We start from the raw sequence: 54920 nt of genomic DNA on the forward strand, positions 1-54920 counted from the left end.
TGCCGATGTGCACGTCCTCGCCGAGCTCAGCACCGGGACGCAGCCGCGCATAGGGGCCGATGCGCCCGGCCGGGCCGACATGCGCGCCCTCCACATGGCAGAAGGGCTGCAAGCGTGCGCCCGCGTCGATCACGCTGTCCCGGATCACGCAATGCGCGCCCACCTGCACGCCGTCGCCCAGGTGCACGCGGCCCTCGAAGACGCAGCCGACGTCGATGACCACGTCACGGCCGCAGCTCAGCTCACCGCGCACATCGATGCGCGCCGGGTCCAGCAGCGTTACGCCGGCTTCCAGCAAACCCTGCGCCACGTTGCGCTGGTGGATGCGCTCGAGCTCGGCCAGCTGCACCTTGCTGTTGACGCCGAGCGTCTCCCACAGCGCGGCCGGCTGCGCCGACACGATCTCCACGCCATCGTCCGCCGCGCGCGCGACGGTGTCGGTCAGGTAGTACTCGCCCTGGGCATTGTCGTTGCCCAGCGTGGCGAGCCAGCGCTGCAGGTGGCCGGTCGGGCAGATGATGATGCCGGTGTTGATCTCGCCGATGGCGCGCTCCGCCTCGGTGGCATCCTTCTGCTCCACGATGCGCACGATGCTGCCCGTCGCATCACGCACGATGCGCCCGTATCCGGTAGGATCGGACATTTCCACCGTGAGGATGCCGAAGCGCTGCGTACCGGCCGCCTCGACCAGCCCGGCCAGCGTGGCCGGCGTGGTCAGCGGCACGTCGCCGTACAGCACCAGGGTGGGCTGCGCCGCGTCGAGCAACGGCAAGGCTTGCATCACTGCGTGTCCGGTGCCGAGCTGCTCGGTCTGTTCGGCGAACGCGACATCGTCGGCCGCCACCGCCTCGCGCACGCGCTGCGCGCCATGGCCCACCACCACCACCAGACGCGCAGGCGACAGTGCGCGAGCCGTATCAAGCACATGTGCCAGCAGGGGCCGGCCGGCCAGCGGGTGCAGCACCTTGGGCAAGTCGGAATGCATCCGCTTGCCTTTGCCGGCGGCGAGAATGACGATATTCACAAGGAGATTCCTAAGTGAGTCAGTCCAAATTGAACCGGAATTCTATTCAATGCGCCTATTGCAATACCCCCCGCGCGAAGGGACCGGTCAGGGTTGACTCTGGACCTCGAAAGCCTTGCCAGGCTTGGGTTAGCGGGCAGTCGGCCATTGCGCGAAAGGTGCGCGGCGATTCTATCACGGGGCTTTCGGATGCTTCCTGCTGCATTGCGGAAATTTACATTCGCGCCCGACGCGGACTGGCACTCATTTTCGCCATATTCGCGTTGTCTGCACTTTCCGCCTGCAGCGCCCTGAAACTGAGCTACCAGCAAGGCGACAGGCTGGCCTACTGGTGGATCGACCACTATGTCGATGTCAACGACGCGCAGGAAGTCCCCACGCGCGAGGCGATCGCGCGCTTCTTCGCCTGGCATCGCAAGGAGCAGTTGCCGGAGATCGTCGGGCTGCTGGGCGAGGCCAAGGCGCAGGTGCAGCAGCCGATGGACGTGGCCGGCCTGGCGCGGCTGCAGCAGGATAGCCAGCGCTTGGCGCGCGAGGCCTACGAACGCGCCCTGCCCGACGTCGCCGACCTGATGCGGACGCTCGACGCCAAGCAGATCGCACGCATGCAGGCCAAGCTGGCCGATGGCAACGTCAAGTATCGGAAGAAGTACCTCGACGGCGATGCCGAGGACCGCGAGGACGCCCGCTTCGACAAGGTGATGCAGTACGCCAAGCTGATCTACGGCCGCTTCTCGGATGAACAGGAAGCCACCATCCGCGCCGCCACAGCACCGCTGGTGGCCGACGCCGAGGCGCGCTATGCCGAACGCGTAGCGCGCCAGCAGGAATGGCTGGCACTGGCGCGCCGCGTGCAGGCGGAGCGCCCGTCACGCGACCAGGCCATCGCCTGGCTCAGGCGCTTTGGCGACCACTGGCAGGCCGCCCCGACGGCCGACCGCGAGGGCCGCCAGCGTGCCTACAATGAAGCCGGCCTGGCGCTGGCGACAACCATTGCCAACTTGACCACGTCCGAGCAGAAACGGCATGCGGTCGAGCGCCTGCAGGGATGGATAGACGACGCGCAGGCACTGCAGCGCGAAGGCAAGCGCGCGGCGCCGCGCCAGGCGGCCAACTGAATGGCCTGCTGCAGATAACGCGCGGCCGCCGCCACCCCGGGGCGGCGGGTTCTCGCTCAGCCCGGAATCCGATCGGCGTCGGCAGCCGGCAACTCGGCTGGCGGCGTGGCAGGCGTGGCAGGCGCGGCGGCGGCCGGCCGCTCGAAGCGCACGAACTCCATGCGATTGGCCTCGACGTTGCCGGTGAACACGAGCGGCTGCTGGGCGAAGGTGCTGTCGCCGAACAGCGAAGCCTCGTCGACCTTGGCCAGGCCGGTGGCCAGGCCGTTGAAGTCGAACAGTTCCGTGTCGGCCAGGTGGGACGGCACCACGTTGCGCAGCGCCGCGAAGATGTTGTCGATGCGGCCCGGATTCTGCCGCTCCCATTCCTGCAGCATCTCACCGACCTTCTTGCGCTGCAGGTTCTCCTGCGAACCGCACAGATTGCAGGGAATGATCGGGAACGCCATCGCGCGCGCATAGGCGGCGATGTCCTTCTCCGGGCAGTAGGCCAGCGGGCGGATGACGATGTGCTGGCCGTCGTCGGTGGCCAGCTTGGGCGGCATGCCCTTCAGCTTGCCGCCGAAGAACATGTTCAGGAAGAAGGTCTGGACCATGTCGTCGCGGTGGTGGCCCAGCGCGATCTTGTTGGCGCCCAGTTCCTTGGCGGTACGGTAGATCACGCCGCGGCGCAGGCGCGAGCACAGCGAGCAGGTGGTCTTGCCCTCGGGCACCTTCTCCTTGACGATCGAATAGGTGTCAGCCTCGACGATCACATACTCGACGCCGATCGACTTCAGGTACTCGGGCAGCACATGCTCGGGAAAGCCCGGCTGCTTCTGGTCCAGGTTCATCGCGATCAGCTTGAACTTGATGGGCGCGCGCTTCTGCAGCGCCATCAGGACCGACAGCATGGTGTAGGAGTCCTTGCCACCCGACAGGCACACCATCACCGTGTCGCCATCCTCGATCATCTTGAAGTCGCCGATGGCGCGGCCGGTCTGGGACTGCAGGTAGGTCTCCAGGCGGTAGAAGTTCTTCGAATGGGTGGCGGTGGTCATGGCGGTAGGGACTTGGGCAAGGGCCGGGACGCGACAAGCGCCCGAAGCGGCACCCGGCGGACTAAAAACGCCGCCGAACCTGATATTTTAGCGTGCCGGCGCCGGGCGCGCCTGGCACGTACGGCACGCCTGCGGGCTCAGGCGGCCTGGCTCTTGATGTGGAACACCTCCACGCCGACGGATTCACAATCGGGGTAGACATCGGGCTTCTCGGTCGAGACGCGCACGGCGCGCACCTTCGGGTGCTTCAGCATGGCGCGCGCCACGTCGTCGCACAGGGTCTCCTGCAGGTGCACATGGCCCTGCGCCATGCGCTCGGCCACGGTGCTGCGCATGAAGTCGTAGTCGACGACCTCGTGCAGCTTGTCATCCTGCGGCGTGCTCTGGGCCAGCGGCACGTACAGATCGATATTGATCAGCACGCGCTGCTCGCCCTTCTTCTCGAATTCATGCACGCCGATATTGATCTGGACTTCGTAGTTGCGCAGGAACAGGCGGCGGCAGTCCTGCAGGCTGGGATGGGAAAGGGCGGCGGGCATGGTCATGGGACAGATGGAAAACAGTGGGGGCGGGTTGTGCGGGAAATGTGCGGGAAACGCACTGAAAACGCGCGGAAGGACGGGCGGCACACCGGCCGCCCGCGGGCTCACTCGGTCAGGAACATCACGTCGCGGGCCAGCGGCATCAGGTGCTGGCCGCCATCGACGTACAGGGTGGTGCCGGTCACGGCGCGCGCCTCCGCCAGGTAGGCCACCGCCTGGGCGATGTCCTCGGTCGTGGACGACTGGCCAAGCGGCGTCATGCGGTGGGCGCGCTTGAAGCCCTGGCCGCTCTGCTCGCCCGAGACCAGCGTGATGCCAGGCGCCACGCCGACCACCCGCAGCGTGGGAGCCAGCGCCTGGGCGAGCTGCATGGTCGCCGTCTGCAGCGCGGCCTTCGACAGCGTATAGGAGAGAAAGTCCGGGTTGAGATTGCTCAGCTTCTGGTCCAGCAGATTGATCACCACGCCGCGCTTGTTATTGCCGAGTGCCTTGTGCAACTCACGCGACAAGAGCAGCGGCGCCGCCACGTTGGTGCGCATATGGGTGTCGAGCGAGGCATAGGAAAAACTCGTTGCCACGTCATACTGGAACAGCGAGGCGTTGTTGACCAGGCAGGTCGGCACGTCCAGCGCGGCTGCGCAGGCGCCGATCAGGCCGGTGGTGGCGGCCTCGTCGGCCAGGTCGGCCTGCAGCACGGCGGCGCGGCGGCCGGCGGCGCGGACCAGGGCGGCCACCTCCTCGGCTTCCTCGCGCGAGCGGTGGCAGTGCACGGCCACGTCCCAGCCGCGCGCGGCCAGCTCCAGCGCGATCGCGCGTCCGAGCCGGCGCGCACCGCCCGTAACGAGCGCGACGCCGCGCGCGGCGCCGGAAGAGCCGCTGGATGAAGCGCCGGCTGAATCGCCAGGATTGGGCGCGGCGGAAGAGGAAGATGCGTCTGGCATTGCTACAATCGCGATATGCAGAAAGGTCTTAGTTTACCCCTTCCCCCGGACGATGCGCTCGCTGCGTCGGCCGCACTGTCCGTGCGCATCGGCGATGCCATCGATGCCGCGGGCGGCTGGCTCGGTTTCGACCGCTATATGTCGATAGCGTTGTACGAGCCGGGCCTGGGCTACTACAGCGGCGGCGCCGCGAAGTTCGGCCGCGACGCGAGCGATGGCAGCGACTTCATCACCGCCCCCGAGCTGAGCCCCTTCTTCGCGCGCACGCTTGCGCGCCAGTTCGCTCCGCTGCTCGCAGGCGGCCTGCCCGAGGTGATGGAGTTCGGCGCCGGCACGGGCCGGCTGGCAGCCGACCTGCTGCTGGCGCTGGAGGCCGAGGGCGCATTGCCGCGCCGGTACGCCATCGTCGAGCTGTCGGGCGAACTGCGGGCGCGCCAGCAGGCCACGCTGGCCGAGCGCGCACCCCACCTGGCCGGACTGGTGAGCTGGCTCGACCGCCTGCCGGCGCACTTCGAAGGCGTGGTGGTCGGCAACGAGGTGCTCGACGCCATGCCGGTGCGGCTGTTCGCGCGCCAGGACGGACGCTGGCACGAGCGCGGCGTGGCGCGCCATGCGGACCCCGACGTGCCGGGCTTCGCCTTTGCCGACCGGGCGCTGGCGCAGGCCGATGCGCCCACCGAACTGCTGGCCGTCCCCGGCACGCACGATGTGGTCACCGAGACCCATGCCGAGGCCGAGGGTTTCGTGCGCGCCATCGGTGCCATGCTGTCGCGCGGGGCCGCCTTTTTCGTCGACTACGGCTTCCCCGCGGCCGAGTACTACCACCCGCAGCGCGCCGAAGGCACGCTGATGTGCCACTACCGCCATCACGCGCACCCCGATCCCTTCCTCTACCCGGGCCTGCAGGACATCACGGCGCACGTGAACTTCAGCGGCGTCGCCCACACCGGCGTCGACGCCGGGCTGGAGGTGGCGGGCTTCGCCTCGCAGGCGCGCTTCCTGATGAACGCCGGCATCACCGACCTGCTGATGGCGCTGGACCCGTCCGACGTGCGCAGCTTCCTGCCCGCGGCCAACGGCGTGCAGAAACTGCTCTCCGAGGCCGAGATGGGCGAGCTGTTCAAGGTGATTGCGCTGACGCGCGGGCTGGAAGGCCTGGACGCCGCGCAGCCGCTGGCCGGATTCGCCCGCGGCGACCGCAGCCACGCGCTCTAGCGCACCCGCCGCACGCAGACGCACGGGAACGCACGGAGACGCACACACCATGCTGCGCTGGACCTTCACCATCTTCCTGAGCGTGGTCGTGCTGTCAGCTGCGCTGCCCTGGCTGCAGAAGCTGGGCATCGGCCGGCTGCCCGGCGATGTGCGCTTCCGCCTGTTCGGCCGTGACTACGTGCTGCCCTTCGCCTCGACCATCCTGCTGTCGCTGCTGGCACTGATGATCGGCCGGCTGCTGTAGCGCCGGGGGCACGCCCCCGTGCTGCCCTCCCGGGCTCCCGCCTGGCTACTCCCCCAGCTGAGCCTGCACCGCAGCGACGCGCGCCGCGTGCACGCGCTCGCGGATCTGCCCGACATCGTTGCCGCATGCGCGCGCAATCGCACCGGCGTCGACACCGGCGGCCGCCTCCCGCGCGGCCAGCAAGCGCGCGGCCTGCGGATAGGCGCGCGCCTCGAAACCGAGGCGTCCGCGCGCGTCGGCCTCGCAGGCCTGCAGCGCCTGGACGAAGCGTTCCGGCTTGCGCAGCGCATCGCAGCGCTCCAGCAGCCGCACCATAGCGGCGGCGCCCAGCTCAAGCGAGCGGTGGATATTGCTGTGCTCGCGTGCCACCACCAGGGCCAGGTCGCGGCAATCATTGGGCACGCGCAGGCGCTGGCAGACGTCCGTCAGCAGCTCGACACTGCGCCCCTCATGGCCGACATGGCGCGGCAGCACGGCGGCCGGCGTCGCGCCCTTGCCGAGGTCGTGCGCGAGCGCAGCGAAGCGCACCGGCAGCGGCGCGTCCATCGCCGCCGCGGTGTCGATGACCATCATCACATGCACGCCGGTATCCACCTCGGGGTGGTAGTCGGCGCGCTGCGGCACGCCCCACAGCCGGTCGAGTTCGGGCAGCAGCCGCGCCAGCGCGCCGCAGGCGCGCAGCACCTCGAACATGCGTGAGGGCCGCGCTTCCATCAATCCGCGCGCCAGTTCCTGCCACACGCGCTCCGGCACCAGCGCGTCGACCTCGCCGCCCTCGACCATGGTGCGCATCAGCGCGGCGGTCTCGGCAGCCACGCCAAAGTCATGGAAGCGCGCGGCGAAGCGGCCCACGCGCAGGATGCGCACGGGGTCCTCGACGAAGGCATCGGAGACGTGGCGGAACAGCCTGGCGGCCAGGTCGCGCTGCCCGCCGAAGGGGTCGATGACCGGGCCGGTCAGCGCGCCGTCGGCGCCGACTTCGCGCGCCATCGCGTTGATGGTCAGGTCGCGCCGTACCAGATCGTCTTCCAGCGTCACGTCGGGCGCGCAGTAGAAAGCGAAGCCCTTGTAGCCGGCTGCGGTCTTGCGCTCGGTACGCGCCAGCGCATACTCCTCACGCGTTTCGGGATGCAGGAAGACCGGGAAGTCCTTGCCTACCGGCTTGTAGCCGGCCGCCTCCATCTCGGCCGGCGTGGCGCCCACCACCACGTAGTCGCGATCCTGGCTGGGGCGCCCCAGCAGGCTGTCGCGAATGGCTCCGCCCACGGCATAGACCTGCATTTTGACTCCGTCCTCTGCCGCTCAGCGGATGATGATGGCGTCGGCGCGCTCCGGCGCGAGCCGGTAGGGCTCGTCGGGAACCAGGAACTCGCGTTCCTCGCGCGCGGCGGCGATCCATTCCTGCATGGCCGGCAGCGCGAGCATGAAATCCGCGTAGGACTTGGCCAGCTCGGGCAGGTGGATGCCGTAGGTGGCGAAGCGGCTGACCACCGGCGCGTAGTAGGCGTCGGCCACGGTGAAGTCGCCGAACAGGAAAGGCCCCTTGGCGCCATGCCGCTCGCGCAGGCCGGTCCAGATCTGCGCGACGCGGTCCACATCGCGCTGCACGGCGGCATTCCAGCCCAGCCCGGGCAATATCGCCGTCGCATTCATGGGCAGCTGGCTGCGCAGGTTGGCGAAGCCAGCGTGCATCTCGGCGCAGATCGCGCGCGCATGCGCGCGCTCGGCCACATCGGCCGGCCACAGCTGCTTGCCCGGCAGGCGCTCGGCAAGGTATTCGGCGATGGCCAGCGAATCCCACACCGCCACATCGCCATCGATCAGCACCGGCACCTTGCCGGCCGGCGAATAGCGCGCAATCTGCTCGGCCGAGCCCTGGGCGAACAGCGACACGTGGATCTCTTCGAAGTCGATGCCGGCCTGGCGCATCAGCAGCCAGGGACGCAGGGACCAGGACGAGTAGTTCTTGTTGCCGATGACGAGCTTCATCGCGGATTTCCTTGCAGGCGGGAAGGCGTGGACCGAACATTTTAGCCAGCGCGGTGGCCGGCGCCAAATGAAATGCATTCGCAACGCTGCCAATGCGCGTCACATGCGCATCACGTGCGCGCGCGCCCTGCGCCGGCCCATGCGCCCGGTTTAGCGCCGGCAAGCCTGGGATTGCCGGCGCCGGCCGTCAGCGGTGCACGCTGCCGCGCCAGGTCTGCAGCTCGGTATCGCGGGTACGGCCCGCGAGGGCGTCGGTCATCACCGACTCCAGGCTGGCAGGCCGGATGCCGAGCTCGGACGCCATCGGCGCGCTCAGCACATTGTCCAGCCGCATCGAATCGAGGTTGTCGCGCGACATGAGCGGCTTGCCGGGCATGTGCTCGAGCATCGCCGCCTGCACGCGCGCCAGCGCATCGGGCAGCGCCAGCACCGGACGCGGATGCCCCGAGGCCTGGCCGGCGAAGCGCACGAGCTGCTCCAGCGTGTAGACCTGCGGCCCGCCCAGCTCGTAGATGCGGCGCACCGTGGCCAGGCTGGCCATGGCGTTGACCAGGGCCTGCGCCAGGTCCTGCACATAGATGGGCTGGAACTTGGCCTGCGCGCAGGCCAGCGGCACGACCGGCACGACTTCCTGCATCTGCGCCAGCATATTGACGAAGTGGTCGTCGGGACCGAACACGACGGAGGGACGGAAAATGGTCCAGTCGAGATCACTGGCGCGCACCATCATCTCGCCGTCGCCCTTGCTGCGCAGGTACATGGATGGCCCGTGGCTGTCGGCGCCGAGCGCGCTGATGTGCAGCAGGCGGCGGACGCCGGTACGCCCGCAGGAGGCCACGATGCGCTCGGGAAGCTGGACATGGGCCGCGGCGAATGACTCGCCGTAAGGCTCGGCGCGCTCACCGTGCAGCACGCCGACGAGATTGACTACGATGCCGTCGACGCCGAGCCCGCCGACCGCCGAATCAAGCACGGCGTCATCGTCCAGGCCCAGCTCGACCACCTCGACCCGGGGCAGCAGCAGCAGGTGCTGGGCGTGCTCGACATTGCGCGTGCCGACCACGATGCGCTCCGGCGCGATCGGCGGCTCGACCAGCGTGCCGGGCTCCAGCGGCGCGCTGGAGGCGTCGGCAACGCCTGCCAGCCGGGAAACGAGATGGGTGCCGATGAATCCGGCCCCGCCGATGACGAGAACAGCGCTGGTCTGCATGGCAAGCTCCCTGCCTGACGAAGAAACCGGGGGGCGCGTGCGCCCCCCGCCCCTCCGGCGCTCGCCGCCTGCAGGCTCAGGGCAGGCTGGTGGCGGTGACCGAAGAAGGCGCGACCATGCCCAGCCGTGCCTTGAGCGACTGGGGCCGACCGCTCATCAATGCAGCATAGTACGTCGCATTCGAAAGCACATTCTTCACATAACCCCGCGTCTCGGAGAACGGGATCGTCTCGGCGAAGATAGCGCCTTCCACCTGGCGCGGCAGGCTGGAGCGCCAGCTCTTGGGCCGGCCCGGACCGGCGTTGTAGCCGGCCGAAGCCAGGGTGTACGAACTGTCCAGGTCGGTGAAGACCATGTTCAGGTAGTTCGTGCCCAGCAGGATGTTGATGTTGGGATCGCTCATCATCGACGGCGAGAAGTCCGCCATGCCGATCTTGCGCGCCACGTAGCGCGCCGTCGCCGGCATCACCTGCATCAGCCCGTGCGCGCCTGCCGAAGAACGCACGTTCATGATGAAGCGCGATTCCTGGCGGATCAGGCCGTAGGCCCAGGCCAGGTCAAGGCCGACGTCGTCGGTCGCGCGCTGCATCAGTTCGCGGTAAGGCATCAGGAAGCGCAGCGTGAAGTCGTGCTCCGACTGGGTGCGGTCGGCGGTGTTGACGGCGCGGTCCAGCAGCTCGATGCGGCGCGCGTACTCGGCGGCGGCCAGCAGCTGGCGGTCGGTCATGCCGCGCACTTCCCAGTTCCACTCGCGGTTGCCCTCGAAGCGCAGGTTCAGGTCATACAGCTTCTGCGCCCGCAGGAAGCCGGGGCGGCCGCGCATGGCGTCGACCTCGGCATCGCTGACGGTGGTGCGCGGCGGCACCACGGTGCGGTTGCCCAGCTCTTCGTTGGCAAGCTGGCCATAGAAATTGAACTGGCCGGCGATGGACTGGAACTGCTGCTGCGCGTCTTCCTTGCGGCCCGCCTCCTTCAGCGCGCGGCCGTACCAGTAGGTCCAGGCCGGATCCTTCGCGCGCAGTTCAGGGCGCATCTGCTCGATGGCCTGGCGCACCATATTCCACTCGCCCTGGCGCAGCGCGGCGCGCACGCGCCATTCCTGCGACTCGTCGGAGAGCCACTGGTTGCCGCCCAGCGAGAGCTGCCGGCGGTAGTAGTCGACCGCCTCGGGCATGAGCTTCTTGGCGGCGAACTGGCCGATCACGCCCCACGCCGCGCCCTGCTGCTCGGGCGTCAGGCCGGCGCCGCTGGCGCCAAGGAAGGCGGCCGCCTGGCGCGGATCGTTGCGCGCCATCTTGACCACCATGGCGAGCGTGTCGCCGTCGGCACCCGGCGTGGGCGACACGGCAGCGATCTTGCCGGCCAGCGTCACGTAGTTCTGCTCCAGCGCAAGCCGCGCCTGGTACGCCACGTCGTCGGGCGACATCTGCTGGCCCTGCACCAGGTAGCCGATCAGGTCGACGCAGCCTTCGCCGTAGTAGCGCGGGTCGGTCAGCGTGGTACGCGCCTGGGCCGACACATTCTGGCCCTTCTGCACGCGCGACAGCAGCGCATAACACTCGACCTGCGTGTCGTCCTTCAGCACGAACTGCGGGTACTCGGCATCGAAGTTGTTCCAGTCGCGCTTCTTGCCCAGCACCAGCAGCCAGTCATTGCGCATGCGGTCGGCGATCGCGTCGCCCTTGTAGCGCTGCAGGAAGGCGCGCACCTGGTCGTCCGGCGCGTCGACGCGCGCCAGGCCGTTGGCGTCGAACATCTGCGGCTTGATGCGGAAGTACTCGACATAGGACGGGATCGGATAATCGACCAGCGTGGCCGACAGCGCGTTGGCCCGGTCCACGTCGTTCTTGCGGGCGGCCTCACGCAGCGCCACGAAGGCATCGTCCGGATTGCTGGGGATGGTCGGCTGCTGCGGTTGCGGCTGCGGCTGCGGCCGCTTCTGCGCAAACGCCGAACCCGAGAGCAGGAGGCAGGACAGCGCCACACAGGCGGCTTGTCCGGCACGCTGCAGATATACTCCCTTGAGCATTCTTGACTTCCTTGTTGATGGCCGGCGGTGCGCACGAGGTGGCGCCGCCGCACCAATGTTCGGTTGACAGCAGACATTATCCCACGCCATGCCCGCGCAAAACGACGCGATTTCCGCCATGCAAGCCGGAATTGACCTCCCGCCCGGCGCCGGGCGTGCCGAGTTGCGCCAAAGCCTGCTGGCGCTGCGCCAGGCGCTGCCGGGGCGCGCCGAGGCCGACGCGCGCATCGAGGCGGCACTGAGCGGCCTGTTGGCGCGCCTGTCGGTGCGCTGCCTGGGCTTCTACTGGCCCATCCAGCAGGAGTTCGACGCGCGCGCGCTGCTGGCGCGCTGGCTGGCCGGCGGCCCCGGTCGGCATGCGGCGCTGCCCGTGGTCAGTGCGCCGGGCGCGCCGCTCGACTTCCACCTGTGGGAGCCGGACATGCCGATGCGCACAGGACGCTACGGCATACCCGTGCCTGACGGCAGCCCGCCAGCGGCGCCAGACGCGCTGCTGATTCCTTGTGTCGGCTTCAGCGCCCGGAAGTTCCGCCTCGGCTACGGCGGCGGCTTCTACGATCGCACGCTGGCGGCCGCGCACCCGCGGCCGCTGGCCATCGGCATCGGCTTCGACGCCTGCCGCGTGGACCTGCAGCCCCAGGAGCACGACCTGCCGATGGACTGGGTGGTCAGCGAAAGCGGCGCGTTCTAGACAGAGCGCATTGCCCTGCCATGCGGCCGCGCGCCGGCCTTCAGGCGTCGCTGCCGGCCACGCCGGCCTCGTTGCCGTCCCCCAACACGTCCCCCATCAGTTCGTCGATCAGGGCCCGCATGTGGCGCCAGTGCGAACCCTCCCAGAACACACGCCGGCAGCGCGGGCAGGTGACAAAGCGCTCGTGGCGCGCCAGCACGGCCGCCGGCACGCGCGCGCCGACCTCGGCGCGCGGCAACGACGACAGCGGCACGTTGCAGTCCAGGCATAGCGCGAACGGACGCGCGCTGCGCGCCAGGTCGAGCCGGGCAAAGATCTCCCGCACCTGCAGGGCCGGCTTGATGGCGCGCACATAGCAGCCGTGCGTGATGCCGCGCCGCTTGAGCAGTTCGCGGTCGCGCGTCAGCACGATGCGGTTCTCGCTCGCCGCAAGGCGCGCGATCTCGCTGTCCTCGAAGTGGTTGTCGTACAGCGTGTCGAAGCCGGTCATGCGCAGCAGATGGGCCAGCCCGCCCAGGTGTGCATCGGCAACGAAGCGCAGCGCGCGCAGGGGCCGCTCGCGCACGCGCAGCAGCGGCGTGATATCGAGCCGCTCGAACTTGGGGTAGACCGAAACGCGGTCGCCGTCGCGCAGCCGGCGTGAGAAATCGGACGACACGCCATTGACGAGGATCAGTTCCACCTCGGTGTGCGGCACGCCCAGCGCCTCGATCATGTGCTTGACGGTGGCCGCGCGCGCGCAGGGGCAGGCGTTCTCCCGCCCGCGCTGGTCCGGCGGCAGGAAATCGTTCAGTTCCTCGTAGAAGCGGAAGGTGGCACAGACCATATGCCGCCCAGTATGGCACCACGCTGACTCAATGTATTGCCTTCACAAGATGACATTGATTCACAAGCTTGCCACATTTCTCCTTCAACCTCGCGGTCTGACTCAAACAGGGGGAATAACCATGAGAAGGATTTCAGTAATCGCGGCGGCGGTCATGTCGGTCGCCCTCGCTTCCTGCGGCGGCGACGACAACAACAACAAGAGCGCTTCCACGCCGACCGATCCGTCGACTCCGGCCGCCACGCCGACCAAGAACGTCGTGTTCTTCCTCGGCGACGGCATGGGCATGACCACCATGACCGCCGCGCGCATCTACTCGGTGGGCGAGGCGGGCGACCTGACGATGGACACGCTGCCCGAAAGCGGCTTCGTCCGGACCTACTCCAACAACGCCCAGGTCACCGACAGCGCGCCGTCGATGGCGGCCTACATGACCGGCGTCAAGATGAACAACGAAGTCATCTCGATGTCGCCGGAGACGAGCGCCTTCGACGCCAACGGCAACGACTACGTGTCGGGCGCCGACAGCACCTGCCCGTCGACGGGCAACGGCAAGAGCGTACCGACCTTGCTTGAACAAATGAAGGCAGCCGGCTACGGCACCGGCGTGGTCACCACCACCCGTATCACGCACGCAACGCCGGCGGCCACCTACGCCCACATCTGCCACCGCGACGGCGAGAACGCCATCGCCGCCCAGCTGGTGCCGAAGGGTGCGGGCTTCAACGGCGCGCTGAGCGACGGCGTGGACGTGGTCTTCGGCGGCGGCCGCAAGCACTTCCAGAACAAGGCTGCGGGCGGCGCGCGCACCGACGGCCGCGACCTGGTTGCCGAATTCAAGTCGGCGGGCTACACCTACGCCGCCAACAAGGCCGACTTCGACAAGATCGGCACCGGCGCGAACAAGGTAGTCGGCCTCTTCACTTCCAGCCACATGGCCTACGACCTGGACCGCGACCCCGCGGCCGAGCCGAGCCTGGCCGAGATGACCGGCAAGGCCATCGATGTGCTGGCAGCCAAGAAGAAGGGCTTCTTCCTGATGGTGGAAGGCGGCCGCATCGACCACGCCCTGCACGAAACCACCGCCCGCAAGGCACTGCAGGACACGGTCGCCTTCGACAACGCGATCAAGGCCGCCATCGACAAGCTCAACGTGATCGACCCGGGCCTGAAGAACACCCTGATCGTCGTCACCGCCGACCACGACCACACCCTGGTTCTCAACGGCTACGCCAAGCGCACCGGCCCGACCAGCGCCACCAATCCGGGCGTGCTGGGCCTGCTGACGAACTACGCCACCGGCAACCTGAGCAAGGACACCAGCGGCAATCCGTTCACCATCATCGGCTTCGGCAACGGCGAGAACCGCCCGGCCATTCGCACCGCGCTGAGCGATCCCCAGGTCTTCGACAAGGAGTACCACCAGGAAGCCGTGATCCCGATGGTGGCAGGCGGCGAAACCCATGGCGGCACCGATGTCTTCATCGGCGCCATGGGCAACGGCGCGACCAGCTTCTCCGGTGTGATGGACAACACCGACGTGTTCGGCCTGATCAAGAAAGCGATCGGACTCTAAGCCACCACTGCAGACGGAATAACGCCATGAAACTCACTACCCGTATCGGCCTGTCCGCAGCCGCGGCTGCCTGTGCCTGCCTGACCTTCCCCGCGCAAGCCGCCGGCGAAGCCAAGAACGTCATCTTCTTCCTCGGCGACGGCATGGGCCCCACCACCGTCACCGCCTCGCGCATCTACAAGTACGGCGAGAGCGGCAAGCTGACCATGGAGTCGCTCAAGCGCACGGCGCGCGTCAAGACCTACTCGAACGACGCGCAGACCACTGACAGCGCGCCCTCGATGGCGGCCTACATGACCGGCGTCAAGATGAACAACGAAGTGCTGTCGATGTCGTCCGACACGATCGCCACGCCGCCCAGCGCCGACGTCAACGGCAACAAGACCATCAACAACTGCGCGCCGACCAACGGCAAGCCGGTGTCGACGCTGCTCGAACTGGCCAAGGCGCGCGGCAAGGCGGTCGGCGCGATCACCACCACGGAACTGACGCACGCCACCCCGGCGGCGACCTACTCGCACATCTGCCACCGCGACGCGCAGTACGACATCGCCGCACAGGCGGCGCCGGGCGGCACGGGCTTCAACACCGCCCTGGGCGACGGCGTCGACGTGCTGATGGGCGGCGGGCGCAACCACTGGACGCCGTTCGATGCCACGACCAACAAGCGCGGCCGCGCGGATGGCCGCAACCTGCTGACGGAAATGCAGGCCAAGGGCTATACCGTGGTGTCGACCCGCGACCAGATGGTGCAGGCCAACGGCAACAAGATGATCGGCCTGTTCAGCACGACCAGCCACCTGGAGTACGAGATCGACCGCGTGGCCGGCAAGGGCGAAGGCGCGACGCAGCCGAGCCTGGCCGACATGACGGCCAAGGCCATCGATATGCTGTCGAAGAACGGCAACGGCTACTTCCTGATGGTCGAAGGCGGCCGCATCGACCACGCGCTGCACGGCACCAACGCCAAGCGCGCACTGGAAGACACCATCGCCTTCGACGACGCCATCAAGCGCGCGCTGTCGGTGGTCGACCTGTCGAACACGATGATCGTGGTCACCGCCGACCATGACCACACCATGACGATCAACGGCTACTCGCATCGCGGCAACCCGATCCTCGGCACGGTCACCGACATCAAGACCAAGAAGGCTGCGGCCGCGGCCGACGGCATGCCCTACACCACGCTGGTGTTCGGCAACGGCGGCACGCCGCGCAAGGCCACGCGTGACAACCCGGCGCTGGTCGACACCACCGCCAACGACTACCTGCAGGAAGTCGGCGTGAACCTGGGCACCCCCGGCGCGGAAACGCACGGCGGCGGCGACGTGATGCTGTTCTCCGCAGGCCCCGGCAATGCGGCGCTCAAGGGCACGATCGACAACACCAAGGTGTTCGGCGTGGTGAAGTCGGCGCTGGGACTCTGATCCCGCCGCCGATCACCTGAGCGCTCCGCGCTCATGCAGTCTCGCGCGCGCCGGTCCATCCGGCGTGCGCTTTTTACTTTTGCACGGTATTTGCACGGTAATGATGAAGATGAAGCAAGCGATCCGCTCCCTCGCCCTGCTGGCCCTGGCGGCCGGCACGGCGGCCGCATCCGGCGCCGCCCTGGCCGTGGACGAGGCCAAACCGCTGGCGCTGCGCGTGCAGCACGAACTGTCCTCGCTGGGCAGCGACGGCGTGCAGCGCGACGTGTCGTTCAGCGAGCGCGTCTACCGCAGCGGCGACACGGTCTGGATCGAACGCGAACTGCCCCACGGCGCGCACGACGAAGCCGAGCACGCCAAGGCCGACAAGGGCCACAAGCACATGGACATGTCCGCCGCGGCGCGCTGGATCGAGCGCAAGCCAGGCGGCAAGCTGTCGGTGCGCCTGGTCAGCGAGCCCATGCGCAAGACCTTCGAGGTCGGCCCCACCGAATACGGCAACATCGGCTTCGACGGCTCCTGGGCGACCGCCAACCATCTGCTGGATCCCGCCATCCTGAAGACCATGAAGGCCACCGGCCCCGCCCGCGGCGGCTTGCAGGAGTACCGCGCCCAGCGCGGCGCCGAGCAGGTCACGGTGCAGTGGGATCTGGCCGGGCAGTATCCGCGCCTGGTGCAGACGCGCAATGCCAGCGGCACGCAAAAGAAGGTCACGCGGGTGACGGCCATTGCGCAGCCCGCCTCCGCGCCGTGGCGCAAGGCGCAGGGCTACACGCAGGGCGAGTACGCCGATCTGCTGGACTGAGGTTCCCGCATGAGGGCTGGACAAGGCCGTGGGGACAAGCGGCGGCACGGCGCACGCGGCCCCGCTCAGCGCCGCCTGGCGTTCTCCAGCCGCAGCGTGGCCTCCACCGCCATGCGCGCCCATGGCGTCATCTCGTCGGCGGAATCCAGGCAGGCCGGCGGCAGGCTAAGGTAGTGGCGCATCGTCACCTCGCGCGCGCCGCCCTGGTAGCGGAAGGGCTCGCTGCCGGCCGCGGCGAAGCGCGGCGCGGTCTCGTCGTCGGCCTTCAGGTAGCAGCGCCCGCCCGCCACCAGCGCGAACATCAGGCCATCGTAGAAGAGCCCATGCCCGCCGAACATGCGGCGCGCGGTGAGCGGGCCGATGCGCGCCGCCAGCGGCGCCATCAGGTCGAGCAGGTGCTCGATGAAGGGGTCCGGACGGCGCGCGGTCCTGGCGGCGGGCATGGCGCGGGCGCGCTCAGAGCTTGAGGCGCTGCCAGATCGCCTTGGTGGCGCCGGCCGCGTTAAGCGTGTAGAAGTGCAGGCCGGGCACGCCGGCCGCCAGCAGACGCTCGCACAGCGCGGTAACCACGTCCAGGCCGAAGGCGCGGATCGATTCGCGGTCGTCGCCAAAGCTCTCGAGCCGCTTGGCCACCCAGCGCGGCACTTCGGCGCCGCACATCTCCGAGAAGCGCATCAGCTGCGAATAGTTGGTGATCGGCATGATGCCCGGCACGATCGGCACCTCCACGCCTTGCGCGCGCACGTCGTCGACGAAGCGGAAGTAGGCGTCGGCGTTGTAGAAGTACTGCGTGATGGCCGCGTTCGCGCCGGCCTTGACCTTGCGCACGAAGTTGTCCAGGTCGTGGCGCGGCGACTTGGCCTGCGGGTGATACTCCGGATAGGCCGCCACCTCGATCTGGAACCAGTCGCCGGTCTCGGCGCGGATGAACTCCACCAGCTCGTTGGCATAGCGGAACTCGCCGATCTCGCCCATGCCCGAGGGCATGTCGCCGCGCAGCGCGACGATATGGCGGATGCCGCCCTCGCGGTAGGCGTTCAGGATGGCGCGGATGCTCTCGCGCGAGGAGCCCACGCACGACAGGTGCGGCGCGGCCTCGATGCCCTCGCGCTGGATCTCCAGCACGGTGTCGAGCGTGCCTTGCTGCGTGGTGCCGCCGGCGCCGAAGGTCACCGAGATGTACTTCGGCTTGAGCGGGGCCAGCTGCGCGCGCGTATTGCGCAGTTTCTCCAGCCCTTCCGCCGTCTTGGGCGGAAAGAATTCGAAGCTGTAGTAGCGGTCTTGCATGATGGTGGCGCGCCGCGTTTGGCGCGGCGCGCAGGAAGGGTCCGGCCGGTGCGCCTCGGCGCGTGCGGCCTCAGGCGCTATTGCGCTCGCCCAGCAACGCGCTGGCGAGCAGCCACGAAATGACGCTGTAGAGGATGGAGCCGAGCAGTGCCGCGCCGAAGCCCGTGACCACGAAGCCCGACAGCAGCCGTCCCACGAAGAGGAACAGCAGGGCATTGATCACGAAGATGAACAGGCCCAGCGTCAGCAGCGTGACCGGCAGGGTCAGGATGACCAGCACCGGCCGGATCAGCGTGTTGACGAGGCCCAGCACGAGCGCGGCGATCATGGCCGAACCGAAGCCGTTCAGGTGGATTCCCTGGATCAGGCTGCCCACCAGGAACAGTGCGGCGGCATTGATGATCCAGACGGCCAACAGTCTCATGATGACTCCTTCTCTAGCGTATCGGTCTAGCGATTCGGTGACGTTGCGGTGCCGGCCGCGGTCCCGCCTGCGCGGGTGCCCGCGGCCGGCGCGGCGGATCAGTAGCGGTAGTGGTCGGCCTTGTACGGGCCTTCCTTCTTGACGCCGATGTAAGCCGCCTGCTGCTCGGTCAGCTCGCTCAGCTGCGCATTCAGCTTCTTGAGCTGCAGGCGCGCCACCTTCTCGTCCAGGTGCTTGGGCAGCGTGTAGACGCCCACCGGGTACTTGCCGCTTTCGCGCTCCTGCCACAGCTCGATCTGAGCGATGGTCTGGTTGGCGAAGGAGCTGCTCATCACGTAGGACGGGTGGCCGGTGGCGCAGCCCAGGTTCACCAGGCGGCCCTTGGCCAGGATGATGATCTTCTTACCGTCCGGGAACACCACGTGGTCGACCTGCGGCTTGATCTCGTCCCACTGGTACTTCTCGATCGAGGCGATGTCGATCTCGTTGTCGAAGTGGCCGATATTGCAGACGATGGCCTGGTCCTTCATCTTGACCATGTGCTCATGCGTGATCACATGGTAGTTGCCGGTGCAGGTGACGAAGATGTCGCCATGCTCGGCGGCGTAGTCCATGGTGACCACGCGGTAGCCTTCCATCGCGGCCTGCAGCGCGCAGATCGGGTCGATCTCGGTCACCCACACCTGGGCCGACAGCGCGCGCAGCGCCTGGGCGCTGCCCTTGCCCACGTCGCCATAGCCGGCCACCACCGCAACCTTGCCGGCGATCATCACGTCGGTGGCGCGCTTGATGCCGTCCACCAGCGATTCGCGGCAGCCGTACAGGTTGTCGAACTTGCTCTTGGTCACCGAGTCGTTGACGTTGATGGCCGGGAAGCGCAGCTCGCCCTTCTGCGCCATCTGGTACAGGCGGTGCACGCCGGTAGTGGTTTCCTCGGTCACGCCCTTGATGGCGTCCAGGTTGCGGCTGTACCAGGACGAATCCTTGGCCAGCTTTTCCTTGATGGCGGCGAACAGGAAGGTCTCTTCCTCGCTGCCCGGATTGGCGATCACCGCAGCGTCCTTCTCGGCGCGCGCGCCCAGGTGCAGCAGCAGGGTGGCATCACCGCCGTCGTCCAGGATCATGTTCGGCGTACCGCCGTCGGCCCAGTCGAAGATGCGGTGGGTGAAGTCCCAGTATTCCTTCAGCGACTCGCCCTTGAAGGCGAACACCGGGGTGCCGCCGGCGGCGATGGCGGCGGCGGCGTGGTCCTGCGTCGAGTAAATGTTGCACGAGGCCCAGCGCACGTCGGCGCCGAGTGCCTTGAGCGTCTCGATCAGCACCGCGGTCTGGATGGTCATGTGCAGCGAGCCGGCGATGCGCGCGCCCTTGAGCGGCTGGCTGGCGGCGAATTCGTCGCGGATGGCCATCAGGCCGGGCATCTCGGTCTCGGCGATGGCGATTTCCTTGCGGCCCCAGCCGGCCAGGCCGAGGTCGGCCACGAGGTAATCCTGCTTGAGTTCGGTCACAGCGTTCATGTTTCACTCCGGTGAAGAGTGGCGCCGGTGACAAGTGCGGGGAAGGCGGCACGGTGCAGATGCAGCACGTGCGCATGGGTCGACTCGCCACCGTGCGAACCACGGATCAGCGAGCGCCGTTGAAGACAGTCCGAGCCTGGCGGAAGCGCCCTACCCTGCAGCCGGCGGGCCTGAAGTGGATTCATCAGGTCCGGAAGGCCGGGGAAAGGAGGCGGATCCGTTGCAACGCTCCTCGGAGTGGCGCTATTGTAGCGTGCCCGGCGGCCGTGCGCACCGCCCGGCTTCGATTTCTTCGCTGGACACCGCCAGCTCCTTGCTTTTGCCGCACGCACGCCAGACATGAATCCGACGCCACCTATTCCGCTCTCGCCTCCCCGCACGCTGACCATCGCCGGCTCCGACTCCGGCGGCGGCGCCGGCATCCAGGCCGACCTCAAGACCTTCGCCGCGCTCGGCTGCTTCGGCATGAGCGCGATCACCGCCATCACCGCGCAGAACACCCTGGGCGTGACCGGCGTGCACGCCATCCCGCCGGCCATGGTGGCCGCGCAGATCGACGCAGTGGCCGGCGACATCGGCGTGGACGCGGCCAAGACCGGCATGCTCGGTACCGCCGAGATCGTCGAGGCCGTGGCCGGGGCCGTCGACCGGCACGGCATCGCCAGGCTGGTGGTGGACCCGGTGATGATCTCCACCTCCGGCGCCACGCTGTCGGACGATGCCACCGCCCAGGCCATGGTGCGGCTGCTGTTCCCGCGCGCCTTGCTGGTCACGCCGAACCTGCCCGAGGCCTCGCACCTGCTCGGGCGCCGCATCGCGCGCCGCGATGAGATGGAAGCCGCCGCGCGCGAACTGCTGGCGATGGGCTGCCGCGCGGTGCTGCTCAAGGGCGGCCACCTGGAGGACGGCGCCGCGGGCGAGGGCCTCGACGACCTGCTGATGACGGCCGACGGCCGTGTGCGCGTCTTCACCCACCCGCGCATCGCCACCCGCAACCTGCACGGCACCGGCTGCACGCTGGCCGCGGCGCTGGCGGCGCAGCTGGCGCGCGGCCAGGCACTGGAAGACGCGGTCGCCAGCGCGCTGGACTTCGTCGCCCAGGCCATCGCCGCCGGCGCCGGGCTGCGGCTGGGCGCGGGCAACGGCCCGCTCAACCACGGCTTCGCACCGCGCGCGCTCGGCTGAGCGCCGCGCCCCATCATTGGAATACCGCATGCAAACCCTGACCGACATCGACCTGCGCCAGGACCCCGAGGCCGCGCTCTACGTCAAAGAAGAAGTGGTGGCGGTGGCCTTCGCCACCGCGCCCGGCGAACTGATCAGCCGCGAGGGCCCGAACCGCTACCAACCGGGCGACGCCATCATCACCAGCAGCAGCGGCGACCGCTGGTGCGTCTCGCGCGAGCGCTTCGACGGCCGCTACGAAGCCGTGCCGCCGCTGGCGCACGGCACAGACGGCGCCTACCGCAACAAACCCATCCCGGTGCTCGCCAAGGCCATGCCTGCGCCCTTCGCCATCGCCCGCAGCGCGGGCGGCGACGTGCTCACCGGCAAGGCCGGCGACTGGCTGATGCAGTATGCGCCGGGGGACTACGGGATCACGGAGCGGGTGCGTTTCGAGCAGGTGTACCGGCGCGCCTGAGCGGCGCGAGGGTGTGAGACGGCGCGACCGGTGTGATATGCCAGCGCCGTCGGCCAAGCACAGTGTCTTGGCTCCCTCTCCCCTCATGGGGAGAGGGTTGGGGAGAGGGGTGGTCTAGCAAGGCGCCACGCATAGCGAAGCCGTCGGTGTTGTCCAGCACGCCCAGGCAAAGACGAAGCCGAAAGAATGCGCCAACACCGCTGGCCAAGCGTGGTGTCTTGGCTCCCTCTCCCCTCATGGGGAGAGGGTTGGGGAGAGGGGTGGTCTAGCAAGGCACCACGTACCGACGAAGCCGTCGGTGTGATCCAGCACGTCGCCGCCAGCCAGCGCCCGCCCTCTCCCCCGACCCCTCTCCCGCAAGCGGGAGAGGGGAGCAAACCGGCGCGACGCGAAAACACATCGCGTAAGCAGCTACCGCATGCCGCCCCCCTCAATTCCCTCCAGTCGACAACGGCACCAGCTTGAATGCCGCCCGTGCCACGCACACCACATTGCCGTCGGCATCCTTGACCTCGCCCTCGCAGAAGGCAATGCGGGCACCACGGCGGATGCAGCGCGCCTCGAGCGTCAGCTCGCCGCGCGCGGCGGACAGGAAGTGGGTGGACATGTCGATGGTGATCACGCCGGTCTCCAGCGGCGCATAGGAGCGCGCGGCACCGCTGAGCGTGAAGTCCAGCGTGGCCATCAGCGTGCCGCCATGCACGTCGCCGCGGCTGTTGACCAGCGCGGGATGGGCGGGCAGGCGGGTGTGGCACACGCCCTCCTCCATATGGACCGGCTGCAGGCCGAAGTAGCGCATCAGCGGTACGTCGATGCCGAAGTAGGGCTTGTCGGGCGTGCCCGGCGCGGCCGGTACGATCTCGGGGAGTGTAGGGGTACTCATGGTCTTGTTCTGCGTCTTGTTCTGGCTTTGAACGGTTGCGCCGCCGGGCAGCGCGCGCTCCGCTCTACTCGATCTCCACCACCGGCCGGCCTGCGGCGACTGCATCGCCAGGCTGCACCAGGATGACCTCGACGACGTCGCCCGCCTCGGCCTTCTTCATCGACTCGATGCGCAGCAGGACGTCGCCGGCCCCAATGGTAGCGCCTGCGGCGATAGCGATACCGATCGGGGGAAGCATGGCCACTGACCGCGCCCGGTCCGGCGCAAGCCTCCGCGTTGCCGGCGTCGTGGCCGCCAGCCGCCTACGCTGCGCGCAAATGCCTGCGCGCACTCAGAGTACGACGCGCATCGCCACACGCCGGCGCAGCCCGAGCGCGGCCTCGTGCGCAAGCGCCGCGGACAGCTCCGGGCACAGCGTGTCCGCATCCAGCTCGACGAAACCGAGCCGCGCGTAGAACGGCGCGTTCCACGGCAGATGCGCGAACGTGGTCAGGCCCAGCGAGGCCAGCCCGCGCCCGCGAGCCCAGTCCGCCACCGCCTGGACCAGCGCCCGGCCGATGCCGCGGCGGGCATGAGCCGGGTGCACGTCCACCTCATCGAGGTAGGCACGTGTGGCCGACAGGCTGGCCAGCGCGAAGCCGGCGATGGTACCGTCCCCGGCCTGTGCCACCCATAGCCGGCCCTCGCGCTGCGCGCCGCGCAGTTCCGGCTCGGGCAGCGTCCGAGCGCGCAGCGCGGGCGGCAGGTCCTCGGGCGGAAACAGTGCGGCGGCCGCACGCTCGATGCCGGGGAGCGCGGGCAGGTCTTCGGCGGTGGCGAGACGGATCGGGTAGGACATGGGACCTGGCGGGGGAGATGACGAGGGCAGGCGATGGCTGGCGGCGAGGGGCTGATCCGAACCGATAGCTTCGTCTTGCCTCGTCGTGCTGGACAACACCGAGGGCTTCGTTGTTCGTGACACCTTGCTAGACCACCCCTCACCCCGGCCCTCTCCCCATGAGGGGAGAGGGGGTCAAGACACTACGCTTGGCCAGCGGTGTTGGCGCATCCTCTCGGCTTCGTCTTTGCCTCGGCGTGTGGGACAACACCGACGGCTTCGGTGTTTGTGGCGCCTTGCTAGACCACCCCTCTCCCCAACCCTCTCCCCATGAGGGGAGAGGGAGCCAAGACACTATGCTTGGCGATTGGCGTTGGCGCATCTTGTCGGCTTCGGATGGCGCGAAAGCCCATCGCACCGCGCCGGTTTGCTCCCCTCTCCCGCTTGCGGGAGAGGGGCTGGGGGTGAGGGCAGGCGCTCGCAGCAACGAACGCGCGCACTGCGCGAAGGCGCAGACCAGGCACGACCATGTCGCGCTATCCGACGCCCCCGCCACCGCGACTCAGGCCGCCGGAAACATCCCCAGCAGATTGCTCACCGCCGCCGGCACGTCGGCCGCCTCGGTGATCGCGCGCACCACCGCTGCGCTGCCCACGCCGGATGCCAGCACCTGCGGCAGGCGCGCGGCATCGACGCCGCCGATGCCCACCAGCGACGGCACCACCGGCCGCATCAACCGTACATAGGCCTGGAAGCGGCCCAGGCCCTGCGGCGCGGTCGGCATGACCTTGGTGGTGGTCGGGAAGATGGCGCCAAGGGCCAGGTAGCTCGGCTGGAGCGCGGCCACTCTCAGCATCTCGGCGTAGCCGTGGGTGGACACGCCCAGATGCAGGCCGCTGGCGCGCAGCGCGTCGAGGTCGGCCTCGTCGAGGTCTTCCTGGCCCAGGTGGATGCCGTAGATGCCGCTGCGCGCGCTGTCGTTGCCGTGCGCGGCGTGCAGCTCGACGGCAAGCCGCCAGTGGTCGTTGATGAACAGGCGCGAGGCGGAGCCGCGCGCGGCCTGCGCGGCGCGCTCCACCTCGCGGCGGACCGCCTGCGCATCCTCCGACTTGAAGCGCAGCTGCACCGTGGGCACGGCCAGCGGCACCAGGCGCTCGATCCATTCGGCGCTCGGCATCACCGCATACAGGCCCAGCGCAGGACACGCCGGAAACGCGGGAGGCCTTGCCTCGGGCGTCACCAGGGCCGGATGGCGCACGCGCGGGAAGCGCGCGAAGGCGTCGGGCCAGTCCAGCGTGCCGGCCTGCCAGGCGCGCGCCAGGCACAAGGCATCGTGCGCGGGGAAATGCATCTGCAGGCAGGCCAGCAGCACGGCGACGAAGCCCGGCGCATGCGGCTGGTCGCTGTCGGCGCCCGCGGCCAGCACCCAGGTGCCCATCGGCGAGTGCACGGTGTCGACCCACTGGCCGCCCTCGCGCTCGCTGGCGATCAGCACGGCACCGGCGGCGGCAGCGCGCGCGATGGCCTGCGGCTCGGCCTCGCCATCGGCCAGCAACACGTCATGGTCCTGCAGCAGCGCTGGCGCATCCTGCAGCCGCCACGCATGCCAGGCCTGGTCGCCGGCACCGAAGGTAGCACCGTGGCGCGCCAGCACTTGCTGGCGCAATGCGGCGTCGCACGCCGCCTGCACGCCCGTTGCGCTCATACGCCGCCCTCCGTGCCAGTGGCATGCCAGAACGGCATGCCGACCACCGGCGTGCTCGCCTGCGCGATCTCGCGCTCGGGCATCGGGCCGGCCAGGTAGGCGGTGCGGCCGGCCTCGACGGCAAGCGCGAACGCGCGCGCCATCTCCACCGGATAGGCGGCCTGCGCCACCGCGGTGTTCAGCAACACGCCGTCGTAGCCCCACTCCAGCACCTGCGCAGCATGCGAGGGCAGGCCCAGGCCGGCATCGACGATCAGCGGCGTGTCGGGCAGGCGCTCGCGCAGCACGCGCATCGCATGCGGGTTGACCGCGCCCTTGCCGGTGCCGATCGGCGCGGCCCAGGGCATCAGCGCCTGGCAGCCGACATCGAGCAGGCGGCGGCACAGCACCAGGTCCTCGGTGCAGTAAGGCAGCACCTTGAAGCCTTCCTTGATCAGCGTCTCGGCCACGGCGGGCAGGTTCAGCGTGTCGGGCTGCAGCGTATAGTCGTCGCCCACCAGCTCCAGCTTGATCCAGTCGGTCTCGAACACCTCGCGCGCCATCATGGCGGTGGTGATCGCCTCCTGCGGCGCGAGGCAGCCGGCAGTGTTGGGCAGCACCGGCACCGCCAGCGACTTGAGCATCTGCCAGAAGGCCTGGCCGCCCTCGCCTGCGCCGACGGCGCCCTGGCGGCGCAGCGCCACCGTCAGCATGGCGGGCCGGGATGCCTCGACGGCGGCCTGCAGCATGGCCGGCGAGGGATAGCGCGCGGTGCCCAGCAGCAGGCGCGAGGCGAAGGTCTCGCCATACAGCACGAAGGGGTCGCGCGTGGCGGCGTTCACATTGATTGTCATAGGGTCAGCCTCCCGTCACGGGTTGTACGAGATCCACGCGGTCGCCCGCGGCGAGCGCGGTGGCCGCATGCGCGGCGCGCGGCACGAAATTGCCGTTCAGCGCGGCCGCGAAGGGCGGCGCGATGCCGGCGCGATTGACCGCGTCGGCCAACGTGGCCGGCACGTCGAGCGCGAGCGGTCGGCCGTTGAGCAGGATTTCCATGGTTTCCATTTGGCGTCAGTGCAGCGCGGCCAGCGGCGCCGACGGCACGGCCTCGACCATGCCGGACCAGCGCTGCGCCGCCGGCACGGTGTGAGCGGCCGGGTCCCCGGCCAGCAGTGCGCGCACCACCGCGCAGGCCGCTTCGGTCACCGCCGGCGCGATCAGGAAGCCGTGCCGGTACAGGCCGTTCAGCCGCACCACGCGCGCCTGCTGGTCGACGCGGATGGCCGGCAGGTGGTCGGGGCGCGTGGGCCGCCGCTGCACGTTCAGTTCGAGTACGCGCGCCTCGCCGAAGGCCGGATGCAGCGAGTAGGCCGCGGACAGCAGTTCCAGCGCCGAGCGCACGCTCATCGGCGAATCGTCCTCGCTCTCCAGCTCGGTGGCGCCGATCACGTAGAGGTCGTTGGGCTTGGGCGCGATATAGATGGGATAGCGCGGATGCAGCAGGCGCACCGGGCGATGCAGCTTGACCTCGGGCGCGTGCACGCGCACCACCTCGCCGCGCAGCCCGCGCAGCCCCGGCATGCCGCCGGCGGCCTGTGCCGGCCAGTCGCGGCGCGCACCCAGGCCACGGCAGTCGAGCACCACATCGGCGCGGATGCCGAGGCCGGGCAGGTCGCCGGCCTCCACTTCACCGGCCTCCCACACGCAGTGCACGCCGCCGGCCACCGCGCCGTTCAGCAGCGCGCGCAGCGCGCCGCGGTTGTCGAGCTGCCCCTCGCCCGCCAGCAGCAGGCCCTGCGGGAAGCGGCCCGCGAGATCGGGCTCCAGCTCGGCCACGCCGCGGCCGTCGAGCGCGCGCATGCGTTCGGCCACCAGTTCCGGCGGCGCCACCGCGCGCACGCGGCTGGTGAACAGCGACATCTCCGCGCGGTCGCGCGCATGCCACACCACCAGGGTGCCGTCCTCCTGGAAGAAGACCGGTTCGGGCAGCTCGGGCACCCAGCCGCGCCACAGGTCGACGCTGGCGATGCCGAGCTCGACGATGCGGCGCTCGGCGATGGCCGACTCCGCCAGCGGCGCCAGCATGGCCGCCGCCACGTGCGCCGCCGATCCGGCGCCGTCCGGGCCCATGCGCTCGACCAGTGCCACGCGGGCACCGCTGCGCACGAGCAGCCAGGCGGCGATGCGCCCGGCCAGGCCGGCACCGAGGATGGCGACATCAAACGACTGCACTGTCATGGGGATCGTTGCGCCGGCCGCGCGCCGCGATGGCGCCGCGCGGCCGGCCTCCTGTAGGTCTGCGGGCCGCCCGCGTGCCAGGCACGCGGGCCGACCCCGGATTGCGGGCAAGCCCGCGGTATGTCACCTGCGCGGCATCACGAGTAGATCTTGCCGCCCTGCTTGACGAACTCGATCGACTTTTCCTCCATGCCCTTGTCGGCATCGGTCAGCGAAGCGGCGTAGTCGCGCACCTCCTGCGTGATCTTCATCGAGCAGAACTTCGGACCGCACATCGAGCAGAAGTGCGCGATCTTGGCGCCCTCGGCCGGCAGCGTGGCATCGTGGTAGGAACGCGCGCGCTCCGGGTCCAGGCCCAGGTTGAACTGGTCTTCCCAGCGGAACTCGAAGCGCGCCTTGGACAGCGCGTTGTCGCGCAGCTGCGCGCCCGGCCAGCCCTTGGCGAGATCGGCGGCATGCGCCGCGATCTTGTAGGTGATGATGCCCTCGCGCACGTCTTCCTTGTCGGGCAGGCCCAGGTGCTCCTTGGGCGTGACGTAGCACAGCATGGCCGTGCCCATCCAGCCGATGTTGGCCGCGCCGATGCCGCTGGTGATGTGGTCATAGCCGGGGGCGATGTCGGTCACCAGCGGGCCCAGCGTGTAGAACGGGGCTTCGTAGCAATGCTTGAGCTCCTCGTCCATGTTCGCCTGGATGCGCTGCAGCGGCACGTGGCCCGGGCCTTCGATCATCACCTGCACGTCATGCTGCCAGGCCTTGGCGGTCAGCTCGCCGAGCGTGCGCAGCTCGCCGAACTGGGCATCGTCGTTGGAGTCGGCGATGCAGCCCGGACGCAGGCCGTCGCCGAGGCTGAACGACACGTCGTAGGCCTTCATGATCTCGCAGATCTCGTCGAAGTGCGTGTACAGGAAGTTTTCCTTGTGGTGGGCCAGGCACCACTTGGCCATGATCGAGCCGCCGCGCGAAACGATGCCGGTGACGCGGTCGGCGGTCAGCGGCACGTAGCGCAGCAGCACGCCGGCGTGGATGGTGAAGTAGTCCACGCCCTGCTCGGCCTGCTCGATCAGCGTGTCGCGGAACATCTCCCAGGTCAGGTCCTCGGCGATGCCGCCGGTCTTGTCCAGCGCCTGGTAGATGGGCACCGTGCCGATGGGCACCGGCGAGTTGCGCAGGATCCATTCACGGGTTTCGTGGATGTGCTTGCCGGTGGACAGGTCCATGATGGTGTCAGCGCCCCAGCGGATCGACCACACCATCTTTTCCACTTCCTCGGCCAGCGAGGACGTCACCGCCGAGTTGCCCAGGTTGCCGTTGATCTTGACGCGGAAATTGCGCCCGATCGCCATCGGCTCCAGCTCGGTGTGGTTGATGTTGGCGGGGATGATGGCGCGGCCGGCGGCGATTTCCTTGCGCACGAACTCGGGCGTGATGTCCTCCGGGCGCAGCGGCAGGCCGGCACCCAGCGCATTGCCGGGATGCTGGCGCAGCAGCGCCTTGTACTCGGGCTTGTCGTAGAGCGCCTGCAGGTTCAGCGACTCGCGCAGCGCCACGTACTCCATCTCGGGCGTGACGATGCCACGGCGCGCGTAGTGCATCTGCGAGACGTTGGCGCCGGCCTTGGCGCGGCGCGGATTGGTCAGCTGCGAGAAGCGCAGGTGGGCCGTGGCCGGATCGTCGGCGCGTGCGCGGCCGTACTCGGAGGACAGGCCGGACAGCACTTCCGTGTCGCCGCGCTCCTCGATCCACTTGCCGCGCACCGAGGGCAGGCCGGCCTTCAGGTCGATGTGCACGTCGGGATCGCTGAACGGGCCCGAGGTGTCGTAGACGGGGATCGGCGGGTTGGGCATTTCGCCCTTCTCGGTGCGCGTGGCCGTCTGCAGGATGGTGCGCATCGGCACGCGGATGTCGGACCGGCTGCCGGTCAGGTAGGTCTTGCTCGATGCCGGATAGGCGAATTTCTGGTCGAGATCGCTGGCGAGCGACTCGAAGGAAGCGGCGGGGGCGGAATTGTTGCGTGCCATAGTGTCGTCCTCTCTCTTGCGGGGGGGATGGACGAAACCAGGAGCGCGGTGAGCATGTCCGGGTCCGGCTTTGCCGGGGAACATGTGCCTTGGGGAAGGCAGAGCGGTTCGGCTTACATGAAACTTCCCACGCCGGTACTAGCCGGATCGGGTTCGAAGGGACTCTCTCAGCCGCACGGCCCATCCGCGCGGCACCCCTGTTTCATCCAACGGGCTCAATTTAAGCACAAGGAGGGGGGCGGCGCCACCCCTGTTTCCGATTGCCGCCGCGCCGTGCACGCCCCGCAGCGGGCCGCAAGCGCAGGCCGGCGCACCCGGCGGCGCGCGTCGATCGGTGCCTTGAAGCGGACTGGATGCCGGACCGCCAAGTGGCCTACCATGCAGATAGGTAGGCAGCAGAGAAGGCAGAAGGGAAGGTAGAAGAACGCGACTAGACCACTGGAGACGAGACACTATGAGCGAAGCCGCCACGCACCGCGTGTTCAACCAGGTCCCCGACCTGTCGGGGTACAACCTCTTCACCACCGATCCGGCCCTGCGTGCCGCGCTCGAGCGGCTTGGCGGCGGCTGGCATGCCGGCGCGCTGGAGGACTTCGGGGCGCGGCTCGGCCAGGCCGAGGTGCTGGGCTGGGGCGAGCAGGCCAACCGCTACCTGCCCGAACTGCACACCCACAGCCGCACCGGGGAGCGCATCGACCGCGTCGACTTCCATCCGAGCTGGCACGCCCTGCTCGGCCTGCTGCGCGGGCAGGGCCTGCATGCCCTGCCCTTCTCTCAGCCGCGCGCCGGCGTCTGGGCCGCGCGTACCGCGGGCTATTTCCTGCAGGCGCAGGTAGAGTCCGGCTCCCTGTGCCCCGTCACCATGACCTTTGCCAGCATCCCGGTGCTGGCAAAGGAAGAGGCGCTGTTCACCGAGCTGCGGCCGCGGTTGTACAGCAGCGAGCACGATGCGCGCGACCTGCCCTGGCGCGACAAGCGCGCCATCATGATCGGCATGGGCATGACCGAGAAGCAGGGCGGCTCCGACGTGCGCAGCAACACCACCGTGGCGCGCCCGGTACGCGGCGAAGGGCGCGGCGCGGAGTACGCGCTGACCGGGCACAAGTGGTTCTTCTCCGCGCCGATGTGCGATGCGCACCTGGTGGTGGCGCGCATCGGCGCAGAGGACGGCCCGCTGTCCTGCTTCTTCGTGCCGCGCTTTCGCGACGACGGCAGCAAGAACACCGTGCAGATCCAGCGACTCAAGGACAAGCTGGGCAACCGCTCCAACTCCAGCAGCGAGGTGGAATTCCGCGACGCCACCGGCATCCTGATCGGCGAGGAAGGGCGCGGCATCCCCACCATCATCGAGATGGCCACCTACACGCGGCTGGACTGCGTGATCGGCAGCGCGGCCCTGCTGCGCACGGCGCTGGTACAGGCGCTGCACCACGCGCGCCATCGCATGGCCTTCGGCAAGCTGCTGGCCGAGCAGCCGCTGATGGACAACGTGCTCGCCGACCTGGCGCTGGAGAGCACCGCCGCCACGCTGCTGACAATGGAGCTGGCACAGGCCTTCGAGCGGGCCGATGGCGACGCCCTGGCTTCGGCCTGGAAGCGCGTGGTCACGCCGGCGGCGAAGTTCTGGGTCTGCAAGCGCACCATCGAGGCCACCGGCGAGGCGATGGAGGTCTGGGGCGGCAACGGGTATGTGGAGGACAGCCCCATGGCGCGCCTGTACCGCGAGGCGCCGGTCAACTCGATCTGGGAGGGTTCGGGCAACGTCATGTGCCTTGACGTGTTGCGCGCGCTGCAGCGCACGCCTGAGGATGGCGCACGGCTGCTGCAGGACCTGGCGCAGCGCGCCGGCGGCCACCCCGCCGTGCGCGCCGAGTTGGCCTCGCTGCAGGCCCAGTTGCGGGGCACGCCCGAGGCGCTGGAGGCCGGCGCGCGGCGCTTCGCCCAGGGCCTGGTGCTGACCGCGCAGGCCGCGCTGATGCTCGCGCACGCCGATGCGCAGAGCGCCGAACTCTTTGTCGCCAGCCGGCTCGGGCGCCAGCATGGCCGCGTCTTCGGCACCCTGGACGCGCCCGCCGAGACGCTGCGCCGGGTCGCCGCGCGGGCCTGGCCGGCCTGAACCGCACGCCGAGCGGCGCGCAAGGGCGCGAACAAGCCGGGGCATGGAACGGGGCGCGAAGGCGCCCCGTCTTTCTTCGCCTTCTCCTCTTCGCGTTCCCCCTTCGCGTTCCCCCCTTCGCGTTCCCCCTTCGCGCTTCCGATTGTGAACTTTTTATGACAATTGCTACAGCGCCCGGGCCGCGCGCCGTAAACCGTCATTGGCAGCGGCGAGCTGAAACAAAAACATAACGCCGCATGAATTACTTTCCTCACCGAGGCGGCCCTGCTCGCGCATCCGCATCCCAATGAATCTGTCTCAACGCCTGTTGCTCACCCTCTCGCTTGCCCTGCTCGCCCTGCTCTTCGTTGGACTTGGCGGAATCTGGCAACTGAGCCAATCGGAGGAACGCTTCGAGTATTTCAACGACAACACCCTGGCCAGCGTGCGCGACCTCGACATGATGGAGCGCTCGATCACGGCCATGCGCATCTCCTTGTACCGCCACGCGCTGGGCGACGACCCGCAGCACAAGGCCGCGGCCGAGGCCATGCTGGCCCAGGCCACCAAGGACTTCGAGTCTTTCGCCGCGAAGTACGAGCGCGAGGACATCTCGAACGACGCCGACCTCAAGATGCTCGAGAGCGATCGCGCGGCGATGGCGCGCTACCGCGCCGCACAGGTGCCCTTCCTGGAGAAGTCCCGCGCCAATGATGGCGAGACGCATACGATGCTGGTCAGCGGCGAACTCGACCAGGCGTCCAGCGCACTGCGCAATGCCATCAAGGAACACGGCGACTTCAACGCCCGCATGGGCAACGAGCTGGTGGCGGGCAACAGGGAAGCCTACGGCACGGCGGTGCGGGTCTTCTCCGCCGCCATCGCCGCCGCCATCCTGCTGACCGGCGCGCTCGCGGTGGCGCTGTACCGCCGCATCCACCACAGCCTGGCGCAGATCCAGCAATCGCTGTCGCATGTGAGCGAGACGCTCGACCTGGGGCACCGCGCCAGCGTGGGCCGCATGGACGAGGTCGGCCGGACCGCCCATGCCTTCAACCACCTGATCGAGCGTGTGGCCGCCACGCTGGGCGAAGTGCGCCGCTCGACCGAGTCCGTCACCGTCGCGGCCAGCCAGATCGCGGCAGGCAACACCGATCTCTCGTCGCGCACCGAGCAGCAGGCGGCCTCGCTGGAAGAAACGGCTTCGAGCATGGAGGAGCTGACCACCACCGTCACGCAGAACGCCGACAATGCGCGCCAGGCCAGCACGCTGGCAGCCAGCGCCGCCGGCGTGGCCGAGCGGGGCAGCACGGCAGTGCTGCAGATGGCGAGCACCATGACCGCGATCAGCGACAACGCCGGACGCATCGCCGAGATCACGGGACTGATCGAGGGCATCGCCTTCCAGACCAATATCCTGGCGCTGAATGCGGCGGTGGAAGCGGCGCGCGCCGGCGAGCAGGGGCGCGGCTTCGCCGTGGTGGCCGGGGAGGTGCGCAGCCTGGCCCAGCGCTCCTCCAGCGCGGCCAAGGAAATCAAGGACCTGATCGACACCTCGGTGTCGACGGTGCGCGAAGGCTCCGCCCAGGCCGAGAGCGTCGGCGGCACGATGGAGGAAATCCGGCAGGCGGTGAAGCGCGTGTCGGACATCATCGGCGAGATCGCTGCAGCCTCGGCCGAGCAGAGCGCGGGGATTGCGCAGGTCAACCAGGCGGTGGGGCAGATGGACCAGGTCACGCAGCAGAACGCTGCGCTGGTGGAGGAAGCGGCCGCGGCGGCGCAGTCGCTCGACGACCAGGCCGGCATGCTGCGCGAAGCGGTCGACGCGTTCCGGCTTACAGCGACCTGAGCGCGGCCTGAGCGCCGAGCGCCCACCGGGCCGGGCGCGGGCCCAGGCCGGCCCGCGTCGGCTTCCGCTCAGGTCTCCAGCGCCGCTTCCGGCAGCCTGAGCGTCACGTGCGGCGCGTAGCGGATCAGGTCGTGGGCGCGCTCGCCGATCATCATGGCCGGCGCGCAGGTGTTGCCGCCGATCAGGGTCGGCATGATGGAGGCATCGACCACGCGCAGCGCCTGCACGCCACGCACGCGCAATTGCGGATCGACCACCGCCAGCTCGTCCATGCCCATGCGGCAGGTGCCGACCGGGTGGTAAATGGTGTCGGCACGCTCGCGGATGAAGGCGCGCACCGCATCGTCGTCGCTGCCGTCGGCGCGCAGGTGGGCCGAGTAGAGTTCCTTGCCGCCCAGCTCGGCGAGCTGGGGCTGGGCGAAGATCCGCCGCACGATGCGCACGCCGGCGACCAGGTCGTCCAGGTCGCGCGGGTCCGACAGGTAGCCCGGATCGATCCTGGGCGCGTCGCGCATGTCCGGCGACGCCAGCCGGATCTCCCCACGGCTGCGCGGACGCAGCACGCAGACATGGCAGGAATAGCCGTGTCCGTAGTGGATCTTGCGCAGGTGGTCGTCGGCCATGGCCACGACGAAATGCAACTGGAGGTCCGGCTCCTCCAGCCCCGAACGGCTGCACAGGAAGGCACCCGCTTCGGCATAGTTCGAGCTGAGCATGCCGCTGCGCTCGCGCCGGTAGCGCAGGATTTCCGACAGCAGACGCCAGGCGCCTGACAGCGACAGGCCGAACAGTTCCGGCGCCGCCACCCGCTTGTGCAGCACGATGTCGGGGTGGTCCTGCAGGTTGCGGCCCACGCCCGGCAGGTCATGGACCAGCGCAATGCCATGCTCGCGCAGGTGCGTGGCAGGACCGACTCCCGATGCCATCAGCAATTGCGGCGAGCCGAAGGCGCCAGCGCTGACGATCACTTCGCGCCGCGCGCGCAGCAAGCGTTCGCGGCCATCCTGCCAGACCATCACCCCGACCGCGCGCCTGCGCTCGAAGACGATGCGCAGCACCTGCATGCCCGTCATCACATGCAGGTTGACTCTCCCGCCGTTATTGCGCGCGCTGGCGATGCCGCCATGCAGATAGGCGCGCGCCGCGTTCCAGCGCTCGCCGCCGCGCTGTGTCACCTGGTACCAGCCGGCCCCTTCCTGCGTGTCGCCGTTGAAATCGTCGTTGTACGGATAGCCGGCCTGCTGTGCCGCCTCGATGAAGCGCTGGCCGAACGGGTTGGGCGTACGCAGGTCGGATACGTGCAGCGGGCCGCTGCCGCCATGCAGCGGATGGTCATCGCGCCCGGCCACGCGCACATTGCACTCGGCGCGGCGGAAGTAGGGCAGCACATCGTCCCAGGACCAACCATCGCATCCCGCAGCAGCCCAGCCGTCATAGTCGCTGGGGCGGCCGCGCACATAGATCATGGCATTGAGCGAGGAGCTGCCGCCCAGGCCACGGCCGCGCGGCTGGTAGCCTCGGCGGCCGTCCAGCCCCGGCTGCGGCACGGTCGTATAGCCATAGTTGCGCGCACCGGCGCGCGGCAGCATCGCGGCGCAGCCGGCCGGCGTCCAGACCAGCACATGGTGATCGTGCCCGCCCGCCTCGACCAGGGCGACGCTGTCGCTGCCGCTGTCCGCCAGGCGCCCCGCCAGGGCGCAACCGGCCGAGCCGGCGCCGACGATGACGAAGTCGAATTCGGTTTCCATCTGTCTCCCCGCCCATCCGTGCGCACCGCCCGCCTCGTCATGCCGGGCAGTCATCCGCCAAGAACGCCGCCTGGCAATGCTTTGGCCGCCGGGCAGCACCCGCCACGAAAACCAGTTTAGGCGCTTGCACCGGCGCTGGAAATGCCGCCAAAACCCGGCCCGTTCGCGCACGAACGGTCAGGCGGTCGCAGACAAAGGTAGCGGTCTAGCGGGGGGGAAATGGCCTTCCCGACGCAGGCCCGGGCCGGCGCCGTCGGGGATTCGGAAATTGGAAGGAAGCGGGACCGCCGGCAGCGCCGTGCCGGCGGCGTTTCACCGCGTATCGAAGCGCTTGCCGGGCGCGAAGGCCGTCGCGAAGGCCGTAGCGAAGGCCGTGGCGAAGGCCGTGGTGCGCCGGACGCTCAGTTCGCCAGCATCGGCCGTCCCAGCATGCGGGACAGCACGGCCTCGGGCGAGTGGGTGTGGTCCGCGATCGCCTTGGGGTGCAGGTAGTAGGTCTGCTCCATCATGGCGCGGCCGCGCATGGCCGCGTGCAGCACCTGGTCGCTGAACACGATCCAGGTGGAACCGGGCGGGAAATGGAACTCCTGCTGCGGCACCTTTGCCTGGTAGTCCAGGTCGGCCTTGGCGAGGTCATGCAGCTGCAGCATGCGATGGTCGTATTCCGAACGCGTGCGCTTGGTGATGTGCAACTGCTTCATCAGCCAGGCCTGGCCCGGCCACATGGCGCGCGTCTGCGGCACGAAGCGGCGCGCGAAATCGCCGAAGGGCTCGCCCACTCTCCAGACGCGGGACGCGGCCGGGTCGATGTTGTGGAACACGCGCAGCAGGCGCTGCCCCAGCAGCGGGTTGGAGGGGAAGGAATCGACATGCAGGCGCGTATCGTCCTTGCGCCAGCTGACCGGGCGGCCGGCGATCTCGCTGGGCCGCAGCGAGGTGCCCGCGCGCACCATATGGGGGCCATATTCCGGGAACAGCGTCAGCACCAGCTTCTCGCTGTATTCGGCGTAGCGGCGGATCAACTGGTAGATCGCGGCCAGGTCGGCCTCGCTGCCCTTGGCGCCGCGTACCGCGCGGTCGCCGGCGCGCAGGTTGATGTTCTTCGACTTGCCGTCCGACCAGCGGCTGTCGAGAAAGCGCTCCTCGCCGGGCTGGAAACGGAAGTGCAGCTCGGGGAAGTAGAGAACGCAGCCCTGCTCCAGCTCACGACGCAGTGTCGCGGCGGTCTCGGGCGAAACCTGAGGCTGCCAGTCGGTATAGGGCTGGGGACGGATCAGGTCGAGCGCAGGCGCGCCGGCCTGGGGACGGTCGGCGGACGGCGCGGCGTTGGTCTGGACAGTGGCCATGGCAATCCTCGGTAGGCTGGCGGCACGGATGGCGCACGCCGGCAGCGCTGCCGCGCGGGCGCGGCCCGGCCGCGGAATGCCGGGATTTTACCCCGTCGGGCCCGGGGCGGCGCTGGCGCCGCGCGCGCCGCTTGATCCGGGACAAGGCAGGCGCCGGTCGGACGGAATCGGTTGGATGGGCGGCCGGGTGGAACTGGCGCCACCTGCTGCGCCCCAATGCAAAACGCCGCCCCAGGGGGGCGGCGTCAGCCATCGGCGCGGGGCCGCCCTCGCGGGCGGCGCCATGCCGCTTCTTACAGGCCGGCGGCGGCGCGCAGCACAGCGGCCTTGTCGGTCGCTTCCCACGAGAACTCCGGCTCCTCGCGGCCGAAGTGGCCGTAGGCGGCGGTCTTCTCGTAGATCGGGCGCAGCAGGTCGAGCATCTGCACGATGCCCTTCGGACGCAGGTCGAAATGCTCCTGCACCAGCTGGGCGATCTTCTCGTCGGAGATCTTGCCGGTACCTTCCGTGTAGACGGTGACGTTGATCGGGCGCGCCACGCCGATGGCGTAGCTGACCTGGACCTGGCACTGGCGGGCCAGGCCGGCCGCGACCACGTTCTTGGCGACGTAGCGGGCGGCATAAGCCGCCGAGCGGTCGACCTTGGACGGATCCTTGCCCGAGAACGCGCCGCCGCCGTGCGGCGAAGCACCACCGTAGGTGTCGACGATGATCTTGCGGCCGGTCAGGCCGCAGTCGCCCTGCGGGCCGCCGATGACGAAGCGGCCGGTCGGGTTGACCAGGTACTTGGTCTCCTTGAGCATCTCGGCTGGCAGCACCGGCTTGATGATCTCCTCGATCACCGCCTCGCGGATCTGCGCCTGGGTGATGTCCGGCGCGTGCTGGGTCGACAGCACCACGGTGTCGACGCTATGCGGCTTGCCATCCACATAGCGCACGGTCACCTGCGACTTGGCGTCGGGACGCAGCCAGGGCAGGCGGCCATCGCGGCGCAGCTGCGACTGGCGCTCGACCAGGCGGTGCGCGTAGTAGATGGGGAAGGGCATCAGTTCCGGCGTCTCGTCGCAGGCGTAGCCGAACATCAGGCCCTGGTCGCCGGCACCCTGGTTCAGGTAGTCGTCGGAGGCGCGGTCCACGCCCTGGGCGATGTCAGGCGATTGCTTGTCGTAGGCGACCAGTACCGCACAGCCCTTGTAGTCGATGCCGTAGTCGGTATTGTCGTAACCGATGCGCTTGATGGTTTCGCGTGCGACCTGGATGTAGTCGACGTTGGCGGTCGTGGTGATTTCGCCCGCCAGCACCACCAGCCCCGTGTTGCACAGGGTTTCGGCCGCGACGCGCGCGTATTTGTCCTGGGACAGGATGGCGTCCAGGATAGCGTCGGAAATCTGGTCAGCGACCTTGTCGGGATGGCCTTCGGAGACAGATTCCGAAGTGAACAGGAAGTCGTTTGCCACGAACTTTTTCTCCAGGTTGGCTATTGCGTGCCAGCCTGGGCAGTTCCAGCGGCGACGCTTTAGCGGTATTTTCCTTCCGCCCGGATAGAGCGGCATCGCCCCGCAAGTTGTCAGTTAACTCGGCGATACACGGTATTATACGCGGCTGTTTGCCGCCTTGCACCGTGGCTTTGTGGGCGCGCGCACCTGTGGCAGCCGCCGCGCTGCCGGCCCGCATGCCGGCGTGCCCGACAAACCCGGCCCCATACCGATACGATGACCTTCCTGTTCTGGCTGATTTCCCGCCTGCCGCTGCGCTGGCTGCACGCCATCGGCGGCGCGCTCGGCCTGCTGGCGGCGCGCCTGCCGGGCCGCTATGCCACCCGGCTGAACGCGAACTTCCGCCTGGCCTTTCCCGATGTGAGCGACGCCATGCTGGCCGAGGCCGCCCGCTCCACCGGCCGCATGATCCTGGAGATGCCCTATTTCTGGAGCCGCAAGAGCCTCAAGGCGAAGCTCTATGACTTCAACGACCGCGTCTGGCCCGAGTTGGACCGCTTGCAGGACGCGCACGGCAAGGGCCTGATCATCCTGACGCCGCACCTGGGCTGCTTCGAAGTGCTGCCCCAGTCCTACGCGCTGCGCCGCCCCGTGACCTGCCTGTTCAAGCCACCGCACCAGCCCTGGCTGCAGGACTTCGTCGAGCGCATGCGCGGCCGCGACAACATCGCCATGGCGCCGGCCACGCCGCGCGGGGTACGCATGCTGCTCAAGGCACTCAAGCGTGGCCAGGCGGTGGGCATCCTGCCGGACCAGGTGCCGAGCGGCGGCGAAGGCGCCTGGGCGCCCTTCTACGGCAAGCCCGCCTACACCATGAGCCTGGTGCACCGCTTGCAGCAACTGACCGGCGCGCCCATCGTGATGGTCTTCGCCGAACGCCTGCCGCGCGGCGGCGGCTACCGCGCCCACCTGCGCGTGATCGACGGCATGCTGCCCGACGACCCGTCGGCCGCCGCTGCCGTCATCAACCAGACCGTGCAGTCGCTGGTGGCCGAGGCGCCGACCCAGTACCTGTGGGGCTACAACCGCTACAAGCATCCTGCCGGAGCCGAGCTGCCGCCGCAGGCTGCCTCGGGGGCCACCGCGCCATGAGCCGCCTTCTCACCTGGCTCGGCATTGGCCTGCTGAGCGTGCTGGGCAAGCTGCCCTACCCGCTGGTCGCACGCTTCGGCGAAGCGCTCGGCGCCCTGCTCCATTGCGTGCCGAGCAGCCGGCGCCGTGTGGTGGAGACCAATCTGCGCCTGTGCTTCCCCGACAAGAGCGAGGCGGAACTGCGCGCGCTGTCGCGCCAGACCTTCCGCCTGGTCTTCCGCAGCTTCGCCGAGCGCGGCATCTTCTGGACCGGCAGCGAGAAACAGATGCGCCGCTGGGTCCAGATCGACGACCAGGCCGACCTGGTGGCGCTGGACGGCACGCCGCACATCCTGGTCACCATGCACCTGTCCGGCGTCGAGGCCGGCGCCATCCGCCTGACCATCCACCTGCGCGACCACGTCGGCCGCTCGGGCGCCTCGCTCTACACCCAGCAGAAGAACACGATGTTCGACGGCTTCCTCAAGCATGCGCGCGGGCGCTTCGGCGCCAATATGATCTCGCGCAGCGACAGCGCGCGCGACATCCTGCGCTGCCTGAAGAAGGGCGAGGCCCTGCAGCTGATCGCTGACATGGATTTCGGCGAGCGCGACTCCGAATTCGTGCCCTTCTTCGGCGCGCAGGCGCTGACCCTGACCTCGGTATCGCGCCTGGCGCGGCTGACCGGGGCCAAGGTGGTGCCGATCTACACCGAGATGCTGCCCGACTACCGCGGCTACGTACTGCGCATCCTGCCGCCCTGGGACGACTATCCGGGCGACAGCGTCAACGACGACACGCGGCGCATGAATGCCTTCTTCGAAGACTGCATCCGCCCCCGCATTGCCGAGTACTACTGGGTGCACAAGCGCTTCAAGCACCGCCCGCCGGGCGAGCCCAAGGTCTACTGACGTCTACTGTCTACTCAGCCCCGCGCCCGCGCCGGCAAGTCGGGCGGGCCCGGACTACAATCGCTCACATGAAACTCCAGTTCACCAAGATGCAGGGTGCCGGCAACGACTTCGTCGTGCTGGACGGCATCCACCAGCAGATCGACCTGAGCCCGGCCCAGTGGCGCGCGCTCGCCGACCGTCATTTCGGCGTGGGCGCCGACCAGATGCTGGTGGTCGAGCCCCCCACGCGCGACGATGCCGATTTCCGCTACCGGATCTTCAATGCCGACGGCGGCGAGGTCGAGCATTGCGGCAACGGCGCGCGCTGCTTCGTGCGCTTCGTCTCCGACCGCGGTATGACCGACAAGCGCTCGGTGCGCGTGCAGGTGATGAATGGGCTGATCACGCTGACGCTGCAGGACGACGGCCAGGTCACGGTCGACATGGGCGCGCCCGAGCTGGAGCCGGCGCGCGTGCCCTTCGACCCCACGGGACTGCACGCGTGCACCCAGGGCAGCGATACCCTGCACGGCCTCGAAATCAACGGCCGCACCGCCTGGATCTCGGCGGTGTCGATGGGCAACCCGCATGCGGTGCAAGTGGTCGACGATGTCGAGAACTTCCCCGTGCTGCAGGACGGCCCGCTGATCGAGCGCCATGCCAGCTTCCCCCGCCGCGTGAACGCCGGCTTCATGGAAGTGGTGGACCGCCGCACGGTGCGCCTGCGCGTATTCGAGCGCGGCGCCGGCGAAACGCTGGCCTGCGGCACCGGCGCCTGCGCGGCGGTGGTGGCTGGCATCCGGCGCGGCTTGCTCGATTCGCCAGTCAAGGTGCATACGCATGGCGGCGACCTGTCCATCGCCTGGGAAGGCGGCGCGAGCCCGGTCCAGATGACCGGCCCCGCCACCACAGTGTTCGAAGGCAGCATTGACCTGGACGCGCTGAAGGTCTGATCATGGGGGCTTCACGCCCCCCCTGCCACGCATCGGCCCCGGGGCACCGCCCGAGCCCATGGAGCGCCCGATGACGCTGGAGAATTTCCGCATCACCCGCGGCAAGGACTTCCGCCTTGCCGATTTCACCCCCAACGCGAAGCCGGTTTCGAGCGGCGACAAGGCGGCCGACCTGGCCCGCCTCAATGAGATCAGCCAGAAGCTCGATGCCCTGCAGGACATCTTCTACGCGGAGCACCAGCGCAAGCTGCTGGTAGTGCTGCAGGGCATGGACACTGCCGGCAAGGACGGCACCGTGCGCAGCGTGTTCCGCAGCTTCGACCCGCTGGGCATCCGCGTGGTCGCCTTCAAGTCGCCGACCCCCGAGGAGCTGGCCCACGACTACCTGTGGCGTGTCCATGCCCAGGTGCCCCGGTGCGGCGAGATCGTGCTGTTCAACCGCAGCCACTATGAAGACGTGCTGATCACGCGCGTGCACGGCTGGATCGACAAGGCCGAGTGCGAACGCCGCTACCGGCAGCTGCGCGACTTCGAGGCAATGCTGACCGAGACCGGCACCACCGTCGTCAAATGCTTCCTGCACATCTCCAAGGAAGAACAGAGGGCGCGGCTGGAATCGCGGCTGGCGGATCCGAACAAGCACTGGAAGTTCGACCCCACCGACCTGGCCGAGCGCAAATACTGGAAGGAGTACATGGCCGCCTACCAGGACGCCATCGCCGCCACCAGCACGCCCGAGGCCCCCTGGTACGTGGTGCCGGCGGACTCCAAGACGCACCGCAACCTGATGGTGGCCGAGATCCTGCTAGCGGTCTTCAGCGCGCTCAAGCCGGCCTACCCGCCGGCCAAGCCCGAGCTGGCCGGCCTCAAGGTCGAATAGGTCGAATAGGTCGAATAGGTCGAATAGACCGGCAGGGCGCCGCGCCGCCGCTCACGCGCGGTGCGGCCGCCCCCGGTGCACGTCGTGGGTGACGAAGGGGTGCTCGGCGCTCGGCATCGCCAGCCACTCCGGATGGCCCAGGGTCTGGCGGATGTCGGCCAGCCCGCTCTCCCAATGCTCGTTCATCGCCAGGCGCCCGAACTGGTAGTCCTTGGTATTGCCTTCGTAGCTCTTGTCCCGGTAGATCAGGTGGACCACATTGCGCCGCGCCGTGCAGGCTTGCTCGGCGGCGCGGCGGCACCAGGGATCGTCGCGCTTGGAGGGCGGCACCAGTTCGAGCAGCTCGCTGATCAGCCGGCGTAAGTTCTGCTGCTCGCCCATGCGATCGGTGACCGCGCGCGTGCGGCTGGAGTACTGGATCTCCTTCTGGCGCTCCGCCACTTCCATCAGGTTGTGCGGCAGGCGGCCACGCGCGCTCCACAGGTCGACCTGGAAGATCAGCGCATCGCGCCTTGGCTGCGCGCTCAGCACCTCGGCCAGCGGCGTGTTCGAGACCAGTCCGCCGTCCCAGTAGTACTCGCCGTCGACCTCCACCGCCGGGAAGCCTGGCGGCAGCGCGCCCGAGGCCATGAAATGCTCGGGCCGCAGTTTCTCGCGCGTATTGTCGAAGTAGGCGAAGTTGCCGGTGTGCACATTGACCGCGCCGAGGGAGACCCGCATTTCGCGATGGTCGTTGATGCGGTCGAAGTCGGCAAAGCGCTCCAGCGTGGCCTTGAGCGCCGACGTGTCATAGAAGCTGGCCTGCCCGGTCGGCACATTGCCCGCCAGCAGATTGGGCAGCGAGCGCGGGATGAAGAAACCGCGCTGGCCCTCCAGGACGGCAAGCGCCGCGTGCCAGCCGTTGTACCAGAGCCGCATCGGGTCGGGCCAGTCGATCGCATCCCACCCCTGGAGAATGCTGGGCAGCCAGGGCTGGCCGCAGATGTACTCCCAGAAATTGCGCAACTGCTCGACACGCCGGTTAGGCGGATTGCCGGCGATCACCGCCGCATTGATCGCGCCGATCGAGATCCCGGCGACCCAGTCCGGCTGGATGCCGTGCTCGGCCAGGCCCTGGTACACGCCGCCCTGGTAGGAGCCGAGCGCGCCCCCGCCCTGCAGCACCAGCGCCCTCACGCGATAGGCCCGTGCCAGTTCCTCGATGTTGGCTCCCGCATTGGCCGCCGCCTCTGCGGACGCGCCCTCCGATGCCCCATTTCCGTTCCGACCGTTCGCGCGCCGCGCCTTGCTTTGCCCGTTCACCACCACGCCCGCCTCCCCGTCAAAGTCTGATCCGAGCGCCGACACGGGCTGCCTCGCCCGCCGTCATCCGCCCCCCAGCGAAGACCCGCCGGGACGCGGCGAACGCGCCAGGCACGCACGCCCCGTCCCGACGCCGTCGCGCTTACTGCATGTACCAGCCGTGGCTGACGATAAAGGACTGCCCCGTCAGCGCTGCCGTCGGGTAGGCGCACAGGAACAGCGCCGTGCGCGCGACGTCGTCCACCGTGGTGAAGACGCCATCCACGGTGCCGCCCAGCATCACGCGCCGCACCACCTCCTCCTCGCTGATGCCCAGCTCCTTGGCCTGCTCAGGAATCTGCTTGTCCACCAGCGGCGTGCGCACGAAGCCGGGGCAGATCACATGGGAGCGCACGTTGTACTCGGCACCTTCCTTGGCCAGCACGCGGGCCAGGCCCAGCAGCGCGTGCTTGGCCGCCACATAGGCCGACTTCAGCGGCGACGCCTCGTGCGAGTGGACCGAGCCCATGTAGATCACGGTGCCGCCGCGCTTGTCCTTGTACATGTACTTGAGCGCCGCCTTGGTGGTCAGGAAGGCGCCGTCGACATGGATGGCCTGCATCTTCTTCCAGTCGGAGAAGGCGTAGTTCTGGATCGGGTTGACGATCTGGATGCCGGCGTTCGACACCAGGATGTCGATGCCGCCGAAGGCCTGCGCCACCTGGTCGGTGGCCTGGTTGACGGCATCCTCGCTGGTCACGTCCATGGCCACCGCGATGGCCTTGCCGCCGGCGGCCTCGATTTCAGCGGCGGCCGCGCGCGCGGCCTCGAGGTTCAGGTCGGCGATGGCGACCGCCGCGCCCTCCTTGGCCAGCAGTTCGGCGATGGCCTTGCCGATGCCGCTGGCGGCGCCGGTGACGATGGCGGATTTTCCTTTGAGCTGCATACAAACCTCCTGGTCAGGCTGGAATGTCGAGCACGGCCCCGCCCAGCCGGGCGCCGGGGCCGGCTGGCTAGAAAAGGAAGGAAGACGTGGGGCGCGACGCTGCGCTGTACGCGTCGTCGCGGCCGAGAATGTAGGGAGAGGCGAGCGGCCCGCCAGGACGGCCTGGCCATGGAATGAGGACTGCAGCGTGCACGGTGACGCGCGCGCGCCTGGGGTACCGGATGCGGATATCCATCGCCTGCGATCCTCCCGAAGGAAAACGACGGCGGCCGGCCCGCGGGCCTGTCGGCGGGGCCCGCCAAGGCGGCTCCGCGGCGCTTGCCGGCGCCAATTGCGTGCTCAGTGTGACCGCCGGCGCGCGCATCCGGTTCCCGGTATTTGCTGCAGGGCAGCGGCGGCCGGGTGCCGCCGCCTGCCCGGTGCGTCAGACGCCGTAGTTAGACGCCGCAGTTAGACGCCGTAACGCGTGCGATAGTCAGCCACGGCCTGGCGCGAAGCGCCCAGCGCGGGATCCTGCGAGGCGTCGAGATAGGCCAGCAGGTCGCCCAGGTTGGCGATGGAGATCACCGGCACGCCATATTCGCGCTGCACATCCTGCACCGCGGAATGCGTGCCGATCTGCTCGGCCGTGCCGCTCTTCTCCATCCGGTCCAGCGCGATCAGCACCGCCGCCGGCTCCGCGCCGGCCGCGCGGATCATCTGCATCGATTCGCGCACCGAGGTACCGGCCGAGATCACATCGTCGACGATCACGACCTTGCCCTGCAGCTTGGCGCCCACCAGCGTGCCGCCTTCGCCGTGGTCCTTGGCTTCCTTGCGGTTATAGGCGAAACCCACGTCGCGGCCCAGGCCGGCCAGCGCCACCGCCGTGGCGGAGGCCAGCGTGATGCCCTTGTAGGCCGGCCCGAACAGCACGTCGAACTGCAGGCCCGAGGCCAGCAGGGTTTTCGCATAGAATTGCGCCACCTGGCCCAGCATGCCACCCTGGTTGAACAGGCCGGCATTGAAGAAGTAAGGCGACTTGCGGCCCGCCTTGGTCACGAACTCGCCGAAGGACAGCACGCCCGCGTCGAGCGCGAAGCGGATGAAGGTCTGGCTGAGTTCGGTCGCTTCCCCTTGCTGCGTGGCGGAAAGCGTAGTCTGCTGCGTCATCTTTTCTCTCTGATAGCAAAGTTTCCCGAATGTTACGGATTATCAGCGCCAACCTCAACGGCATCCGCTCCGCCTCTAAGAAGGGCTTTTTCGAGTGGATGGGCAAGCAGGACGCCGACATGGTCTGCGTGCAGGAACTCAAGGCGCAGGCCGCCGACATGACCGATGCGTTCCTTGCGCCACATGGCTACCACGGCTACTTCCACTATGCGGAGAAGAAGGGCTACAGCGGTGTCGGCCTCTACACCCGCCACAAGCCGGAGCGCATCATCACCGGCTTCGGCAACGCCGAGTTCGATAGCGAGGGCCGCTATGTCGAGGTGCAGTATCCGCACCTGGCTGTGATCTCGGTCTACGTGCCGTCCGGCTCCAGCTCGGACGAACGCCAGCAGGCCAAGTTCCGCTTCATGGAGGCCTTCCTGCCGCACCTGCTGGACCTGAAGGCGAGCGGGCGCGAGATCGTGCTGTGCGGTGACGTCAACATCGCGCACAAGGAAATCGACATCAAGAACTGGAAGGGTAACCTGAAGAACTCAGGCTTCCTGCCCGAGGAGCGTGCCTGGATCGGCGACCTGTTCGACTCGCACGGCTATGTCGACGTGTTCCGCCGCCTGGACCCGCGCCCCGAGCAGTACACCTGGTGGAGCAACCGCGGCCAGGCCTACGCCAAAAACGTGGGGTGGCGCATCGATTACCACCTGGCCACGTCGAAGATCGCCGCGACCGCGCACGCCACCTCGATCTACAAGGACGAGAAGTTCAGCGACCACGCGCCGCTGTCGATCGACTACGATTTCGCCTTATAGGGCACGCACAGGGCACGCGCGCGCACGGCGGCGGTCGCGATGCGGCGATCATTGCTGCGGTGCGCCAACAAGCCCGCTACAATAAAGGGTTCCCGCCTTGCCAGCCTAGCGCGGCGGGTCCGCAACATCCAACCCAGTGAGTCCGCCATGGTTTTCAAAGTGTTCGTCGATGGTCAGGAAGGCACCACCGGTCTCCGGCTGCTCGACTATCTCTCCGGTCGCCCCGACGTAGAACTGCTGCGTATTGCCGATGACAAGCGCAAGGATTCGGCCGAGCGAGCACGCTTCCTGAACGCCGCTGACGTCGCTTTCCTGTGCCTGCCCGACGTGGCATCGCGCGAGGCGGTCTCCCTGGTGACCAACCCGAACACCTGCGTCATCGACGCCAGCACGGCCTTCCGCACCAGCAATGACTGGGCCTACGGCCTGCCCGAACTGACCCGCGGCCAGCGCGCCAAGGTACGGGAGAGCAAGCGCATCGCCGTGCCGGGCTGCCACGCCAGCGCCTTCGTGACGGCCGTGCGCCCGCTGGTGGAAGCCGGCGTGATGCAGCCCGACTACCCGGCCTCGGCGTTCTCGCTGACCGGCTACAGCGGCGGCGGCAAGAAGATGATTGCCGAGTACGAAGCCGGCGGCAACCCGAAGCTCATGAGCCCGCGTCCCTACGCGCTGGGCCTCACGCACAAGCACCTGCCCGAGATGCGCGTGCAGACCGGGCTGGCGCAGGCGCCCGTCTTCAACCCGGTGGTGGGCCCCTTCTTCAAGGGCCTGGCCGTGACCGTGCCGGTCTACCCGGACCGCCTGGCGCGCAAGGTCTCGCCCGAGCAGATCCTCGACATCTACCGCAAGCACTACGAGGGTGAGCAGTTCGTGCGCGTCATGCCGTTCGATGCCGAGAGCAATCTGGACGCTGGGGCTTTCGATGTGCAGGGCTGCAATGACACCAACCGCGTTGACCTCTTCGTGTTTGGCTCTTCCGAGCATCTGGTGCTGATGGCTCGCCTGGATAATCTTGGCAAGGGTGCGGCCGGTGCGGCGGTGCAGTGCATGAATGTGCATGTGGGGGCGGATGAGGCTACCGGGCTGACTGCGTGAGTGCCTGATCAGACTTGCCGCCTGGCGGCGGTGCCGCCGGCAGTGATGATGCCGTTCAGTGTTTGCTGGACGGCATTTTTCTTTTGGGTGATGGGGTTTTGGGGGGCTTTGTTTGGGGGCTTTAGTCTGCAGGACAAAGGCCTGTTTCGACTCCCCTGCGGGGGGAGTCGAAACAGGCCTTTGGCTCAATAAACCAGCACCGCCGGCCAGCACCAGCAAAGCTACTACTTCAAAGGCTTCTGCTTATCCTCATCCCCACTATCCACCGGCGCATCCCCCAGATTCTTCATATTGGGCCGATACGGCGGCAGATTAGCCACGGTCAAGTTGCGCGTACGCGCATACAACGGCAGCACCTCAGGCATATGTTTTTCCAGTTCCGCAATGCGACTGCGCCCCGAAGGATGAGTCGACAGGAACTCGGCCCCGGCCTGGGATTGCGTCACCATCCCCATCTTCTGCCAGAGCGAAACCGCGGCGCGCGGGTCATAGCCGGCGCGCGCGGCGATATCCATTCCGACCAGATCGGCCTCGGTTTCGTCGGCGCGCGAGAAGCGCAGCGTCAGCAGCTGGGCACCGGTACCCAGCGCCATATTCCCCAGGTTGCCGAAGCCGAACAGTTGCGAGATCACGTTCGCGCCGAGATTGGTGATCTCGGACTGGGCGGCGCGCTCGCGCGCGTGCTCGCGCAGCGCGTGGGCGATCTCGTGGCCCATTGCCATCGCCACTTCGTCGTCGCTCAGCTTGAGGCGGTCGAGCAGGCCCGCGTAGAAGGCGATCTTGCCCCCGGGCATGCAGAAGGCATTGACCTGCTTGGTGTTGATCAGGTTGACCTCCCAGTTCCACTGGCGCGCGCGCTCATTCCAGCGCACGGTCTCAGGCAGCAGGCGCCGCCCGATCGCGCGCAGGCGCACCACCTGCGGATTGCCGTCGGGCATCAGCGTATGCTGCGCCACCGCTTCCTGCTTGATCTGCTCGTATTCCTGGGCCGCCTGCCGCTCGATGTCCTCGATGGGCACGATCTTGCGGATCGAGGCATTGCGCTCCTCGAGGCGAACGCCGTCTTCCTGGGCATGGACCGGAACTGCCAGCACGGCCAGCGACAGGCCGAGCGCCGCGCAAAGCGGCCGGGCAAGCGCGGCCTTGCGGGGCCGCCGAACACAGGGGCGACAGGACATGGGGCGGATCCTCTGGAACGAAAAAGCGCCGATGAACGGACGGGCACGAGGCTGAACCCGACTGGGGTGATGCAATAATACACGGCGCTCGCGCCGCCGCCGGTCGGGATTCGGCTTCCCCTGCGGCCGCGCGCATCCAGGCCCAGCCGTCCCGCCAACGCATTCATGAGCTTTCACGACTACCTCGACATTTTCCGCAACCGCCGCATCGGCGCCATGCTGGCGCTGGGCTTTGCCTCCGGGCTGCCGCTGGCGCTGACCTCGGGCACGCTGCAGGCCTGGATGACGGTCGAAGGCCTCGACATCAAGACCATCGGCTTCTTCTCGCTGGTGGGCCAGGCCTATATCTTCAAGTTCCTGTGGGCCCCGCTGATGGACCGCTTTACGCCGCCGATGCTGGGCCGGCGCCGCGGCTGGCTGCTGCTGACCCAGCTCGGCCTGGTCGTCGGCATCGCCGGCATGGCCTTCTGCCCGCCGCGCGAAGCCCTGTGGGCCCTGGCCGGGCTGGCCGCGCTGGTGGCCTTCCTGTCGGCCTCGCAGGACATCGTCTTCGACGCCTACAGCACCGACGTGCTGGAGCCGGCCGAGCGCGGCGTGGGGGCGGCAGTGAAGGTGCTGGGCTACCGGCTGGCAATGCTGGTCTCGGGCGGGCTGGCGCTGTGGCTGGCCGACCGCGTGCTGGGCTGGCCCCAGATGTACCTGCTGATGGCCGCGCTGATGGGGGCCTGCATGCTGACCTTGCTGTGGGCGCCCGAGCCGGACGTGCCGGCGCGCGCGCCGCACTCGCTGGAGGCAGCGGTGCTGGGCCCGCTGCGCGACTTCTTCGGGCGCGAGGGTGCCTGGTGGCTGCTGTTGCTGATCGTGCTGTACAAGCTCGGCGACGCCTTCGCCGGCGCGCTGTCGACCACCTTCCTGATCCGCGGCGTCGGCTTCTCGGCCGGCGAGGTCGGCCTCGTCAACAAGACGCTCGGCCTGGCGGCCACCATCATCGGCGCACTGTTCGGCGGCACGCTGATGGTGCGCCTGGGACTGTACCGCTCGCTGCTGCTGTTCGGCGTGATGCAGGCGGTGTCCAACCTGGGTTACTGGGTCCTGGCGGTCACGCCCGCCCACCTGTGGACCATGGGCGCGGCCATCGGCGTCGAGAACCTGTGCGGCGGCATGGGCACGGCCGCCTTCGTGGCGCTGCTGATGGCGCTGTGCAACCGCTCCTTCTCCGCAACCCAGTACGCGCTGCTGTCGGCGCTGGCCTCGGTGGGCCGCGTCTATGTGGGCCCGAACTCCGGCTACCTGGTGGAAGCCTGGGGCTGGGCCCCCTTCTATCTCGGCACGGTGGCCATCTCCTTGCCCGGCGTGCTGCTGCTGCGCGCCATGCGCGGCACCATCAACCACTACGAGGCGCAGGCCCGCGTCGGCAACTGAAACAGCGCGGGACCGGTACGGTCCGCGCGCCTCCGCGCCTACTCCTTGTAGTAGACGATCTGGTGCGAGGTGGCCAGCAGTTCGCCGCCGGCGCTCCAGATCTGCGCGCTCTGGTCGAAATAGCCTTTGCGGAACACCTGGGCCTGGGCGCTGGCCAGCACGTGGTTGTCACCGAGCGCCGCCAGCGTGGCGGCATCCGCGTGGAAATAGGTGGTCAGCGACACCGTGCCGGCCGGCACGAAGCCGGCGCGCTTGAGGAAGATGCGCGGATAGAAGGTATCGCACCAGGACGCCAGCGCGGCAAAGTCCGGCGTGCGCGCCGGAGAGTCGCGCAGCCAGAACTGCGTCAGGCTGTCCGGGTTCTCGGTGCCGGCTTCGGCGCTGGGCTTGGCGCCGCGCACCGGACGCATCTCATAGGCCTTGAGCCAGCGCACCGGCGCGAACCCGCCCTGGGCGGGCACCGACTCGGCCGGCGGCGCTTCGGGCCGTTCCGCCTCGCCGCAGCCCCAGGTCTGGCGGCGCACCGCGAACACCGCGCTGGCGGTGGTCGCCACCACGCCTTGCTGGCGCAGTTCCAGGCTCCAGTGCTGGGTCGAGCGGTTGGTGCGCGAAGGCCGCGCCTCGATCTCGAACGGCCCCTCGGCGATCGGGCCGGCGAAGTTCACCGTCAGCGAGATGGGGTCGCCCAGGCGCTCGGGGTGCTGCAGCGCTGCCTGCAGCAGCGTGGCCGCTGTGATGCCGCCAAAGGGCCCGATCATATTCCAGTAGGCCGGGGTGGTACGGCCGAGGAAGCGATGCTCGCCGGCCGGCTCGAGGGCCAGCGCTTCGTCGAAGGGGTGCGGCGCCAGGGTTCCGGCCGCGACTGCGGAGACTGCAGGGACTGTGGACATGGCTAAAAAAGTACGATCGTTCGAGAACGATGACTACAGTAGCCGTAGCCAGCCTTCGCGTCAAGACAGATCGCGGCACTGGCGCGCCACGTGCCCCAGCCGACCCGCCGCCATCAACCACGCGCCTGTGTGCGAACGGGCATCCCCCACCCAAGCTGGTTGGCGATCACCGCCAGCAGCACCAGCGCCATGCCTGCCAGTTGCATGGCGCTCAGCGCCACGTGGAAGACCAGCACATCGATCACGATGGCGACCAGCGGATAGATGAAGGACAGCGTCGCGATGGAGACCACGCTGAGCCGCTGGAAGGCGGCATACAGCAGCGTGTACATAAAGCCGGTGTGCACCAGGCCCAGCGCGAGCAGGGCGCCCCAGGCCTGGGTGCCATAGGCGGCCGGCGCCGGGTGCGCCAGCGGCAGCAGCAAGGGCACGCCCAGCAGCATCTGCAGGCCGGCGATCTGCGCCGGCGGCAGGCCGTTGAGCCGCCGCGTGGCCAGGGTGGTGACGGCATACAGCAAGGCCGCCGCCAGTGCCAGCCCGATGCCGGCCAGCATCTTGCCGGGCACGCCGCCGCCAGGCTCCAGCCCGGTGATCAGCACGACGCCGGCGAAGGCCAGCAGCAGCCAGGGCAACCGCCCCAGCGAGAAGCCCTCGCGCTGGAACAGTGCGACCAGCAGCAACAGGAAGAAGGGCTGGGTGTGGTAGACCACGGTGGCGATCGAGATGCCGCTGTAGCGATAGGCCGAGAACAGGCACAGCCAGTTCAGGATCAGCGTGGTGCCGCCCAGCACCAGCCAGCCCCACTGGCGCGCGCTCATGTGCACCCAGCCACGCCGCACAGCCAGCGCGCCCAGCAGCGCCGCGCCGCCCAGCAGGCAGCGGAACCAGACCACGTCGATCGGCGGCTGGCCGCTCATCACGACGAACCAGCCGATGGTGCCGGAGAGCGCCATCGCGGCGACCATGCGCCAGGTGCCGCCACGGATCGCGGGTGCGGCTGGCGCGGATGCAAGGCTTGTCATGGCAGGGACTCCCATAAGGCGATGGAGGGATTGTTCCACCCTCAATGCAGATCAACAATCCAGCCGAAAGGCAATTACCATTTGATCTGAAGTCAACAACGAAGCCAAATACATGCCGCAACCATCACTCAATGCCATGGCGGTATTTGCGCGCGTGGTCGAAGCCGGCAGCTTCACCGCGGCCGCGCGCCAGCTCGGCATGACGCCGTCCGCGGTCAGCCGCCACGTGTCGCGGCTGGAGGCATCGCTGGGCGCGGCGCTGCTGCAGCGGACCACCCGCGCCATCGCGCTGACCGAGCTAGGCCAGGCGGTCTACGCCGGCTGCGCGCGCATGCTTGCCGGCGCGCGGGAAGTGGGCGCCCTGGCCGACGCGCAGGCGGGCGAGCCGCACGGCCTGCTGCGTGTCAGCGCGCCGGTGGCGTTCGGCCAGGCCTGGCTGGCGCCGCGGCTGCCGGCACTGCTGGCCCGCCATCCGGGGCTGGAACTGCAGTTGTCGCTGGCCGACCGCATGGTCGACCTGGTCGAGGAGGGGGTGGACGTGGCGATACGCATCGCGCGCGAACTGGCGCCCGGCCTGGTGGCCCGGCCGCTGTGCGAGGTCCGCTACCGGCTGGTGGCGGCGCCGGCCTTCGTGGCGCAGCACGGCGCACCGGCATCGCCCTCGCTATTGCCCGCCCTGCCCTGCCTGTACCTTGGCTACGGCGCCTTCGGCGAGCAATGGACGCTGCGCCGCGAAAGCGCCGGCGCGGCCTCGGCCGAGACCGTCACGGTGCGGGTGCCGCCGCGCATCACGGTGAACAACAGCTTCGCCATCGTGGCGATGGTGGCCGGCGGTGCAGGCATCGGCCTGGTGCCGGATTTCGCCGCCGCGGCGGCGCTGGCGCAAGGCGAACTGGTGAGTGTGCTGGACGACTGGCGCGTGCTCGAGCCCTATGCGGGCACCGCCTATGCCGTCTACACCCCGACCCGCCACCTCGCGCCCAAGGTGCGGGCCTTCATCGACCACCTGGCCGCACCGGGCTGAGGCGACACGGCCAGTTGGTCGATCCACTCGGGTCGAACCACTCGGGCCGATCCGCTCAGGCCGAGCAGACGCGGTACACCGCCAGGCTGCCGCGCCAGTTGGCGCCCCAGTTGACGATCACGCCCTCGTGCATCACCACCCGGTCGACTACGCGCAGGCCCACCTTGGGGGCCAGCGCCTCGAAGTCCTTGATGGTCAGCACGCGCACGTTTGGCGTGTCGTACCACTGGTAAGGCAAGGACTCCGACACCGGCATGCTGCCGCGGAACACCGAGAGCCGGTGCGGCCAATAGCCGAAGTTGGGGAAGGACACGATGCACTCGCGGCCCACGCGCAGCGTGTCGCGCAGCACCTGCGCCGTGTTGTGGATGGTCTGCAGGGTCTGCGACAGGATCACGGTGTCGAAGCTCTTGTCCTCGAACAGCTTGAGCCCGCCCTCCAGGTCCTGCTGGATCACGTGGACGCCCTTCTGCGCGCAGGCCAGCACGCCCTCGTCGCGGATCTCTATGCCATAGGCCTGCACGTCGAGCTCGTCCTGCAGCACGCGCAGCAGGCTGCCGTCGCCGCAGCCCAGGTCGAGCACGGTCGAAGCGGGTTCGACCCAGCGCGCGATGGCGCGGAAATCGGGGCGCAGTGCCAGGATATTCGGGTTGGCCGCGGCATTCATGCGCCGATCTCCTCAGCAACGCGCTGATAGTAGGCGCGCATCAGGTTGTGGTAGCGCGGATCCTCGAGCAGGAAGGCATCGTGGCCGTGCGGCGCGTCGATCTCCGCATAGGACACGGGGCGCTTATTGTCGAGCAGCGCCTTGACGATCTCGCGGCTGCGGTTGGGTGCGAAGCGCCAGTCGGTGGTGAAGCTGGCCACCAGGAAGCTGGCCTGCGTCTGCGCCATCGCGCGCGTCAGGTCGCCGCCGTAGGCCAGCGCCGGGTCGAAATAGTCGAGCGCGCGCGTGATCAGCAGATAGGTGTTGGCGTCGAAGTACTCGGCGAACTTGTCGCCCTGGTAGCGCAGGTAGCTCTCCACCTGGAACTCGACGTCGAAGGAGAAGCGGATGTCCTCGGTCTTCAGCTCGCGGCCGAATTTCTCCGCCATGTCCTCGTCGGACAGGTAGGTGATGTGGCCGATCATGCGGGCCACGCGCAGGCCGCGCTTGGGCTTGACGCCATGCGCGTAGTAGTTGCCGCCGTGGAAATCGGGGTCGGACAGGATGGCGCTGCGCGCGACCTCGTTGAAGGCGATGTTCTGCGCCGACAGCTTGGGTGTGGAGGCGACCACGATGCAGTGGCGCAGCCGATCCGGATACATCAGGCTCCAGGCCACCGCCTGCATGCCGCCCAGGCTGCCGCCCATCACCGCGGCGAACTGGCGGATGCCGAAGGCGTCGGCCACGCGCGCCTGCGCATTGACCCAGTCTTCCACCGTCACCACCGGAAAGGCCGCGCCATAGGGCTGGCCGGTGGCGGGATTGGGGCTCATCGGCCCGGTCGAGCCGAAGCAGGAGCCCAGGTTGTTGACGCCGATGACGAAGAAGCGGTCGGTATCGAGCGGCTTGCCGGGACCGACCATATTGTCCCACCAGCCGACATCGCGCGGATCGTCGGCATAGACGCCCGCCACGTGGTGGGAGGCATTGAGCGCGTGGCAGACCAGAACTGCATTGCTGCGTGCAGCGTTGAGCTTGCCGTAGGTTTCGACCATCAGGTCGTAGCCGGCGATCGAGGAACCATTGCGCAGCTTCAGCGGCTCGGAGAAATGCATGCGCTGCGGCTCGACGATGCCGACCGAGTCGGTCGGCAGGTCCAGCACGGCGGGCGGCGGGGCAAGGTCAGTCATGAATTCGGCCCGTTGGCGAACGGGCATAAAAAAACCCGACCGGCATTGCGTGTGAAGCGTCGCAGCCGAGTCGGGCATTCGCGGTTTCCCGCGTGCCGGCGCCATCTTTGCAGGGGGCGCCGACCCAACCTCTTTAGCCGCATTTATATTCGCAGGCGGGCGAGTTCGAAGGAACCACCCGGCTGCCGCGCGCCCGCAAGCCAGTCATCAAATCGGCGCGACCGGCACATTATAGAGCAATCCGCACGCAACCACGCCCCGGACGGCCGCACGGCGTGGCCTTGTGCTCAGCCCAGCAGCACGCGCAGCTGCGCGTCGGCATGTTCGCCCGGCTGCTTGCGGAAGCCGCTCTTGGCATAGCGGTGCCATTGCCCCTGCACCGCCGAGACGATCAGCGCGGCCCGCACCGGCACGTCCGCATCGGGCGGAAATGCACCCTGCGTGACGGCAATCTTGAGGCACTGGCGCAGCGAGGCCTCGATGCGATCCACCATCTGGTTGATGCGCTCCTGCAGCCGCTCGTGCTCGCCGACCAGCGCCTCGCCGGTCAGCACGCGCGTCATGCCGGGATTCTTCTCGGCGAAGGACAGCAGCATGCGCGCGATCGCGTGCGCCTGGCGCAGGCCGTGCTCCTCCTGCGTGGTGATCTGGTTGATCAGGCCGAACACCGACTGCTCGATGAAGCCGATCAGGCCTTCGTACATCTGCGCCTTGCTGGCGAAATGGCGGTACAGGGCCGCCTCCGAC

At 68.6% G+C, this 54920-nt stretch carries 52 protein-coding genes and 2 riboswitches (2 of these 54 cut by a window edge); of the genes, 19 read left to right on the top strand and 33 right to left on the bottom strand.

Annotated elements, in window-relative coordinates:
• Positions 1-1024: the 5' portion of a bifunctional UDP-N-acetylglucosamine diphosphorylase/glucosamine-1-phosphate N-acetyltransferase GlmU gene (gene glmU, locus AC1Z3O_RS16775; protein ID WP_483516825.1), read on the bottom strand. The gene continues 341 nt to the left of window position 1, outside the view; the window shows 1024 of its 1365 coding nt (coding positions 1-1024); the start codon lies at positions 1022-1024; its stop codon lies beyond the left edge, outside the window.
• A 263-nt stretch (positions 1025-1287) separates the two neighbouring features.
• On the opposite strand from glmU, the gene AC1Z3O_RS16780 reads away from it, so the two are divergent.
• Positions 1288-2142, top strand: coding sequence for a DUF6279 family lipoprotein (locus AC1Z3O_RS16780; protein WP_483516826.1), 855 nt, complete (start codon positions 1288-1290; stop codon positions 2140-2142).
• Between the two features lie 56 nt (positions 2143-2198).
• Here the strand turns inward: AC1Z3O_RS16780 and ttcA are convergent, their stop codons facing one another.
• From ttcA to AC1Z3O_RS16795, 3 genes are all read right to left on the bottom strand, one after another.
• Positions 2199-3182 (bottom strand): tRNA 2-thiocytidine(32) synthetase TtcA, encoded by a 984-nt coding sequence (gene ttcA / locus AC1Z3O_RS16785; RefSeq protein WP_483516827.1) that lies wholly within the window; start codon positions 3180-3182, stop codon positions 2199-2201.
• 137 nt (positions 3183-3319) lie between these two features.
• Positions 3320-3727 (bottom strand): dihydroneopterin aldolase, encoded by a 408-nt coding sequence (locus AC1Z3O_RS16790; protein ID WP_483516828.1) that lies wholly within the window; start codon positions 3725-3727, stop codon positions 3320-3322.
• Positions 3728-3828: 101 nt separating this feature from the next.
• On the bottom strand, positions 3829-4665 hold the full coding sequence (locus tag AC1Z3O_RS16795) for an SDR family oxidoreductase (protein ID WP_483516829.1): 837 nt from the start codon (positions 4663-4665) through the stop codon (positions 3829-3831).
• Positions 4666-4680: 15 nt separating this feature from the next.
• Here AC1Z3O_RS16795 and AC1Z3O_RS16800 point away from each other — a divergent pair, with 15 nt between their 5' ends.
• Both AC1Z3O_RS16800 and AC1Z3O_RS16805 read left to right on the top strand, forming a co-directional pair.
• Entirely contained in the window at positions 4681-5880 is a 1200-nt protein-coding gene (locus AC1Z3O_RS16800) for a class I SAM-dependent methyltransferase (RefSeq protein WP_483516830.1), read from the top strand.
• A gap of 49 nt (positions 5881-5929) precedes the next feature.
• Positions 5930-6124, top strand: coding sequence for a DUF2905 domain-containing protein (locus tag AC1Z3O_RS16805; protein WP_483516831.1), 195 nt, complete (start codon positions 5930-5932; stop codon positions 6122-6124).
• Between the two features lie 45 nt (positions 6125-6169).
• On the opposite strand, the gene AC1Z3O_RS16810 is transcribed toward AC1Z3O_RS16805, so the two are convergent.
• From AC1Z3O_RS16810 to AC1Z3O_RS16825, 4 genes are all read right to left on the bottom strand, one after another.
• Entirely contained in the window at positions 6170-7405 is a 1236-nt protein-coding gene (locus tag AC1Z3O_RS16810) for a multifunctional CCA addition/repair protein (RefSeq protein ID WP_483516832.1), read from the bottom strand.
• A gap of 21 nt (positions 7406-7426) precedes the next feature.
• A complete protein-coding gene (locus AC1Z3O_RS16815) occupies positions 7427-8113 on the bottom strand; it encodes a glutathione S-transferase family protein (RefSeq protein WP_483516833.1) in 687 nt (228 codons plus the stop codon).
• Between the two features lie 187 nt (positions 8114-8300).
• On the bottom strand, positions 8301-9323 hold the full coding sequence (locus AC1Z3O_RS16820) for a complex I NDUFA9 subunit family protein (RefSeq protein ID WP_483516834.1): 1023 nt from the start codon (positions 9321-9323) through the stop codon (positions 8301-8303).
• 76 nt (positions 9324-9399) lie between these two features.
• Positions 9400-11352, bottom strand: coding sequence for a lytic transglycosylase domain-containing protein (locus AC1Z3O_RS16825; RefSeq protein WP_483516835.1), 1953 nt, complete (start codon positions 11350-11352; stop codon positions 9400-9402).
• Positions 11353-11470: 118 nt separating this feature from the next.
• Between AC1Z3O_RS16825 and AC1Z3O_RS16830 the strand changes: the two genes are divergently transcribed.
• Entirely contained in the window at positions 11471-12043 is a 573-nt protein-coding gene (locus tag AC1Z3O_RS16830) for a 5-formyltetrahydrofolate cyclo-ligase (RefSeq protein ID WP_483516836.1), read from the top strand.
• A 40-nt stretch (positions 12044-12083) separates the two neighbouring features.
• On the opposite strand, the gene AC1Z3O_RS16835 is transcribed toward AC1Z3O_RS16830, so the two are convergent.
• Positions 12084-12869 carry a Mut7-C RNAse domain-containing protein gene (locus AC1Z3O_RS16835; RefSeq protein ID WP_483516837.1) on the bottom strand — a complete coding sequence of 262 codons (786 nt, stop codon included), beginning with the start codon at positions 12867-12869 and terminating at the stop codon, positions 12084-12086.
• A 121-nt stretch (positions 12870-12990) separates the two neighbouring features.
• On the opposite strand from AC1Z3O_RS16835, the gene AC1Z3O_RS16840 reads away from it, so the two are divergent.
• The 3 genes from AC1Z3O_RS16840 (at position 12991) to AC1Z3O_RS16850 (ending at position 16677) form a co-directional block, all read left to right on the top strand.
• A complete protein-coding gene (locus AC1Z3O_RS16840; RefSeq protein WP_483516838.1) occupies positions 12991-14445 on the top strand; it encodes an alkaline phosphatase in 1455 nt (484 codons plus the stop codon).
• A gap of 26 nt (positions 14446-14471) precedes the next feature.
• Positions 14472-15872 carry an alkaline phosphatase gene (locus AC1Z3O_RS16845; RefSeq protein WP_483516839.1) on the top strand — a complete coding sequence of 467 codons (1401 nt, stop codon included), beginning with the start codon at positions 14472-14474 and terminating at the stop codon, positions 15870-15872.
• Positions 15873-15975: 103 nt separating this feature from the next.
• Positions 15976-16677 (top strand): hypothetical protein, encoded by a 702-nt coding sequence (locus AC1Z3O_RS16850; RefSeq protein ID WP_483517640.1) that lies wholly within the window; start codon positions 15976-15978, stop codon positions 16675-16677.
• A 65-nt stretch (positions 16678-16742) separates the two neighbouring features.
• Here AC1Z3O_RS16850 and AC1Z3O_RS16855 read toward each other — a convergent pair whose 3' ends face one another.
• The 4 genes from AC1Z3O_RS16855 to ahcY form a co-directional block, all read right to left on the bottom strand.
• Positions 16743-17120 (bottom strand): TfoX/Sxy family protein, encoded by a 378-nt coding sequence (locus AC1Z3O_RS16855; protein ID WP_483516840.1) that lies wholly within the window; start codon positions 17118-17120, stop codon positions 16743-16745.
• Between the two features lie 13 nt (positions 17121-17133).
• Positions 17134-17964 carry a methylenetetrahydrofolate reductase [NAD(P)H] gene (gene metF / locus AC1Z3O_RS16860; RefSeq protein ID WP_483516841.1) on the bottom strand — a complete coding sequence of 277 codons (831 nt, stop codon included), beginning with the start codon at positions 17962-17964 and terminating at the stop codon, positions 17134-17136.
• 70 nt (positions 17965-18034) lie between these two features.
• A complete protein-coding gene (locus AC1Z3O_RS16865) occupies positions 18035-18388 on the bottom strand; it encodes a phage holin family protein (protein WP_483516842.1) in 354 nt (117 codons plus the stop codon).
• A 98-nt stretch (positions 18389-18486) separates the two neighbouring features.
• A complete protein-coding gene (ahcY, locus tag AC1Z3O_RS16870) occupies positions 18487-19905 on the bottom strand; it encodes an adenosylhomocysteinase (RefSeq protein WP_483516843.1) in 1419 nt (472 codons plus the stop codon).
• Positions 19906-20009: 104 nt separating this feature from the next.
• A riboswitch (S-adenosyl-L-homocysteine riboswitch) is annotated at positions 20010-20145 on the bottom strand.
• Between the two features lie 99 nt (positions 20146-20244).
• Here ahcY and thiD point away from each other — a divergent pair.
• Together thiD and AC1Z3O_RS16880 are read left to right on the top strand one after the other, a co-directional pair.
• Complete coding sequence (gene thiD / locus AC1Z3O_RS16875) at positions 20245-21090, top strand: bifunctional hydroxymethylpyrimidine kinase/phosphomethylpyrimidine kinase (RefSeq protein ID WP_483516844.1); 846 nt, start codon at positions 20245-20247, stop codon at positions 21088-21090.
• Positions 21091-21118: 28 nt separating this feature from the next.
• The gene (locus AC1Z3O_RS16880; protein ID WP_483516846.1) at positions 21119-21547 is read left to right on the top strand and encodes a PGDYG domain-containing protein; all 429 of its coding nucleotides are present in this window, start codon (positions 21119-21121) and stop codon (positions 21545-21547) included.
• 430 nt (positions 21548-21977) lie between these two features.
• Here the strand turns inward: AC1Z3O_RS16880 and AC1Z3O_RS16885 are convergent, their stop codons facing one another.
• From AC1Z3O_RS16885 to thiC, 8 genes are all read right to left on the bottom strand, one after another.
• Entirely contained in the window at positions 21978-22430 is a 453-nt protein-coding gene (locus AC1Z3O_RS16885; protein WP_483516847.1) for a PaaI family thioesterase, read from the bottom strand.
• A 64-nt stretch (positions 22431-22494) separates the two neighbouring features.
• Positions 22495-22668: a biotin/lipoyl-containing protein gene (locus AC1Z3O_RS16890; protein WP_483516848.1), complete on the bottom strand. Its 174-nt coding sequence runs from the start codon at positions 22666-22668 to the stop codon at positions 22495-22497.
• A gap of 93 nt (positions 22669-22761) precedes the next feature.
• Entirely contained in the window at positions 22762-23268 is a 507-nt protein-coding gene (locus AC1Z3O_RS16895; protein WP_483516849.1) for a GNAT family N-acetyltransferase, read from the bottom strand.
• A 541-nt stretch (positions 23269-23809) separates the two neighbouring features.
• Entirely contained in the window at positions 23810-24952 is a 1143-nt protein-coding gene (locus AC1Z3O_RS16900; RefSeq protein WP_483516850.1) for a thiamine phosphate synthase, read from the bottom strand.
• Positions 24949-25785: a thiazole synthase gene (locus AC1Z3O_RS16905; protein WP_483516851.1), complete on the bottom strand. Its 837-nt coding sequence runs from the start codon at positions 25783-25785 to the stop codon at positions 24949-24951. The genes AC1Z3O_RS16900 and AC1Z3O_RS16905 overlap by 4 nt, the downstream gene beginning before the upstream one ends.
• Before the next feature lie 4 nt (positions 25786-25789).
• On the bottom strand, positions 25790-25987 hold the full coding sequence (gene thiS, locus AC1Z3O_RS16910) for a sulfur carrier protein ThiS (RefSeq protein WP_483516852.1): 198 nt from the start codon (positions 25985-25987) through the stop codon (positions 25790-25792).
• 15 nt (positions 25988-26002) lie between these two features.
• Complete coding sequence (locus tag AC1Z3O_RS16915; RefSeq protein WP_483516853.1) at positions 26003-27169, bottom strand: FAD-dependent oxidoreductase; 1167 nt, start codon at positions 27167-27169, stop codon at positions 26003-26005.
• Positions 27170-27306: 137 nt separating this feature from the next.
• Positions 27307-29190, bottom strand: a complete 1884-nt coding sequence (gene thiC / locus AC1Z3O_RS16920) for a phosphomethylpyrimidine synthase ThiC (RefSeq protein ID WP_483516854.1) — start codon at positions 29188-29190, stop codon at positions 27307-27309.
• 107 nt (positions 29191-29297) lie between these two features.
• Positions 29298-29399: riboswitch (TPP riboswitch) on the bottom strand.
• Between the two features lie 245 nt (positions 29400-29644).
• On the opposite strand from thiC, the gene AC1Z3O_RS16925 reads away from it, so the two are divergent.
• Both AC1Z3O_RS16925 and AC1Z3O_RS16930 read left to right on the top strand, forming a co-directional pair.
• Positions 29645-31306: an acyl-CoA dehydrogenase family protein gene (locus AC1Z3O_RS16925; RefSeq protein ID WP_483516855.1), complete on the top strand. Its 1662-nt coding sequence runs from the start codon at positions 29645-29647 to the stop codon at positions 31304-31306.
• 286 nt (positions 31307-31592) lie between these two features.
• Positions 31593-33134 carry a methyl-accepting chemotaxis protein gene (locus AC1Z3O_RS16930; RefSeq protein WP_483516856.1) on the top strand — a complete coding sequence of 514 codons (1542 nt, stop codon included), beginning with the start codon at positions 31593-31595 and terminating at the stop codon, positions 33132-33134.
• A gap of 68 nt (positions 33135-33202) precedes the next feature.
• Here the strand turns inward: AC1Z3O_RS16930 and AC1Z3O_RS16935 are convergent, their stop codons facing one another.
• The 3 genes from AC1Z3O_RS16935 to metK form a co-directional block, all read right to left on the bottom strand.
• Positions 33203-34882 carry a GMC family oxidoreductase gene (locus tag AC1Z3O_RS16935; RefSeq protein ID WP_483516857.1) on the bottom strand — a complete coding sequence of 560 codons (1680 nt, stop codon included), beginning with the start codon at positions 34880-34882 and terminating at the stop codon, positions 33203-33205.
• Positions 34883-35283: 401 nt separating this feature from the next.
• Entirely contained in the window at positions 35284-36228 is a 945-nt protein-coding gene (kdoO, locus tag AC1Z3O_RS16940; protein ID WP_483516858.1) for a Kdo hydroxylase KdoO, read from the bottom strand.
• Between the two features lie 293 nt (positions 36229-36521).
• Positions 36522-37685 carry a methionine adenosyltransferase gene (metK, locus tag AC1Z3O_RS16945; RefSeq protein WP_483516859.1) on the bottom strand — a complete coding sequence of 388 codons (1164 nt, stop codon included), beginning with the start codon at positions 37683-37685 and terminating at the stop codon, positions 36522-36524.
• Between the two features lie 255 nt (positions 37686-37940).
• Here metK and AC1Z3O_RS16950 point away from each other — a divergent pair, with 255 nt between their 5' ends.
• The 4 genes from AC1Z3O_RS16950 to AC1Z3O_RS16965 all read left to right on the top strand — a co-directional run bounded on the left by AC1Z3O_RS16950 (position 37941) and on the right by AC1Z3O_RS16965 (position 41521).
• Positions 37941-38816: a lysophospholipid acyltransferase family protein gene (locus AC1Z3O_RS16950; RefSeq protein ID WP_483516860.1), complete on the top strand. Its 876-nt coding sequence runs from the start codon at positions 37941-37943 to the stop codon at positions 38814-38816.
• Positions 38813-39706 (top strand): lipid A biosynthesis lauroyl acyltransferase, encoded by an 894-nt coding sequence (locus AC1Z3O_RS16955; RefSeq protein ID WP_483516861.1) that lies wholly within the window; start codon positions 38813-38815, stop codon positions 39704-39706. The genes AC1Z3O_RS16950 and AC1Z3O_RS16955 overlap by 4 nt, the downstream gene beginning before the upstream one ends.
• Positions 39707-39774: 68 nt before the next feature.
• Positions 39775-40641: a diaminopimelate epimerase gene (dapF, locus tag AC1Z3O_RS16960; protein ID WP_483516862.1), complete on the top strand. Its 867-nt coding sequence runs from the start codon at positions 39775-39777 to the stop codon at positions 40639-40641.
• Positions 40642-40711: 70 nt separating this feature from the next.
• Entirely contained in the window at positions 40712-41521 is an 810-nt protein-coding gene (locus AC1Z3O_RS16965; RefSeq protein ID WP_483516863.1) for a polyphosphate kinase 2 family protein, read from the top strand.
• Between the two features lie 51 nt (positions 41522-41572).
• Here the strand turns inward: AC1Z3O_RS16965 and AC1Z3O_RS16970 are convergent, their stop codons facing one another.
• The 3 genes from AC1Z3O_RS16970 to pyrE all read right to left on the bottom strand — a co-directional run bounded on the left by AC1Z3O_RS16970 (position 41573) and on the right by pyrE (position 44900).
• Positions 41573-42868, bottom strand: coding sequence for a DUF3734 domain-containing protein (locus tag AC1Z3O_RS16970; RefSeq protein ID WP_483516864.1), 1296 nt, complete (start codon positions 42866-42868; stop codon positions 41573-41575).
• 97 nt (positions 42869-42965) lie between these two features.
• The gene (locus AC1Z3O_RS16975; RefSeq protein ID WP_483516865.1) at positions 42966-43748 is read right to left on the bottom strand and encodes a 3-hydroxybutyrate dehydrogenase; all 783 of its coding nucleotides are present in this window, start codon (positions 43746-43748) and stop codon (positions 42966-42968) included.
• A 450-nt stretch (positions 43749-44198) separates the two neighbouring features.
• Positions 44199-44900 carry an orotate phosphoribosyltransferase gene (gene pyrE / locus AC1Z3O_RS16980; RefSeq protein WP_483516866.1) on the bottom strand — a complete coding sequence of 234 codons (702 nt, stop codon included), beginning with the start codon at positions 44898-44900 and terminating at the stop codon, positions 44199-44201.
• A gap of 29 nt (positions 44901-44929) precedes the next feature.
• On the opposite strand from pyrE, the gene AC1Z3O_RS16985 reads away from it, so the two are divergent.
• Both AC1Z3O_RS16985 and argC read left to right on the top strand, forming a co-directional pair.
• The gene (locus AC1Z3O_RS16985; RefSeq protein ID WP_483516867.1) at positions 44930-45706 is read left to right on the top strand and encodes an exodeoxyribonuclease III; all 777 of its coding nucleotides are present in this window, start codon (positions 44930-44932) and stop codon (positions 45704-45706) included.
• 147 nt (positions 45707-45853) lie between these two features.
• Complete coding sequence (gene argC / locus AC1Z3O_RS16990) at positions 45854-46801, top strand: N-acetyl-gamma-glutamyl-phosphate reductase (RefSeq protein WP_483516868.1); 948 nt, start codon at positions 45854-45856, stop codon at positions 46799-46801.
• A gap of 224 nt (positions 46802-47025) precedes the next feature.
• Here argC and AC1Z3O_RS16995 read toward each other — a convergent pair whose 3' ends face one another.
• Positions 47026-47979 carry a M48 family metallopeptidase gene (locus AC1Z3O_RS16995; protein WP_483516869.1) on the bottom strand — a complete coding sequence of 318 codons (954 nt, stop codon included), beginning with the start codon at positions 47977-47979 and terminating at the stop codon, positions 47026-47028.
• 165 nt (positions 47980-48144) lie between these two features.
• Here AC1Z3O_RS16995 and AC1Z3O_RS17000 point away from each other — a divergent pair, with 165 nt between their 5' ends.
• On the top strand, positions 48145-49401 hold the full coding sequence (locus AC1Z3O_RS17000; protein ID WP_483516870.1) for a muropeptide transporter: 1257 nt from the start codon (positions 48145-48147) through the stop codon (positions 49399-49401).
• Between the two features lie 38 nt (positions 49402-49439).
• On the opposite strand, the gene AC1Z3O_RS17005 is transcribed toward AC1Z3O_RS17000, so the two are convergent.
• Both AC1Z3O_RS17005 and AC1Z3O_RS17010 read right to left on the bottom strand, forming a co-directional pair.
• The gene (locus AC1Z3O_RS17005; protein ID WP_483516871.1) at positions 49440-50291 is read right to left on the bottom strand and encodes an acyl-CoA thioesterase; all 852 of its coding nucleotides are present in this window, start codon (positions 50289-50291) and stop codon (positions 49440-49442) included.
• 113 nt (positions 50292-50404) lie between these two features.
• Positions 50405-51313, bottom strand: a complete 909-nt coding sequence (locus tag AC1Z3O_RS17010) for a DMT family transporter (RefSeq protein ID WP_483516872.1) — start codon at positions 51311-51313, stop codon at positions 50405-50407.
• Positions 51314-51425: 112 nt separating this feature from the next.
• Here AC1Z3O_RS17010 and AC1Z3O_RS17015 point away from each other — a divergent pair, with 112 nt between their 5' ends.
• Positions 51426-52337, top strand: a complete 912-nt coding sequence (locus AC1Z3O_RS17015) for a LysR family transcriptional regulator (RefSeq protein ID WP_483516874.1) — start codon at positions 51426-51428, stop codon at positions 52335-52337.
• 55 nt (positions 52338-52392) lie between these two features.
• Here AC1Z3O_RS17015 and metW read toward each other — a convergent pair whose 3' ends face one another.
• From metW to slmA, 3 genes are all read right to left on the bottom strand, one after another.
• Positions 52393-53004, bottom strand: coding sequence for a methionine biosynthesis protein MetW (gene metW / locus AC1Z3O_RS17020; RefSeq protein WP_483516875.1), 612 nt, complete (start codon positions 53002-53004; stop codon positions 52393-52395).
• Positions 53001-54173, bottom strand: a complete 1173-nt coding sequence (gene metX / locus AC1Z3O_RS17025) for a homoserine O-succinyltransferase MetX (protein ID WP_483516876.1) — start codon at positions 54171-54173, stop codon at positions 53001-53003. Before metX ends, metW begins: the two co-directional genes overlap by 4 nt.
• A gap of 287 nt (positions 54174-54460) precedes the next feature.
• Positions 54461-54920: the 3' portion of a nucleoid occlusion factor SlmA gene (slmA, locus tag AC1Z3O_RS17030; RefSeq protein ID WP_483516878.1), read on the bottom strand. 197 nt of this gene lie beyond the right edge of the window; only the last 460 of its 657 coding nucleotides appear in the window; its start codon lies beyond the right edge, outside the window — the gene reads right to left on this strand; its stop codon occupies positions 54461-54463.

Source organism: Cupriavidus sp. 09_S30 (genome assembly GCF_056930435.1).

What these genes read in the sequence shown, in the direction of transcription:
- ttcA (WP_483516827.1), bottom strand. Translation starts at nt 3,182, where the DNA reads ATGACCACCGCCACCCATTCGAAGAACTTCTACCGCCTGGAGACCTAC.
- AC1Z3O_RS16790 (WP_483516828.1), bottom strand. Translation starts at nt 3,727, where the DNA reads ATGACCATGCCCGCCGCCCTTTCCCATCCCAGCCTGCAGGACTGCCGC.
- AC1Z3O_RS16795 (WP_483516829.1), bottom strand. Translation starts at nt 4,665, where the DNA reads ATGCCAGACGCATCTTCCTCTTCCGCCGCGCCCAATCCTGGCGATTCA.
- AC1Z3O_RS16800 (WP_483516830.1), top strand. Translation starts at nt 4,681, where the DNA reads ATGCAGAAAGGTCTTAGTTTACCCCTTCCCCCGGACGATGCGCTCGCT.
- AC1Z3O_RS16805 (WP_483516831.1), top strand. Translation starts at nt 5,930, where the DNA reads ATGCTGCGCTGGACCTTCACCATCTTCCTGAGCGTGGTCGTGCTGTCA.
- AC1Z3O_RS16810 (WP_483516832.1), bottom strand. Translation starts at nt 7,405, where the DNA reads ATGCAGGTCTATGCCGTGGGCGGAGCCATTCGCGACAGCCTGCTGGGG.
- AC1Z3O_RS16815 (WP_483516833.1), bottom strand. Translation starts at nt 8,113, where the DNA reads ATGAAGCTCGTCATCGGCAACAAGAACTACTCGTCCTGGTCCCTGCGT.
- AC1Z3O_RS16820 (WP_483516834.1), bottom strand. Translation starts at nt 9,323, where the DNA reads ATGCAGACCAGCGCTGTTCTCGTCATCGGCGGGGCCGGATTCATCGGC.
- AC1Z3O_RS16825 (WP_483516835.1), bottom strand. Translation starts at nt 11,352, where the DNA reads ATGCTCAAGGGAGTATATCTGCAGCGTGCCGGACAAGCCGCCTGTGTG.
- AC1Z3O_RS16830 (WP_483516836.1), top strand. Translation starts at nt 11,471, where the DNA reads ATGCAAGCCGGAATTGACCTCCCGCCCGGCGCCGGGCGTGCCGAGTTG.
- AC1Z3O_RS16835 (WP_483516837.1), bottom strand. Translation starts at nt 12,869, where the DNA reads ATGGTCTGTGCCACCTTCCGCTTCTACGAGGAACTGAACGATTTCCTG.
- AC1Z3O_RS16840 (WP_483516838.1), top strand. Translation starts at nt 12,991, where the DNA reads ATGAGAAGGATTTCAGTAATCGCGGCGGCGGTCATGTCGGTCGCCCTC.
- AC1Z3O_RS16845 (WP_483516839.1), top strand. Translation starts at nt 14,472, where the DNA reads ATGAAACTCACTACCCGTATCGGCCTGTCCGCAGCCGCGGCTGCCTGT.
- AC1Z3O_RS16850 (WP_483517640.1), top strand. Translation starts at nt 15,976, where the DNA reads ATGAAGATGAAGCAAGCGATCCGCTCCCTCGCCCTGCTGGCCCTGGCG.
- AC1Z3O_RS16855 (WP_483516840.1), bottom strand. Translation starts at nt 17,120, where the DNA reads ATGCCCGCCGCCAGGACCGCGCGCCGTCCGGACCCCTTCATCGAGCAC.
- metF (WP_483516841.1), bottom strand. Translation starts at nt 17,964, where the DNA reads ATGCAAGACCGCTACTACAGCTTCGAATTCTTTCCGCCCAAGACGGCG.
- AC1Z3O_RS16865 (WP_483516842.1), bottom strand. Translation starts at nt 18,388, where the DNA reads ATGAGACTGTTGGCCGTCTGGATCATCAATGCCGCCGCACTGTTCCTG.
- ahcY (WP_483516843.1), bottom strand. Translation starts at nt 19,905, where the DNA reads ATGAACGCTGTGACCGAACTCAAGCAGGATTACCTCGTGGCCGACCTC.
- thiD (WP_483516844.1), top strand. Translation starts at nt 20,245, where the DNA reads ATGAATCCGACGCCACCTATTCCGCTCTCGCCTCCCCGCACGCTGACC.
- AC1Z3O_RS16880 (WP_483516846.1), top strand. Translation starts at nt 21,119, where the DNA reads ATGCAAACCCTGACCGACATCGACCTGCGCCAGGACCCCGAGGCCGCG.
- AC1Z3O_RS16885 (WP_483516847.1), bottom strand. Translation starts at nt 22,430, where the DNA reads ATGAGTACCCCTACACTCCCCGAGATCGTACCGGCCGCGCCGGGCACG.
- AC1Z3O_RS16890 (WP_483516848.1), bottom strand. Translation starts at nt 22,668, where the DNA reads ATGCTTCCCCCGATCGGTATCGCTATCGCCGCAGGCGCTACCATTGGG.
- AC1Z3O_RS16895 (WP_483516849.1), bottom strand. Translation starts at nt 23,268, where the DNA reads ATGTCCTACCCGATCCGTCTCGCCACCGCCGAAGACCTGCCCGCGCTC.
- AC1Z3O_RS16900 (WP_483516850.1), bottom strand. Translation starts at nt 24,952, where the DNA reads ATGAGCGCAACGGGCGTGCAGGCGGCGTGCGACGCCGCATTGCGCCAG.
- AC1Z3O_RS16905 (WP_483516851.1), bottom strand. Translation starts at nt 25,785, where the DNA reads ATGACAATCAATGTGAACGCCGCCACGCGCGACCCCTTCGTGCTGTAT.
- thiS (WP_483516852.1), bottom strand. Translation starts at nt 25,987, where the DNA reads ATGGAAATCCTGCTCAACGGCCGACCGCTCGCGCTCGACGTGCCGGCC.
- AC1Z3O_RS16915 (WP_483516853.1), bottom strand. Translation starts at nt 27,169, where the DNA reads ATGACAGTGCAGTCGTTTGATGTCGCCATCCTCGGTGCCGGCCTGGCC.
- thiC (WP_483516854.1), bottom strand. Translation starts at nt 29,190, where the DNA reads ATGGCACGCAACAATTCCGCCCCCGCCGCTTCCTTCGAGTCGCTCGCC.
- AC1Z3O_RS16925 (WP_483516855.1), top strand. Translation starts at nt 29,645, where the DNA reads ATGAGCGAAGCCGCCACGCACCGCGTGTTCAACCAGGTCCCCGACCTG.
- AC1Z3O_RS16930 (WP_483516856.1), top strand. Translation starts at nt 31,593, where the DNA reads ATGAATCTGTCTCAACGCCTGTTGCTCACCCTCTCGCTTGCCCTGCTC.
- AC1Z3O_RS16935 (WP_483516857.1), bottom strand. Translation starts at nt 34,882, where the DNA reads ATGGAAACCGAATTCGACTTCGTCATCGTCGGCGCCGGCTCGGCCGGT.
- kdoO (WP_483516858.1), bottom strand. Translation starts at nt 36,228, where the DNA reads ATGGCCACTGTCCAGACCAACGCCGCGCCGTCCGCCGACCGTCCCCAG.
- AC1Z3O_RS16950 (WP_483516860.1), top strand. Translation starts at nt 37,941, where the DNA reads ATGACCTTCCTGTTCTGGCTGATTTCCCGCCTGCCGCTGCGCTGGCTG.
- AC1Z3O_RS16955 (WP_483516861.1), top strand. Translation starts at nt 38,813, where the DNA reads ATGAGCCGCCTTCTCACCTGGCTCGGCATTGGCCTGCTGAGCGTGCTG.
- dapF (WP_483516862.1), top strand. Translation starts at nt 39,775, where the DNA reads ATGAAACTCCAGTTCACCAAGATGCAGGGTGCCGGCAACGACTTCGTC.
- AC1Z3O_RS16965 (WP_483516863.1), top strand. Translation starts at nt 40,712, where the DNA reads ATGACGCTGGAGAATTTCCGCATCACCCGCGGCAAGGACTTCCGCCTT.
- AC1Z3O_RS16975 (WP_483516865.1), bottom strand. Translation starts at nt 43,748, where the DNA reads ATGCAGCTCAAAGGAAAATCCGCCATCGTCACCGGCGCCGCCAGCGGC.
- pyrE (WP_483516866.1), bottom strand. Translation starts at nt 44,900, where the DNA reads ATGACGCAGCAGACTACGCTTTCCGCCACGCAGCAAGGGGAAGCGACC.
- AC1Z3O_RS16985 (WP_483516867.1), top strand. Translation starts at nt 44,930, where the DNA reads ATGTTACGGATTATCAGCGCCAACCTCAACGGCATCCGCTCCGCCTCT.
- argC (WP_483516868.1), top strand. Translation starts at nt 45,854, where the DNA reads ATGGTTTTCAAAGTGTTCGTCGATGGTCAGGAAGGCACCACCGGTCTC.
- AC1Z3O_RS16995 (WP_483516869.1), bottom strand. Translation starts at nt 47,979, where the DNA reads ATGTCCTGTCGCCCCTGTGTTCGGCGGCCCCGCAAGGCCGCGCTTGCC.
- AC1Z3O_RS17000 (WP_483516870.1), top strand. Translation starts at nt 48,145, where the DNA reads ATGAGCTTTCACGACTACCTCGACATTTTCCGCAACCGCCGCATCGGC.
- AC1Z3O_RS17005 (WP_483516871.1), bottom strand. Translation starts at nt 50,291, where the DNA reads ATGTCCACAGTCCCTGCAGTCTCCGCAGTCGCGGCCGGAACCCTGGCG.
- AC1Z3O_RS17010 (WP_483516872.1), bottom strand. Translation starts at nt 51,313, where the DNA reads ATGACAAGCCTTGCATCCGCGCCAGCCGCACCCGCGATCCGTGGCGGC.
- AC1Z3O_RS17015 (WP_483516874.1), top strand. Translation starts at nt 51,426, where the DNA reads ATGCCGCAACCATCACTCAATGCCATGGCGGTATTTGCGCGCGTGGTC.
- metW (WP_483516875.1), bottom strand. Translation starts at nt 53,004, where the DNA reads ATGAATGCCGCGGCCAACCCGAATATCCTGGCACTGCGCCCCGATTTC.
- metX (WP_483516876.1), bottom strand. Translation starts at nt 54,173, where the DNA reads ATGACTGACCTTGCCCCGCCGCCCGCCGTGCTGGACCTGCCGACCGAC.